General features: G+C 55.9%; 51 protein-coding genes and 1 other annotated feature. Of the genes, 6 read left to right on the plus strand and 45 right to left on the minus strand.

The window, feature by feature from the left end; all coding sequences use genetic code 11:
• Positions 1 to 821, minus strand: an 821-nt coding sequence (locus tag PKO02S_RS15720) for an ATP-binding cassette domain-containing protein (RefSeq protein ID WP_127584481.1), incomplete at its 3' end; no start/stop codon positions are given.
• Positions 818 to 1,648 carry an ATP-binding cassette domain-containing protein gene (locus PKO02S_RS15725; RefSeq protein WP_127584484.1) on the minus strand — a complete coding sequence of 277 codons (831 nt, stop codon included), beginning with the start codon at positions 1,646 to 1,648 and terminating at the stop codon, positions 818 to 820. The genes PKO02S_RS15720 and PKO02S_RS15725, both read right to left, overlap by 4 nt.
• Positions 1,649 to 1,746: 98 nt before the next feature.
• Between PKO02S_RS15725 and PKO02S_RS15730 the strand changes: the two genes are divergently transcribed.
• Positions 1,747 to 2,343: a biotin transporter BioY gene (locus PKO02S_RS15730; protein WP_127584486.1), complete on the plus strand. Its 597-nt coding sequence runs from the start codon at positions 1,747 to 1,749 to the stop codon at positions 2,341 to 2,343.
• Positions 2,344 to 2,422: 79 nt separating this feature from the next.
• On the opposite strand, the gene PKO02S_RS15735 is transcribed toward PKO02S_RS15730, so the two are convergent.
• The 8 genes from PKO02S_RS15735 to PKO02S_RS15770 form a co-directional block, all read right to left on the minus strand.
• A complete protein-coding gene (locus tag PKO02S_RS15735) occupies positions 2,423 to 2,905 on the minus strand; it encodes a hypothetical protein (protein ID WP_127584488.1) in 483 nt (160 codons plus the stop codon).
• A 164-nt stretch (positions 2,906 to 3,069) separates the two neighbouring features.
• The gene (locus tag PKO02S_RS15740) at positions 3,070 to 4,257 is read right to left on the minus strand and encodes an FAD-dependent monooxygenase (protein ID WP_127584490.1); all 1,188 of its coding nucleotides are present in this window, start codon (positions 4,255 to 4,257) and stop codon (positions 3,070 to 3,072) included.
• Positions 4,258 to 4,285: 28 nt separating this feature from the next.
• On the minus strand, positions 4,286 to 4,918 hold the full coding sequence (locus PKO02S_RS15745) for a TetR/AcrR family transcriptional regulator (RefSeq protein ID WP_164821480.1): 633 nt from the start codon (positions 4,916 to 4,918) through the stop codon (positions 4,286 to 4,288).
• A 149-nt stretch (positions 4,919 to 5,067) separates the two neighbouring features.
• On the minus strand, positions 5,068 to 5,682 hold the full coding sequence (udk, locus tag PKO02S_RS15750; RefSeq protein WP_127584494.1) for a uridine kinase: 615 nt from the start codon (positions 5,680 to 5,682) through the stop codon (positions 5,068 to 5,070).
• Between the two features lie 47 nt (positions 5,683 to 5,729).
• Positions 5,730 to 6,125, minus strand: a complete 396-nt coding sequence (gene kapB, locus PKO02S_RS15755) for a kinase-associated lipoprotein KapB (RefSeq protein WP_127584496.1) — start codon at positions 6,123 to 6,125, stop codon at positions 5,730 to 5,732.
• A 53-nt stretch (positions 6,126 to 6,178) separates the two neighbouring features.
• A complete protein-coding gene (locus PKO02S_RS15760; RefSeq protein ID WP_127584498.1) occupies positions 6,179 to 6,490 on the minus strand; it encodes a thioredoxin family protein in 312 nt (103 codons plus the stop codon).
• Positions 6,487 to 7,023 (minus strand): hypothetical protein, encoded by a 537-nt coding sequence (locus PKO02S_RS15765; RefSeq protein ID WP_127584500.1) that lies wholly within the window; start codon positions 7,021 to 7,023, stop codon positions 6,487 to 6,489. Before PKO02S_RS15765 ends, PKO02S_RS15760 begins: the two co-directional genes overlap by 4 nt.
• A 140-nt stretch (positions 7,024 to 7,163) precedes the next feature.
• Complete coding sequence (locus PKO02S_RS15770; protein WP_127584502.1) at positions 7,164 to 8,780, minus strand: ABC-F family ATP-binding cassette domain-containing protein; 1,617 nt, start codon at positions 8,778 to 8,780, stop codon at positions 7,164 to 7,166.
• Positions 8,781 to 8,996: 216 nt separating this feature from the next.
• Between PKO02S_RS15770 and PKO02S_RS15775 the strand changes: the two genes are divergently transcribed.
• Positions 8,997 to 10,427 carry an NAD-dependent malic enzyme gene (locus tag PKO02S_RS15775; protein WP_127584504.1) on the plus strand — a complete coding sequence of 477 codons (1,431 nt, stop codon included), beginning with the start codon at positions 8,997 to 8,999 and terminating at the stop codon, positions 10,425 to 10,427.
• Between the two features lie 63 nt (positions 10,428 to 10,490).
• On the opposite strand, the gene PKO02S_RS15780 is transcribed toward PKO02S_RS15775, so the two are convergent.
• From PKO02S_RS15780 to PKO02S_RS15890, 23 genes are all read right to left on the minus strand, one after another.
• Entirely contained in the window at positions 10,491 to 12,431 is a 1,941-nt protein-coding gene (locus PKO02S_RS15780) for an ABC-F family ATP-binding cassette domain-containing protein (protein WP_127584506.1), read from the minus strand.
• Between the two features lie 107 nt (positions 12,432 to 12,538).
• Positions 12,539 to 12,907 (minus strand): DoxX family protein, encoded by a 369-nt coding sequence (locus tag PKO02S_RS15785; RefSeq protein WP_127584508.1) that lies wholly within the window; start codon positions 12,905 to 12,907, stop codon positions 12,539 to 12,541.
• Between the two features lie 160 nt (positions 12,908 to 13,067).
• On the minus strand, positions 13,068 to 13,496 hold the full coding sequence (locus tag PKO02S_RS15790; RefSeq protein ID WP_127584510.1) for an RrF2 family transcriptional regulator: 429 nt from the start codon (positions 13,494 to 13,496) through the stop codon (positions 13,068 to 13,070).
• 132 nt (positions 13,497 to 13,628) lie between these two features.
• The gene (locus PKO02S_RS15795) at positions 13,629 to 15,170 is read right to left on the minus strand and encodes a DUF6382 and FHA domain-containing protein (protein ID WP_127584512.1); all 1,542 of its coding nucleotides are present in this window, start codon (positions 15,168 to 15,170) and stop codon (positions 13,629 to 13,631) included.
• 24 nt (positions 15,171 to 15,194) lie between these two features.
• A complete protein-coding gene (locus PKO02S_RS15800; RefSeq protein WP_164821481.1) occupies positions 15,195 to 15,710 on the minus strand; it encodes a prepilin peptidase in 516 nt (171 codons plus the stop codon).
• Positions 15,711 to 15,731: 21 nt separating this feature from the next.
• Positions 15,732 to 16,406, minus strand: a complete 675-nt coding sequence (locus PKO02S_RS15805) for a hypothetical protein (RefSeq protein WP_127584517.1) — start codon at positions 16,404 to 16,406, stop codon at positions 15,732 to 15,734.
• Between the two features lie 21 nt (positions 16,407 to 16,427).
• Complete coding sequence (locus PKO02S_RS15810) at positions 16,428 to 18,749, minus strand: hypothetical protein (protein WP_127584519.1); 2,322 nt, start codon at positions 18,747 to 18,749, stop codon at positions 16,428 to 16,430.
• A gap of 19 nt (positions 18,750 to 18,768) precedes the next feature.
• Positions 18,769 to 19,785 (minus strand): hypothetical protein, encoded by a 1,017-nt coding sequence (locus tag PKO02S_RS15815; protein WP_127584521.1) that lies wholly within the window; start codon positions 19,783 to 19,785, stop codon positions 18,769 to 18,771.
• A gap of 23 nt (positions 19,786 to 19,808) precedes the next feature.
• The gene (locus tag PKO02S_RS15820; RefSeq protein WP_127584523.1) at positions 19,809 to 20,042 is read right to left on the minus strand and encodes a Flp1 family type IVb pilin; all 234 of its coding nucleotides are present in this window, start codon (positions 20,040 to 20,042) and stop codon (positions 19,809 to 19,811) included.
• A 28-nt stretch (positions 20,043 to 20,070) separates the two neighbouring features.
• Entirely contained in the window at positions 20,071 to 20,823 is a 753-nt protein-coding gene (locus PKO02S_RS15825; RefSeq protein ID WP_127584525.1) for a type II secretion system F family protein, read from the minus strand.
• A gap of 22 nt (positions 20,824 to 20,845) precedes the next feature.
• On the minus strand, positions 20,846 to 21,682 hold the full coding sequence (locus tag PKO02S_RS15830) for a type II secretion system F family protein (protein WP_127584527.1): 837 nt from the start codon (positions 21,680 to 21,682) through the stop codon (positions 20,846 to 20,848).
• Positions 21,627 to 22,928, minus strand: a complete 1,302-nt coding sequence (locus PKO02S_RS15835) for a TadA family conjugal transfer-associated ATPase (protein WP_127584528.1) — start codon at positions 22,926 to 22,928, stop codon at positions 21,627 to 21,629. The genes PKO02S_RS15830 and PKO02S_RS15835 overlap by 56 nt, the downstream gene beginning before the upstream one ends.
• Positions 22,912 to 24,018 carry a nucleotide-binding protein gene (locus PKO02S_RS15840; protein WP_127584529.1) on the minus strand — a complete coding sequence of 369 codons (1,107 nt, stop codon included), beginning with the start codon at positions 24,016 to 24,018 and terminating at the stop codon, positions 22,912 to 22,914. Before PKO02S_RS15840 ends, PKO02S_RS15835 begins: the two co-directional genes overlap by 17 nt.
• Before the next feature lie 153 nt (positions 24,019 to 24,171).
• Positions 24,172 to 25,869, minus strand: a complete 1,698-nt coding sequence (locus PKO02S_RS15845; RefSeq protein ID WP_127584530.1) for a serine/threonine protein kinase — start codon at positions 25,867 to 25,869, stop codon at positions 24,172 to 24,174.
• Between the two features lie 160 nt (positions 25,870 to 26,029).
• Positions 26,030 to 27,025 carry a threonine ammonia-lyase gene (ilvA, locus tag PKO02S_RS15850; RefSeq protein ID WP_127584531.1) on the minus strand — a complete coding sequence of 332 codons (996 nt, stop codon included), beginning with the start codon at positions 27,023 to 27,025 and terminating at the stop codon, positions 26,030 to 26,032.
• A gap of 73 nt (positions 27,026 to 27,098) precedes the next feature.
• Positions 27,099 to 27,367 (minus strand) — a binding site (T-box leader).
• A 32-nt stretch (positions 27,368 to 27,399) separates the two neighbouring features.
• The gene (locus tag PKO02S_RS15855; protein WP_127584533.1) at positions 27,400 to 28,443 is read right to left on the minus strand and encodes an SAM-dependent methyltransferase; all 1,044 of its coding nucleotides are present in this window, start codon (positions 28,441 to 28,443) and stop codon (positions 27,400 to 27,402) included.
• A 33-nt stretch (positions 28,444 to 28,476) separates the two neighbouring features.
• Positions 28,477 to 29,247 carry an ABC transporter ATP-binding protein gene (locus tag PKO02S_RS15860; RefSeq protein ID WP_127584535.1) on the minus strand — a complete coding sequence of 257 codons (771 nt, stop codon included), beginning with the start codon at positions 29,245 to 29,247 and terminating at the stop codon, positions 28,477 to 28,479.
• A 90-nt stretch (positions 29,248 to 29,337) separates the two neighbouring features.
• Positions 29,338 to 29,706 carry a cyclic-phosphate processing receiver domain-containing protein gene (locus tag PKO02S_RS15865; protein ID WP_127584537.1) on the minus strand — a complete coding sequence of 123 codons (369 nt, stop codon included), beginning with the start codon at positions 29,704 to 29,706 and terminating at the stop codon, positions 29,338 to 29,340.
• Between the two features lie 31 nt (positions 29,707 to 29,737).
• Positions 29,738 to 30,577, minus strand: coding sequence for a deoxyribonuclease IV (locus PKO02S_RS15870; protein WP_127584539.1), 840 nt, complete (start codon positions 30,575 to 30,577; stop codon positions 29,738 to 29,740).
• A gap of 5 nt (positions 30,578 to 30,582) precedes the next feature.
• On the minus strand, positions 30,583 to 31,392 hold the full coding sequence (locus PKO02S_RS15875; RefSeq protein ID WP_127584541.1) for an Fpg/Nei family DNA glycosylase: 810 nt from the start codon (positions 31,390 to 31,392) through the stop codon (positions 30,583 to 30,585).
• Positions 31,393 to 31,458: 66 nt separating this feature from the next.
• Positions 31,459 to 32,277 carry an HAD-IIA family hydrolase gene (locus PKO02S_RS15880; RefSeq protein ID WP_281280437.1) on the minus strand — a complete coding sequence of 273 codons (819 nt, stop codon included), beginning with the start codon at positions 32,275 to 32,277 and terminating at the stop codon, positions 31,459 to 31,461.
• Positions 32,278 to 32,615: 338 nt separating this feature from the next.
• Entirely contained in the window at positions 32,616 to 34,214 is a 1,599-nt protein-coding gene (locus PKO02S_RS15885) for a ribonuclease H-like domain-containing protein (protein WP_127584543.1), read from the minus strand.
• A 49-nt stretch (positions 34,215 to 34,263) separates the two neighbouring features.
• On the minus strand, positions 34,264 to 36,513 hold the full coding sequence (locus PKO02S_RS15890) for a DEAD/DEAH box helicase (RefSeq protein ID WP_127584545.1): 2,250 nt from the start codon (positions 36,511 to 36,513) through the stop codon (positions 34,264 to 34,266).
• Between the two features lie 468 nt (positions 36,514 to 36,981).
• On the opposite strand from PKO02S_RS15890, the gene PKO02S_RS15895 reads away from it, so the two are divergent.
• From PKO02S_RS15895 to sufU, 3 genes are all read left to right on the plus strand, one after another.
• Positions 36,982 to 38,844, plus strand: a complete 1,863-nt coding sequence (locus tag PKO02S_RS15895; protein ID WP_127584547.1) for an ABC transporter ATP-binding protein — start codon at positions 36,982 to 36,984, stop codon at positions 38,842 to 38,844.
• Between the two features lie 6 nt (positions 38,845 to 38,850).
• A complete protein-coding gene (locus PKO02S_RS15900; protein ID WP_127584549.1) occupies positions 38,851 to 40,662 on the plus strand; it encodes an ABC transporter ATP-binding protein in 1,812 nt (603 codons plus the stop codon).
• A gap of 102 nt (positions 40,663 to 40,764) precedes the next feature.
• The gene (gene sufU / locus PKO02S_RS15905) at positions 40,765 to 41,202 is read left to right on the plus strand and encodes a Fe-S cluster assembly sulfur transfer protein SufU (protein ID WP_127584551.1); all 438 of its coding nucleotides are present in this window, start codon (positions 40,765 to 40,767) and stop codon (positions 41,200 to 41,202) included.
• A gap of 445 nt (positions 41,203 to 41,647) precedes the next feature.
• Here the strand turns inward: sufU and PKO02S_RS15910 are convergent, their stop codons facing one another.
• The 9 genes from PKO02S_RS15910 to metH all read right to left on the minus strand — a co-directional run bounded on the left by PKO02S_RS15910 (position 41,648) and on the right by metH (position 52,795).
• Positions 41,648 to 42,595 carry a metal-dependent hydrolase gene (locus PKO02S_RS15910; protein ID WP_127584553.1) on the minus strand — a complete coding sequence of 316 codons (948 nt, stop codon included), beginning with the start codon at positions 42,593 to 42,595 and terminating at the stop codon, positions 41,648 to 41,650.
• A gap of 3 nt (positions 42,596 to 42,598) precedes the next feature.
• Complete coding sequence (locus PKO02S_RS15915; RefSeq protein ID WP_127584555.1) at positions 42,599 to 43,546, minus strand: lysophospholipid acyltransferase family protein; 948 nt, start codon at positions 43,544 to 43,546, stop codon at positions 42,599 to 42,601.
• Positions 43,539 to 44,363, minus strand: a complete 825-nt coding sequence (locus tag PKO02S_RS15920) for a GNAT family N-acetyltransferase (protein ID WP_127584557.1) — start codon at positions 44,361 to 44,363, stop codon at positions 43,539 to 43,541. Before PKO02S_RS15920 ends, PKO02S_RS15915 begins: the two co-directional genes overlap by 8 nt.
• A gap of 383 nt (positions 44,364 to 44,746) precedes the next feature.
• On the minus strand, positions 44,747 to 45,439 hold the full coding sequence (locus tag PKO02S_RS15925; RefSeq protein ID WP_127584559.1) for an LrgB family protein: 693 nt from the start codon (positions 45,437 to 45,439) through the stop codon (positions 44,747 to 44,749).
• Positions 45,436 to 45,828, minus strand: coding sequence for a CidA/LrgA family protein (locus PKO02S_RS15930; RefSeq protein WP_127584561.1), 393 nt, complete (start codon positions 45,826 to 45,828; stop codon positions 45,436 to 45,438). The genes PKO02S_RS15925 and PKO02S_RS15930 overlap by 4 nt, the downstream gene beginning before the upstream one ends.
• Positions 45,829 to 45,966: 138 nt before the next feature.
• The gene (gene murC, locus PKO02S_RS15935; protein ID WP_127584563.1) at positions 45,967 to 47,280 is read right to left on the minus strand and encodes a UDP-N-acetylmuramate--L-alanine ligase; all 1,314 of its coding nucleotides are present in this window, start codon (positions 47,278 to 47,280) and stop codon (positions 45,967 to 45,969) included.
• A 125-nt stretch (positions 47,281 to 47,405) separates the two neighbouring features.
• Positions 47,406 to 48,341 (minus strand): DNA-3-methyladenine glycosylase family protein, encoded by a 936-nt coding sequence (locus PKO02S_RS15940; protein WP_127584565.1) that lies wholly within the window; start codon positions 48,339 to 48,341, stop codon positions 47,406 to 47,408.
• Positions 48,338 to 49,303: a ribonuclease Z gene (gene rnz / locus PKO02S_RS15945; protein WP_127584568.1), complete on the minus strand. Its 966-nt coding sequence runs from the start codon at positions 49,301 to 49,303 to the stop codon at positions 48,338 to 48,340. The genes PKO02S_RS15940 and rnz overlap by 4 nt, the downstream gene beginning before the upstream one ends.
• Before the next feature lie 45 nt (positions 49,304 to 49,348).
• Entirely contained in the window at positions 49,349 to 52,795 is a 3,447-nt protein-coding gene (gene metH, locus PKO02S_RS15950) for a methionine synthase (protein WP_127584570.1), read from the minus strand.
• 250 nt (positions 52,796 to 53,045) lie between these two features.
• On the opposite strand from metH, the gene mtnD reads away from it, so the two are divergent.
• A complete protein-coding gene (gene mtnD, locus PKO02S_RS15955) occupies positions 53,046 to 53,588 on the plus strand; it encodes an acireductone dioxygenase (RefSeq protein ID WP_127584572.1) in 543 nt (180 codons plus the stop codon).
• Between the two features lie 55 nt (positions 53,589 to 53,643).
• Here the strand turns inward: mtnD and PKO02S_RS15960 are convergent, their stop codons facing one another.
• Genes PKO02S_RS15960 through PKO02S_RS15970 form a run of 3 tightly spaced genes read right to left on the minus strand, consistent with a single transcriptional unit; the run spans position 53,644 to position 55,252 of the window.
• Positions 53,644 to 54,432, minus strand: a complete 789-nt coding sequence (locus PKO02S_RS15960; RefSeq protein ID WP_127584574.1) for an HAD family hydrolase — start codon at positions 54,430 to 54,432, stop codon at positions 53,644 to 53,646.
• A 44-nt stretch (positions 54,433 to 54,476) separates the two neighbouring features.
• Complete coding sequence (locus tag PKO02S_RS15965; protein ID WP_127584576.1) at positions 54,477 to 55,013, minus strand: hypothetical protein; 537 nt, start codon at positions 55,011 to 55,013, stop codon at positions 54,477 to 54,479.
• Positions 55,014 to 55,042: 29 nt separating this feature from the next.
• Positions 55,043 to 55,252 carry a DUF896 domain-containing protein gene (locus PKO02S_RS15970; protein WP_127584578.1) on the minus strand — a complete coding sequence of 70 codons (210 nt, stop codon included), beginning with the start codon at positions 55,250 to 55,252 and terminating at the stop codon, positions 55,043 to 55,045.
• Between the last annotated feature and the right edge of the window lie 667 nt (positions 55,253 to 55,919).

Genomic DNA, 55,919 nt, shown 5'->3' on the forward strand with positions numbered 1-55,919 from the left:
GCGGCCAAGCCGCGCGCCCGCAACCAAGCCGCTGCCCGCACGCTGTCGGGCAGCGCCAGCCCCGCCTGCCGCAGGACGGCAGGCGCCGCCAACAGCGCCTCGCGGCTCATCGCCGCCGCGAGACGCCCGCGGACGAGGACGAGCACCTCGTCCGCCAGCGGCAGGAAGGCCGCCAAGTCGTGCGTCGCCAGCACGACGCCGCGGCCTTCCTGCCGCGACCACCGCCGCAGCTGCGCGGCCATGCGGCGGAGCCCCTCCGCGTCCTGCCCGGCGGACGCTTCATCCAAGAGCAGCCACGCGGGCTCGGTCGCCAGCGTGGAGGCTACGGCGACGCGGCGCTGCTCGCCGCCGCTAAGCCCGAACGGGTGGAGGCTGAGCGCCCCCCCGTCAAGCCCGACCTCGCGCAGCGCCTCCGCCGTGCGCCGCTCGGCCTCCCGCTTCGACACGCGCAGCGGGCGCAACGAATAATCGAACTCGCCCTTCACCGTGCGAGCGAACAGCTGCTGCTCCGGGAACTGAAACACCATCCCGACACCGGCGGTTTTTAGCCCGCGTAAACCGCCTTCAGCAGGCCTCTCATATTCGCCCCGGTCCCGACTTTCTCTCTCATCGGCCGCTACGAATTGCACCTGCCCCTCATCAGGCACGATTAACCCGCCAAGCACATCGAGCAGCGTAGATTTCCCCGAGCCGTTCGCCCCGATCAGCAGCGTGACCCGCCCAGGCTGAAGCGTGCATGTAATGCCGCTAAGCCTTCTGTCCTCCCCCGGCCGGCCCACCCCAATACTATCCAGTCGAATTGCTCCGCTTGACTCCTTCAACGGAGCATCACCTCCAGCTGAGCGAGCAGCTCGGCACCCGTCAACGGCTGTTCAGGCAGCTCTACACCTTGTGCGCCCAGCTCTGCAACCGCTTCGATCGCGAACGGTAACGCTAATCCCAGCCGCTCGCAGGCGCTCTCCCCTCGCCTTCCCGTTGCATCGGCATAGAAAAATCGCCGCACATTCCCTTCATACTCCACTCTACCTTGATCCAGAGCGATCACGCGATCCGCTCCGGCGAGCTCCTCCATCTCATGCGTCACCCAAACGATCGCGACCCCGCTGGCATGAAGCTGCGAAGCCGTCTCCAGCAGCCGCTCGCGAGCAAGCGGATCGAGCATCGAGGTCGCCTCGTCGAAGACGATCAACTGCGCCTCGGAGGCGATGCAGCCGGCGATCGCGAGCAGCTGCTTTTGCCCGCCGGACAGCTCCGCAACCGCCGCATAGCGCAACCTTTCCAATCCGACCGCCTGCAACGCCACTCCCAGCCGCCTCTCCAATTCCGCACCCGTCAGCCCGATGATCTCCAGCGTAAACGTCAAATCTTCCTCAACCGTCTCGCCGATCAGCTGCGCTTCCGGATTTTGCAGCACCATACGCACTGTCGCCTGTTCGACCCAACCGAGCTCAATTCGGCCGGCGGAAATAGGCAGCAAACCCGCCGCCACTTTCGCCAGCGTGCTCTTCCCGCTGCCGTTCCGGCCGACGAGCGCCAGCCACTCGCCGCGCCGAAGCACAAGATCGATTTGGTCCAATATTAGGCGAATACCGTCCACCGTTGAATAAGCGACAGATACCCGCTCCCATTCATAGTCTCGCAAATTCATCGATTCTCCCACTAGTCAGTTCCCCATTTGTGTGCTACAATCCGAATTGTTAACCAAACCACCTTCATCTAGGTTAACAAATAAAAGGAGGTCTGGCAATGAATCCATCATCTGCATGGAGCATCAAAGGAATTACATATAGCGCTTTGTTCGGCGCTTTGCTCGTCGCGCTCAGCTTCGTGCAAATCCATCTCGGCTTCTCGCCGGTCCCGATCAGCATGGCCAATTTCGCAATTATGCTGGCCGGAGCGTTACTCGGCGCCCGTTACGGCTTTATCAGCATCGGTGCCGTCGTCGTCTTGACCGCTATCGGCTTGCCTCTGCTGCACGGTGCGGGAGGGATCGGCTTCATAACCGGAAGGACCGGCGGATTCGTGTGGGCTTATCCATTCATGGCACTATTCATCGGCTATTTCGCCTCCAGGATCCAAGGCAAGGGCTGGACTTCCTTCATCCTTCTGTTCCTGGTCATCGAGGTCGGCTCGCTCTTGCTCTACTTGACCGGCGTGCCGTGGCTCGCTCATGTAGCCCATTACACCACTTATAAGGCATTGACAGCCGGGTGCTTCCCCTTTTTGCCAGGCGATGCCATCAAAGCGCTAGTAGCCGCCATCGTCGTTCATCAGGTTCGCGTCTATTACCCCGCCGGGCTGCTCGGCTCTTCCAACCGTCCTGTGGCGAAGCTTCAATCCTAATCCTACAATAATAATCGGAAGCAGCTCCCGAACTCGTCCGGCACCGGACATCGAGAGCTGCTTTCTCCATCCTAACGCTTCATTCCCCGTCTTCCCCGCTAAGCTTCTTCTCGATCCGCTCGAGCAGCTCCCGAACCGACTGTTCGTCGGACCTCCCCTTCGATTTGAACGCCTTCAGCATCCCGAACGCTTCCTCCGCCCGGCGCTCCTGCTCCGCTTCCGGCTCCAGCTCGCCTGGATCAAACCAGACATATGTGCCGTCCGGACCGTTGCGCAGAAAAGGTTTGCTCCAATGCTCCGGATACGTATAAAGCTGCTCGCCGAACATAACGGCCAGCACATCGTCGCTGTCGAGCGGCAGCAGTTGATGGAAAAATTCCTCGTTGCCGTCGCCGACATGCAAATGCCGATACGAATAGTGCAAATAATGATCGCCGGTTTCCCGATCCTTTACAATTTCATATAGCTCGTTCTCGCTGCCGTTCAGCGCCTTGATCATCTCAATTCGTTCCTGCAGCGTATCTTGGGATACATGCTTCTCTTGTTTCCACGATTGTGCCATCGTCAACCCCGCCTTTGCTTACTGTCGCTCCTATCCTACCAAAATCCAGGGCGGAAGGAAACCCTGTCAGGCCACCCCGACGGCTAGGCGATGATGGGGAATGGTGGTCTGTTGGGTAGCTGAAGGATTGGAATTGGGGGATTCGGGGATTGGGTAGGTTTTGGTCAACCGCTTGATAAAGGACCCCAGTTCACGTTGTACAAGTACTCCAGCTGCTTTTCCATTAATCGGCCGGGGAGACACGGAAGCAGCATGTTGCGAAGCTTCATGGGCAATCCGCGCTCCAACTGCGCCATTCGACCGATCCGATTCGACATACGCGTGATCGCCGCCGTCCGTCCGACTCGATCGTGGTCATACGCTTGTAAGGCGTCGTCGATTCGATTGCTGCCGAATTGCTGCAGGCGAATGGCCAAGACTAGAGCGTCCTCGAGCGCTTGGCCTGCGCCTTGCCCCATGTTCGGCGTCGTCGCGTGGGCCGCATCTCCTAGCAGCACGGCTCGTCCGTATGCGAATCGTTTGAGCGGCGGCAAGTAGTGAATGTCGTGGTGCAGCAAGGTGGAGTTTCGGGAACGTTCCAGCAAAGCCGGGATCGGATCGTGATAGGCGGCGAACCTTGCAGCCAGCTGATCTGCTTTGACGAACTTCATGGCCGAATCGGCTTCCGGTGCATTGAGGCAGGCGAACCAGTAGATACGATTGTCCGTCAACGGCACGATGCCGAGTCTGCCATGACGTCCCCATGTTTCCGTGAACAGCTCCGGGTCCCAGCCTTTCAGCCGCTCCCCGTCTTCCAGTTTGATGACCGAGCGCCAGCATGTATATCCGGCATAACGCGGATTCGCTTCAGGGAGCAGCATCCTCCGCACGGTCGAATGAATTCCGTCCGCCCCGATCAACAAGTCCCCTTCATCGCTTGACCCGTCGGCAAACCACACCTTCACCTTGTTGGCTCCTTGCTCGAATCGGACTAATGTTTTGCCGGTGTGAACGATTGCTCCGTCCTCGTCCCCGATGGCACTCAATAGCATCTGCAGCAAATCGCCACGGTGAACCGTCACATTGTCAGCCCCGAATTTGGAGCTCACCGCGGCTGTTATCGTGCGCTGCAGCTGCCGACCGTCTTCCGTGCATATGCGCAGCTCGTTCAGTTGTTTGCCGTACCGGCGCAGCTCCTCCGTCAACCCCAACGTCTCCAGCACACGTACCGCATTCGCTCCGATACCAAGTCCCGCTCCGGCAAATCGCACCTCCGCCTTGCTTTCATAGACGGCTGCCTCCACTCCCGTCCTTCGCAATGCGATAGCCGTACCAAGCCCGCCAATTCCCGCTCCGATCACGATCGCTTTCATCCCGATCCTCCCCTTTGCTTCGACTGCCTTATTCTCGCTTGCTTGTTAGGTGCCGACCTTCTTCTGACAAGCTGCCTTCCATAATGACGGAGAAAACAAGCTCGAACATTTGATTGAATGTGTAACCCGTCTCTGCCATGTACTGCGGATGCTCCATTCTGGCTAACGCCTCCAGGAGGATGTTGGCGATAAGCTGCGGAGGAATGTCGCTGCGAATGATGCCCTCATCCGCCCCTTCCCGGAACAAACGAGCCAGATGACCGTTGATTACTTTTTTGCGGCGCTCTTCGAGCATCGAGTATGCTTCCGGGACCGCCAATCGCAAATCCTCCACAGCCGACACTTGCATTGCCGCGAACTTTTGCCGAACGAGCGCGGTGAACCTGGCGATCTTCTCGATCGTCGGGAGGCTGCTATCATCCGCAAAGCTGTCGATCTCCTGCTCGAACTTGTTATAGAACGCGTCGATGACGGCCAGCACGAGCTCTTCCTTACTCTTGAAAAATTTATAGAACGTCGCTTTGCTCATCTTGAGCTCCGCGGCGAATTGAGCGATGGAAACGTTCGTGTAGCCCGTCGATGAAAATTGTTCGGCGGCATACTTTAAAATGCGAAGTCTTGTTTTCGTTTCTCTGGCGCTTAGGCTATCGATGATGTTCACCTCGCTTCTTTTCAAAATAATACTTACAGTACTATTTTAGTACTATAAGTACTATAGTAAGTCAGTTTGATCTCTTTTTCAATAGGTTTCAACAACAATAACAGCATAAACGCACAAAACCGACCCGTCGGCCGGTTTTGCTCATCGCACTATATTTGCACCAAATAGGATTGAATCCGGGAAGTGAGCACCTCAATGGCGATTTCGTTGCGGCCGCCCTCGGGGATGATCAGATCGGCGAACCGTTTCGACGGCTCCACGAATGCATCGTGCATCGGCTTCACCGTTTCGATATATTGCTTGAACACCGAATCGACGCTGCGGCCGCGCTCCTTCATGTCCCTAACGAGTCGGCGCAGCACTCGCACATCGGCGTCCGTGTCGACGAACACCTTGATGTCCATTTCCTTACGCAGCTGTACGTCCGCCAGAATAAGAATGCCCTCCAGTACGATGACCGATTTAGGGGCGACGGAAACGGTATTCGCCTTCCGGCCGTGCGAGGAAAAATCGTATTGCGGCATGTCAATCGTCTGACCCGCCCGCAGCTGACGCAGATGCGCGAGCAGCAGCTCGCCGTCCATCGAGTCCGGATGATCGTAGTTGATCTGTTCTCGTTCCGCCGTGGTGAGATGAGCGTTGTTCTTATAGTAGGAATCCTGGGACAGCTGGACGACGCTATGCGTGCCGAGCTCTTGCACGAGCCTTTCGGCTACGGTTGTCTTGCCGGATCCCGTTCCTCCGGCGATGCCGATGATGAGCATGCTGATGGCCTCCGATATGTGATAGCTATTGAGAAAAAGCGTGTCGCTTAGGAATGAGAATGAGGAAAATAATCCTTTTGCAGTTGAGCTAGCTCCTCCAAGGAGCGCTCCGCCCATCGGCGCGTCTTCTCCAGGTGGCGCTGTTCGGCTTCGAGCGCTTGCCGCAGCGAATCCGTGTATTCCGGTACGGTGCCGCGATAAGGATGAACGCTTTGAACAGGAATCCAGGTTTTCTCCCGGTGGGACAGCGCTCTGCGCTGATGGAACAGCGCGACCTCCGTCTCGAGCGGCCGGTGCAGATCGCCTTGATCCGGGTGCTTCACAACGGCGGCAATTTGCACGAGCGCCCGCGGAGGCGACCATTCCAGCAATTGTCCGATATATTGTCCCGTTTTGTACTCCACCAGCACATGTGCGCCTGGGAACAACGTCATTTCCGCCATATTTTCCGTCCTCCTCTAGTCTTTCTCAAGTTTGTGCCTGCTTTCTACATAGGTTATCCCGGATCAGGTTCCATAAACCGGAAAACATGGTCGATCGCCTGCATCGCATACAACCTATTGATCGGAACTCCGTCCTCCAGCTTCAGCAAGCAAGGTACGCTTGTGATTTGCCACTGCTCGGTCAAACGCGGCATATACAGAATATTCGCCGCCGCCAGCGGCATATTCGGTCTCATCTGCTCGAGCACCTCGAGCATCCGACGGGCAACGCCGCATGTTCCGCAGAACGGCGTGTAGATGAAGACGAACAGCCGCTTTTCTTCTGTTATTCGTTCTAACAATTCGCTTTCGGTCAGCTCAATCATCCGGTTTCACCCGCATAATGATGAGGCTCCAATATTTCCAGGCTGTCCACCATCACATCCAGCAGCTCGGGGAAATCGCTCCAATGGCCTTCATCGATTTTTCGGTTGAACGTGCAGCGGATTTCATTCATGTAGGTAAGCTGGCGTGTGCCTTCCTGGTATGTGTACGAAACGGTCTGACGAATGTCCGGTCGGCCGTCCCAGATCGCTTCGAGCTCTCTCTGGATTGCGTAGCAGGACGCGGCAGCATCCTTGACTTCCATCAGGAAGCGGATTTCGACCGTGCAGCCCGGGGAAGCGTTTCGCCACTCGAGCTTCTCGCCGGCCAGATCGGCTAGCGATGCAGTCAATCGGATCTCCGCTGTGCAGCGGCCCTCCTTCAGGCGGAATCGTATGACGAACGAGCGGGACATCTCCGCCAGGTCGACGAGATCCTGCCGTCCCGTTACCAGTATGAGACCATCCAGATCGAGATCATAGACTGCTCCTTCCATGACTACCTTCAAGTTCTCATAGATTGTAGGATCGAACATCGCCTCGCCGCCCTCCCGTATTCATTTTTTCATACTCGGGTGCCTTCTTGCCTAAATTATACCAAACGTATCCGGAAAATTAAAAGATCGCATGCGAAAAAGCCGGGACAGCGGCGTTCGCTTCCCGGCTTTCGGTTGAGTTAAGCGTACATCGACTCGCGCAGCTTCTTGATATCCTCGCTCGCCAAGTACTCGTCGAATGTGGTCATCCGGTCGATCACGCCGTTCGGCGTAATCTCGAGAATTCGGTTCGCGATCGTCTGCATGAACTGATGGTCATGCGAGACGAACAGCATCGTGCAGTCCGTATCGATCAAGCCGTTGTTCAGCGCGGTAATCGACTCGAGGTCCAAGTGATTCGTCGGCTCGTCGAACAGCAGGACATTGCCGCCGGACAGCATCATTTTGGACAGCATACAACGTACCTTTTCGCCCCCGGAAAGAACCGACGCTTTTTTCTGCGACTCCTCACCGGAGAACAGCATCCGACCCAGGAAGCCGCGGATGAACGTCTCGTCCTGCTCCTTCGAATATTGGCGCAGCCAATCGACCAGGTTCTTGTCGACTCCTTCGAAGTAAGGAGCATTGTCTTTCGGGAAGTACGTATGCGTCGTCGTGACGCCCCATTCGTAGGTGCCGGAATCGGCAGCCGCTTCGCCCGTGATGATCTGGAACAGCAGCGTCTTAGGCGCTCCGTTCGGACCGACCAAGGCGATCTTGTCGCCTTTGTTCACGACGAGGGTGAAATCGTTCAGCAGCTTCTCGCCGTCCACGGTTTTCGTAATCCGATCGATGGACAAGATGTTTTTCCCGGCTTCGCGATCCGGCTTGAAGTTGATAAACGGATATTTCCGGTTGGACGGACGAATGTCCTCCAGCGTAAGCTTCTCGAGCTGTCGCTTTCGGGAAGTCGCTTGTTTGGACTTGGACGCGTTCGCGCTAAACCGGGCGATGAATGCCTCGAGTTCCTTGCGCTTCTCATCGGTCTTCTTGTTCTGATCGCGGACGAGCTTGAGCGCCAACTGGCTGGACTCGTACCAGAAATCGTAGTTGCCGACGTACATCTGAATTTTGCCATAGTCGATATCCGCAATATGGGTGCACACTTGGTTCAGGAAGTGGCGATCATGGGATACGACGATAACGGTGCCTTCGAATTTGGCGAGGAAGTTCTCCAGCCAGTTGATCGACTCCAAGTTCAAATGGTTCGTAGGCTCGTCGAGCAGCAGGTTTTGCGGATTGCCGAACAGCGCCTGCGCCAGCAGGACGCGAACCTTCTCGTTGCCTTCCAGCTCCTTCATCTTGCGGTCATGCCATTCCGTACCGATGCCGAGTCCAATCAAGAGCTCCGCCGCATCGGATTCGGCCTGCCAGCCGTCAAGATCCTGGAACTCGCCTTCCAGCTCGGCGGCGCGCATGCCGTCGTCCTCGGAGAAGTCCGACTTTGCATACAAAGCATCCTTCTCCTCCATAATAGAAAATAGTTTCTTATGGCCCATAATGACCGTCTTCAGCACGTCGATTTCATCGAATTCGAAGTGGTTCTGCTTCAGAACGGCGAGCCGCTCGCCAGGCGTAATATGCACTTCTCCGCTGTTCGGATCGATTTCGCCGGACAATATTTTAAGAAACGTAGATTTCCCTGCGCCGTTCGCCCCGATCAACCCATAGCAATTGCCAGGCGTAAACTTTATGTTGACGTCTTCGAATAGGGCGCGTTTGCCGTATCGCAGCGTCACGTTGTTGGTTGAGATCATTTTGGCCTTCCTTTCCGTTCCTAAAGGGTTTCACACATTCAAATATTGTATCACAAATCCAGTGCCGTTCCTAGTCGAGCTAATTCCCATTGCGTTTATCGGTTTAAAGCGTCGCGGTTCTCAATTTGATCAGGATCGTTTACACTGTAGGGGCAAGCCAAGAGGACTTGTACATACTTGATTTCATTACGCCACTATTTTGAAGGGGATGTCGTTATGGAGCAGCCAACCAAATCTCGAACTTCCGGCAAAAGCTTTATTTTGCGACTGGAAATTCAGACGAACCAAATCAAATTCAGCGAGATTGTAACCGTAATAATCGAACTGGGCGGGGACTTGGTCGCGATCGACGTCATCCAGACGAAGCGCGATATGACGATTCGCGATTTGACGGTTACCGTGACGGATTCCGCACATGTCCAGGACATTGTCGACCGCATCAAGGAAATTCCCGGCGTCAAGCTGATCAACATTTCCGATCGTACGTTCCTGATGCATCTGGGAGGCAAAATCGAAACCAAGCTCAAAGTGCCGATTCAAAACCGGGACGACCTGTCCCGTGTATATACGCCTGACGTCGCGCGCGTCTGTCTGGCTATCCACGAGGAGCAGCGCAAAGCGTTTACGCTGACGATCAAACGCAACACTGTCGCCGTCGTCTCGGATGGCAGCGCCGTGCTCGGGCTCGGCAACATCGGACCGTATGCCGCCATGCCGGTTATGGAGGGTAAGGCGATGCTGTTCAAGCAGATGGCCGACGTGGATGCGTTCCCGATCTGTCTGGATACGCAGGATACGGAAGAAATTATCCGCACGGTCAAAGCGATCGCCCCAGCCTTCGGAGGGATCAACCTGGAGGACATTTCGTCGCCGCGCTGCTTCGAGATCGAGGAGCGGCTGAAGGCCGAGCTCGACATTCCGGTGTTCCACGACGATCAGCACGGCACGGCCGTTGTGCTGTACGCCGGCTTGATCAGCGCGTTGAAGCTGGTCGGCAAGTCGATCCGCGATGCCCGCGTCGTCGTGTGCGGCATCGGGGCGGCCGGTATCGCCTGCAGCAAAATTTTGCTCGCGGCCGGCGTCAAGGAACTGATCGGCGTGGACCGAGAGGGCGCCTTGGTCAGCGGGCGGGAGTACAGCAACAAGATGTGGAACTGGTATGCGGAAAACACGAACCCGAATCGCGTCACCGGCTCGCTTCAAGAAGTTATCGTCGGAGCGGATGTGTTCATCGGGCTGTCCGCCGGCGGCATTCTGAAGCGCGCGTATGTAGAGTCGATGGCGGCGGATCCGATCGTGTTCGCGATGGCGAATCCAACACCGGAAATTATGCCCGAGGAAATCGAGGACATCGTCGGCGTCGTTGCCACCGGTCGGTCCGATTACCCGAACCAGATCAACAACGTGCTTTGCTTCCCTGGCATGTTCCGCGGCGCCTTGGATTGCCGGGCGACCATCATCAACGAGGAGATGAAGCTCGCCGCCGCCGAAGCGATCGCCTCCGTCATCACTGAGGAAGAGCGCAACAAGTTCTACATCATCCCAAGCGTGTTCAACGACAAAATATCCAAGCTGATCCGCGAGCGTGTCGTGGAGGCGGCCATCGCCACCGGCGTGGCGCGCCGGATTCCGCGGGAATATCGCTAAATCGCGAAAGTAAACCCCTTCTTCGTCAGAGACGACTGAAGGGGTTTTTCTTTGTGTATAAGCTCAACCTTTGTTTTTCTCAATCTGCTCCACGAGCTCCGCCAGTACGCCCCACCGCTCCATCGTCCGCTCCAGCTCATCATTCAGCTTCTGTTCTTCCGCGTACAAGTCGCGTACCGCGTCATAGTCGCTGCCGGCCTGCTCGATCTTACGCTTCGTCTCCTCGAGCTTGCCCTCGAGCTCGGCGATCCGTTCCTCGATGCCGTCCCATTCCTTCTGGTCCTTGAAGCTCAGCTTGCGAAGCGGCTGAGCTGTGGCGGTGGCTGCGCTTGAATCCGAAGCTTTCGAAACTCCGGCGGTTGATGCAGCGGACGTCGGGCTCTGAGCATTCCGCTCCGCCAACAGCGCGGCTTGACGTCCCTCGAGATAGTCCGAATAGCTGCCGAAAAACGGCTTGACGCTGCCTTCGCCTTCAAAACAGAGCAGGATGTCCGCGGTCCGGTCCAAAAAATAGCGATCATGGGATACCGAGATGACCGTTCCCGGGAAGTGCTCGAGATATTCTTCCAGAATCGTCAGTGTCTGAATATCGAGATCGTTCGTAGGCTCGTCAAGGAGCAGGACATTCGGTTCCGTCATCAGAATGCGGAGCAAATACAAGCGTCTGCGTTCGCCTCCGGATAGTCGATCGATCGTCGTCCATTGCTGATGCGGCGGGAACAAAAACCGCTCCAGCATTTGCGAGGCCGTGATCGCTTCCCCGTCCGTCGTACGGATTACCTCGGCGCCTTCCTTCACATAATCGATGACGCGAAGCCTCGGGTTCATATCCGTGCTTTCTTGCGTGTAGTACCCGGTCTTAACCGTTTGTCCGATCTCGATCTCTCCGGAGTCCGGCTCCAATCGGCCGGCCAGCATATTCAACAGCGTCGACTTGCCGCTGCCGTTCGGGCCGATAATCCCGATACGGGCACCGGGCTGCACCAAATAGCTGAACCGGTCGAGCAGCTTCCAGCCCGGATATCCCTTCGAGACGTCCTTCAGCTCGAAGACGCGTTTGCCGAGCCGGGTCGAGCCGAGCACAAGCTCGATCTGCTCGCGCGGCCCATCCTGCTTCTGGTCGCGTAAGGCTTCGGCGCGGTCAATGCGCGCCTTCTGCTTCGTCGTCCGCGCCTTCGCGCCGCGGCGCAGCCAGGCGAGCTCGCGCCTCAGCAGGTTTTGGCGTTTGCTTTCGCTCGCCGCCTCCTGCTCTTCGCGCTCGGCTTTCTTTTCAAGGAACACGCCATAGTTGCCCTCATAAGCGAATAGCTTGCCGCGGTCCAGCTCCAGGATGCGGTTCGTTACCCGATCAAGGAAATAACGATCATGCGTCACGAGCAGCAGCGCTCCCGGAAAACGCAGCAATACCCCTTCCAGCCATTCGATCGTCTCGTTGTCCAGGTGGTTGGTCGGCTCGTCCATGATGAGCAGGTCGGCCGGCCGGATGAGCGCTCTCGCCATCGCCACCCGCTTGCGCTGCCCGCCGGACAGCTGCCCGACGTCCTGCGTCACGTCGCGAATGCCGAGCCGGTTCAGCACCGTCTTCGCTTCCGTCTCCGCCCCCCAAGCGTCGGCGGCGTCCATTGCTTGCTGCGCATCGAACAGCTTGCGCTGCAGCTTCTCATCGGTCGCATCCCGCTCCAACGCGGTCAACGCCGACTCATACTGCCGCAGCGCCCGCATGAGCGGCGAGTCGCCGAAGAACACCTGCTCCAACACCGTGCCGCCAGCCTCGAATACCGGATTTTGCGGCAAATATTCCACGCGCATTGATTTGGCGGTCAGCACCTCGCCCGCGTCCGGCGACTCCAGTCCGGCTACGATATGCAGCAGACTCGATTTGCCGGTGCCGTTTAATCCGATCAGTCCCGCCCTCATCTTCTCGCCGATCGTAAAGGAGATGCGGTCGAACAACACCTTTTCTCCATAGCTCTTGCTTAGCTGCTCCACACGGATGACAGACAACAGAACCACCCCTGACGTTCATCTTCTTATGCTATTGTAGCGCTTGACGGCAAAAAAGCAACGACCGGAACGAACGTTCCGCCGTTGCTTCCTTAAGAAACTCACCATTAGTTCGGGAAATGAGCCAGCTCCGACCAGTTGATAACCAGGACCGCAAGCGACAATAGAAGCAGGATGACGGAAGGCATCGTATCCTTCGCTCCGTCCCGGACTCGTAGATGAGTCAAGATCGCTCCCAGCATCGTAACGCTCATAATAAGCCCGCCGACGGCCGCCCAGCTGTCGATCCAGATGCCTGCGATGAGGGCGATGGCGCCGGCTGTCTCGACCAACCCGGTTACAGCCCGAAACCATTGCGGCAGCCTCCACTTGTTGAAATTGTCGACATGCATTTTGATCCCTGCAAGCTTGGTAACGCCCCCTCCAATAAACATGAGGCCGAGTAAAGTTTGCAATACGAGCGATACGATATTCATTTGGGCATCTCCTTTGGACAATAATGTGGTATTATTTACTGATACTCATATAGTTGCAGTAAAATCAAAAGAAAAGCAGCTAAAGCCTTTTTAACTGCAATCATCTCAAGCACATTATAAAATAGAGAGACACGGCATGCAACTACATTTTTCACCCAACCTACAAGTCATTCATCAACTGAGCGATCGTATAGTTTTTCAGCGTCTCAACCGTAACACGTTCGGCTTCAGCCATAATCGCTTCCAAAGTGCGATCCAGCTTCTCCGAGCCTTTGTTGCCGCACTCCACTGAAGCGTCGGCAGATTCCAGCATCTCGGTTCTTACCGCCATATAAACGTCGCCGAGCGTAATTTCGGAAGCGGGCCGCTTGAGCGAGTAGCCGCCGTCGCGGCCTTCCCGGGCTTCTACCAGATCCGCCTGCGATAGCAAGGCAAGCACGCGCCTTAGAAAGGTCGCATGGGAATTCACCTGACAGGCGATCGAAGCGCTCGACAGCAAGCTGCCGCTCTTCGCCAGCCAAACTAGAATATGCACGGCAATGCTGAATTTCGGAGGGCCGATCTGCTGATTTCGATTGGATGAGCTCATTAGACGAACCTCCTTGTTCCCATTCCGAGCCGATGGCGTCGGTAGCCCATATTGTACCTTATGCGGCAGCGTCTCTTCAACTTCCGGACTGCTCCGACGACTCAAACTTCGTGATAAGTTGGCTTCATTGTATCACAACCCGCTCGTCTTAAATACGAAGGAGGATCGCACAATGTCAATCCGATCGCCGTCTTTCATTAAATACTCCTTGTATGGCGACATTCGCTCCCCGTTCAGTCTGGTCCCATTCGTAGACCCCAGATCTTTGGCGTAAAAAGCATCGTCTTCACGAGTCATCTCCATGTGGTGTTTGGAAACCCCGCTCTCTTCCAGCACATAACTCGGATTGCCGTCCTTTCTTCCGATCAAAAAAGGTGTCGGCAGCAGCTCAAGTCTTTCCGATGCCGGACCCGTGCCTACAATCAACCAAGCGCGATGCGATCTCAGATTTTCCGCGTAAGTGAGGAACACAGTCGGCTCGGCAGCCGATAGCAACACCGTCTGCAACGGTTCATGCTTCGGACTCGGCGTCCGCTCATCGGGTACAGCGATATCCTCTACATAAGCCGTGGACGATGCTGGGGCAATGGCAAACCGGCTCCAGACGGATTCCTGCGGCTCCACGGTTTCCGTCTGCTTTTCCAAATCCGATGTGCCATCTTCTCTATCAAATCCCGACAATGATCTATGCCGCTTCCGATAATAGAAGGCCGCGCTGCCACCAGCCAGAAAAAGTCCAATTGAGATCAGGAACTTGGGACTCCCGGATACGCTCGGGCCGCTATCGAGCAGAAAACTCCCTGACATCAGCCCCATTGCAGCAACAAGTCCAACGATCAACAAACGCCGAAGTCTAGACGGTTTGTTAGTTGGAGTCTTTGCCTCTCCCTCAGAAAAAACTTCCCGCTCCTCCGGAAGAAGTCCGGTTTCATTGGACGCATCAACCTCATCCTTCAAATCTCGCAACCGATTGATCCAGGAGGCACCGCCTGAAGCTGAAAGCAGACCGGCCGAAGGCTGCGGCACTTCCACTTTCATCGGGACTTCATCCATTGTCGCAACTGAAACCGGTTCTTCCTTCCGTTCGACCGCAACCTCCAGATAAGCTCGCAACAGATCGGCCAGCTCCGTAAAGGAATAAACCGGCTCCTTCATCAACTGAAGCAGCTTCGGGATCGAGCTCCCCTCCATCGTCTCTATATACGCTAACATTCGATTGCAAAAGGCGCGTAGCCTGGCATGGATCGTAATTTCATCGATTGGATCGGCGAGAGGGACGTAAGTGAACCACAGGTCTGTCAAATCTGTCCCCGTAAAGATCAGCTCCTCATCGAGCATGATGTTTTCCCTGTTAAGCATCATTTCACGGCACTCCGCAATGACGGTTACCGTATTCAGGAGGAGCTCCAGAAACCGCTGTTGAGTCAGCTTCTCCCTCCGCAGTCGGTCGGCCAGCATTTTTTTGCCGCCAATCCGATAAATCAACCTGGCTTGACGATTCACCTCTTCAACGCCGACAGCCAAGATGCCTGGGATTTCATTGTATTGCAGCATCCGAACTTCGATCGTCTGCAGCTCCTCGCAGCGTATCGCCGGTGTCCGGCTTGCCGCCAACGACCCAACGGGATCGGACAAAAACTCAAACTGCAGCCCCCGCACCTTTAAGCTCATCATTTCTTGACGCCCCTCCTTCCTGGACTAGAGTCGGATTTGAAACCAAGTGATTCCAATGGCCGGCAGCACCGCGTACATAAATGGAAATTTCATCGGGCGAAGCTGACCGATCGTTCGAATGTAGCGGATATCCCGCCAAATCCAAACCCCGAATATTACAGCCGCCATGTTCCGAAGCCGTCGGACTGCTTCTCCCCGCCATAACCAAATGGCAATCGCAACAACCGCAGCGCAAACAATCGCATTCATCATGCCATACATCACGAACTGGACGCCGGTAAGGGCACCGATTGCGCCGAACAGCTTCACATCCCCGGCACCGACCGCTCCGATCGCATACAACACGAGCATCCCGGCGAAGCCGACCACCAACCCGCCTGCCGCATCCGCCAAGCTTCCGACTTCGTTTAGCGCCGCCAACCCGATGCCGATGGCAGCCGCCGGAACCGTCATCAGATTGCCAATCTTCGATTGCAGCGCATCCTGTATGAAAGCCGCAACAAGCAGCACCCACAGTACGGCGATCGATGCTTCGTTCATCTCCCAGCCCCTCCTCATCTGTTAAGCGCCTACCCAAAGCCGTTCATACGCTTGCTTGCGCAATGTTACGGTTCTCTGAAAAAAGGGAATCGGCAATCGCACATCATATTCCGCTGCAAGACCGATGAAAGCATGCTCTCGATCGGCTAGCTTCGGCAATTCAACATCGACAACCCTCAACCTTGCTCCAGCTATCACGGTCGAGTCCGCCGCTTGCAGCACCAGTTTTTTGAACGCTTCCCGCACGATAGGTTGGAGCACCGAAGCTTGAAGCTCCTTCACCCGCTCAGTCGATTCCGTTTCCAGCCAAACGCGCTTTTGCCGTTCCCACTCGATCCAATCGAGCATAAAATCCGGGATAAACGCCTCAAACCGATCCGTCCATTGCTCGCCTCGCACAAGCATTTCCCTGGCCGCTTTCGTCCTCGCGATCACCTCGTTCACCTCGCTGCCCACCTCGCTCCGGTCATAAGCCTGCTTCACTTCGAGCGCCGCCAGCTCCACGGGATACGCATAAGCGGCAATTGGCTTCACAGTCTCGGACAAGGCGCGCTGCAAGGCGAGATCGGCCATCCCAAGCTTGAGCAGCACAGCCAAGGCGAGTACGAATGCAAGGAAAAAGGGCATGACCAAGGCTGCCTCCAGGGCGATGCCGCCATCTTCGCGGACTAGCTGTTTGGTCCAGTTGCGTCTCACCGATCCTGCTTCACTCCTCTGTCAGTAAGATAAAAAGGCCGTTTTCGGCAAAATCGCCATATTCCGCTTCACATCATAGGAGAACAGCTCCGCGAAATAAGGAAAAAACCAAAGTCTCTCCGTCGCCGTAATCGTGCCTTGGATATAGGTAGCCTTCCGCATCAAATCCGCACCGGTGTTGATCTCGATCAGCGCCTGCATCCGCGACATCATCATCCGATCGTTGCTGTGAAGCAAATAAAAGAGGCGTAAATAATCCTTGTAATTCATCGTGATAGCATTGCCCGCGAACTTCTCGGAGAGTGGCACTTCGTGGCCTTGAACCAGCTCGCCCATATCGCGGTACGCTTGAACGGCGCCTTCCGCCGCAGACCAGAGCAGCATCGCTAATGGACCTCCGACCGCGGCTGCCTTGGCCCCCGGGCCGGTGAGCGCCTCAGCCGTTCGAACCGCCATACGAGCGGCGAACATCTCTGAGTAGGCAAATGTTTGGTTTAGCATGCAGGACGACCCGCCGTACAAGATGTACTCGGCTTCCTGATTGATCAAAGGATGCGACCCCGGTGCCGATAGAGCGATAGCGCTTCGGGTTCCAGAAGGTGGAGGCTGCTGCTTCCCATAGGTCCGGAAGTTGAATTTATCTAAGGCGTACTCGTTCAAATACAGCTCATCCCGCATACTGCGGGCCGCATCCGCCAGCTTGGAGCCGATTCCGTCCATAAACCGGAAGGCGCCTGAAAAAGCCTGCTCGCCTTGCTGTACCGCTACCGCGCTTGCCTTATCCGGCTGGGCGGGGACACGGTTAAATGCCGCGTACTTGTCCGCAAGACCCACTTGACCGGTCGACTCATCGGACTTTTCCAGAAGTGTGTAGATCTCATTCCCTCCAAGAATGCCGCCACACTCTCCCACCAGCTTCTTGATCTCGTCGACAATGGCATCCAATCGTCCTGATAATTCCTTTTTACGCACTGAATTTTGATTCGTCTGCTGCCGCCGCCGAGCCTCCTCCGCTTCTCGCTCTCGAACCGATTGCAAGGCGCGGGCTGCATAGGCTTCGTTGGAGCCGGCAAGCGTTCCATATCTCTCTGGAGTCCATCGGTGCTCTCCGGCAAAAGGAGTAGTAGCCTGGACCGCTGCGTCGAAGCCGTTCAGTAAACCGGCGACTGCCCCTGCTTCAATTTTATAGCGAGCATAGTAAGCGTCCGGCAGCACGAACTGCTCCATAACCCCCGGGTCCATGTAAGCTGCCGACACCCGGCTGCTTCCTTTTTCACGGATTTGTCCGTCGATAGCTTGCGCTTCCTCCAGCTTGCTCTGCAAGGTTTGCTGCATGCTCATCACGCTCATCGAATCGCGAGAAGTCTCCGCTTGCGTGACTTGGAGCAGAAGGATGTACGGAGGGACGAGCCGCAGCAAGCTCTCCCAATCGCCGATTTGGGTTACAATCGTAGTCAAGCTGCTCTCCAATATTTGAATTTCATTTTGAATCTCCGCAATAAGCGCTGCATTTTGTCTCGCTTGTTTCATCAACTCACCGAGCGTCCCATTCCGTTCCGCTAACGAACGGCTTATTTGCTCGCTTTGCCCTCTAAGCGTTCGCAGCGTAGTTTCGATATCGGAAAGATCATTTACCCCGATCCGGGAGGCTAAAGAATCGAGTTCAGCCAGGCGGATTGCATAGTAGCTTCTGAGGATCGCCGTCTTGGATTGGATGTTATGCAGTGCGGTCCATGCTTCGTCCAGCAAGGCTTCGCGCCGTTCGATGAGAGCTTCGATCTCCTCCGCTTGCTTATGGAATGCAGACGCACCGGACAGTGCACTCGCCGTGTTCGAGCCCGCTCCGAACTTATCCAGCAGTTGAACGGTCAGCTCGGCAGGCGCCCTATATTTCATCTCTTCCAATATTTGCGTTCGGAGGATGGAATGGTTGCCTAACGTGTACAAGGACTGCAGCTTCATTGACTCGACATCGACCTGCGGCTTCACCAGGTGAAGGAGCCGGGCATCTTCTCGAGAGCCTTGTCGGGTGCCTTGTCGGGTGCCATTCGGTACCGTTTGTATCACGCCATTGCGTTCCATCACGTTCCGAAACAGCTGCTCCGCCTCCTCATCGCTCAAGCCGAGCGCATACAAGCCGTATGTCTGCAGCATCGTGTCATAGGCGGACAACGTGGAGCGCAGAGCGGCTTTGAGCGCCGTTTCCGCCTGTTGATCGGCAAGCCGGATGCGGATGAAATCGATCAGCACCGCATGGAATACGAACAATGGCGCGACGATCAACATCAGAAACACCGATGCGGATCCTTGGCGAGACTTCCATAACTTCCGCACCCCCTTCAACAACAGACCTCCTTCCGACTTAGGAATGAATAATAACCAGAATACCTCGTTTCTCCAGCTCTTTGCGGAGCGGCTTGGAAGGCCCCAGCTTGCCGTTACGGCTGTCTCGAAAAAAATGCCAGACGACTCCTTTGATCGGCCCCGCCGTCTCCAGCAGCTCCAAATCTTTGGCGAGCTGCCGTTCGACCGCTTCCGATTTCGAGATGTACCCGAATTTCGCTTCGTGGAACAAGCCATCGGGATCCAGCGCATCCAGCTTGCGCAGTTGGCCGGAAGGGGTTTTGATGTCGATTGAAGCGGTATTGCCGAGCAGCGAACGCAAATAGGCAGCCGCTTCTTTCTCCGATGTCAGCTTGACCTGCCTATCCGTCCACTCTGGCAGCGGATCGGAAACCGGCAGCGCTTGCTTGCGACCCGTCAGCAAATCCTTGAGCCTCCCTGCAAACGTCCTGGCGAGATCGACCGTTCGGATCAGCTCCACCGGTTCGATTACCCCCGATTTCACAGCTACTGCATGGGATGGCGCAAACCACCCCTCGGAGGCTATCGGCAGTATGGGCTTTCGCTCGAATATCGCTTCTACTTGACGGCTATACAGTTTGTTCGAATAACTTAGCTCGCCTTTAACACCAGACGGAAGTATCGTCGCTGCCTTCTGAAGCTTTTTAAGAGGAACACTCCCAGGGAGCCCCGAGTCGCTGAGCGGTAAATGAAGCCTAGTAGCCTCATTCCGCACGAGAAACGAGAACATGTCCGAGACGCTGTCGCTGCTCGACCGCCAGTACAGGCTGTCCCTTTGCCCCGGCGGGTAAGCTCCTGTCTCCATGTCCTTGGCGCTGTTGTCCCAAACATACGAGGCACGGTCCGCTGTTTGGGAAGCCATCACGTACAGGTCGGTGCGGTTGAACAGCATATAGCTGAAAGCGAGCAAGACAAAGACCGCGAGCAAGAGTATCGGGAAAGCAAGCGATGCCTCGAGCGTAAAGCTGCCTGCTTGCGAGCGCCAAATCGGCTGCCGCCACGCGTCCCTTCTCACCCTCGGGTGTTTCAAGCAGACGATCACGAAGCGACTGGTGTCGAGCAGGTGCTCGGATTATGCAAACAATCCTTCGTTCCCGCATCGTTCAGCTCTTCATTCGCCTGCCCGAACAACGACTTGATAAAGCTCAAGATCCATTTGCGAAAAGCGACGGCGACAATGACGAGCACCGCAACGATCAATAACAGCTCCAGCGTACCGAGCCCGTCCTCCTCTCGCCAAACCTTCACCAACATCGATTTGAAAATACGCATTCCTTACCTCTCCTCCTTCTTTCGTTTCTTAAGGCTGATTCATCAGCAGTACCGCCGGAGCGGCCACAATGGTCATCACTACGACAAAAATGAGCAGCATCGGAAAAATGAGCTTGGACGAAGCTTCCTCGCCGATCGTACGGGTCAGCGCCTTGCGCCGCTCCCACATCTCGGAGGAAAGCGCCTTAAGCGCCAGCACGAAGGAATCGCCTCCGCGCTTGTAGTTCATCAAGACGGTCGTCGTGAAGACGGACACCTCTTGTACCGCACATCGCACGCTAAACCGCTCCATCAGAATAGGAAACGGCTCCCGGTTCCGAAGCCCGGCTGCCAACAGCATCAGCTCTCGTTGCAGAGGTCCATCGGAAGACCCGCCACCCGCACATCGTAAAATCGCCCCCTGCACAGTTTCTCCTGCCCCGAGCAGCAGCGTCATGCGGCTGAGAAGCTCCGGCAGCTCGAGCACGATGGTTTGTTTCTTCCGGCGAATATGACGATCCAATTCCCTGAACAGAACAAACGGAATCGCGCCTGTAAACGCCAACCCGACGAGCAGCAGCATCGGATCCCCAACCGCCCAAAAAAGCGAGACCACCAGCAGCATTCCAGCCATGACGGCGATCAGGGATCGAGCTACGAATAGCTTTGAATGCGCCAGCTCTTTATTGTCGCCGTACAAGGCTGTCATTTTCGGTTGTAGCAATAATTTGACGCTATGCAGCCGATCTAACAATCGATAACGTTCGACAGCCCCTAGAGCAAGTGCTAGGATCCCGTTCATACCACGAACACTCCTTATCCCGTTAGGCTCGAAAGTGCATCAGCTTCCGGATTAGCAGTAAACATAGTCCGAGAAGGAATAGCGCTGCCGTCATTACAAGTCTGCCGCCTCCCGAGTAAAGCGGCTCCATATAATCATGCGAGCCCCAGGCGAGGAAAGCTACAATGCCGAACGGAACAATGCCGATCGCTCGCGCCTCGAACCGCTTCTGCGCCAGCAGGACGGCGATGTCCTGCTCGATCTCCAGCTTCTCGCCGATCATCTGCGCGGTCCGCCTCATCACCTCTACTAGATCGCCGCCCGTACGCTTGCAGGTGGAGAACACTTCAGCAAACTGAACGATATCCGGAATGCCCGACCGTTCGCCGAAATCCCGAATCGCCGCTTCCAGCGGCTCCCCAAGCTCCACTCTCCGGTTGATAATGTCCAGCTCGCAAATGATCATCGTCCGGTCGTCCGAGTACAGCAGCCGCAAATCCGGAATGCATTCGCGAAAGGCGCTCTCCACCGATTTGCCGGCGCCTAGCGCTGTGGAAAGTGCATATAAAGCTTGCTTGAATTGCAGCTTCAGCTTGTCTCTGCGTTTCGCCGCGAGCTGCTCCTTACGGATCGGAGGCGTCCACAAAGCAGCTAAACTCAGTACGAGCGACATGAAAGCATGGTTATAAAACAGCATGCCAACACTGAACAAAACGAGGGCCGAAACCGCCAAGCACAGAACCAGCTCGGATTGCGACAATGAATAGGTTCTATAATTCGGGAGCTTTCGCTCGGCTGAAGGCGGTAAAACTCCCGCGAACACATCAAGCCTGACCCATCGTTTCCTCCACGATTTGGCCGCTGCGGCTATCGTTCTCAAGCGCCTCTCCCCCCTCCGCGATACCGGCTTGAATCAGCTTTTGCCGCCGCTGCATAACTTGACCGGTCGATTGCAGTCTGCCTGCGATCCCGCCATCCTCGTTTTCCCCCTGATTCTCGAATCGGTAGAGCGGGTTCAATCGATAGTCCCCGTTCTCTAGCCCGGCCATCTCCGTGATCTCGGCTACTTTGCGGCTCCCATCCCGGTAGCGGGACAAATGCACCCAAATATCGACTGCGGAAGCGATTTGTTTGCGAACTACCGCAAGAGGCAGCTCCGTTCCGCTTAAAACCATCGATTCCAGTCGGCTGAGCATGTCGATCACCGAGTTCGCATGGCCCGTACTGAGCGACCCCTCATGCCCAGTATTCATTGCCATCAACATATCGAGCGCCTCCGCCCCGCGCACTTCGCCGACAATAATCCGGTTCGGCCTCATGCGGAGAGAGCTACGGATCAGCTCCCGGATGGAAATATGCCCTTTGCCTTCCGTGTTCGCATTGCGAGTCTCCAGCCGGACCCAATTCGGAACGGACGTCAGCTGCAGCTCCGCCGAATCCTCGATCGTGATGACTCTTTCGTCGTTCGGGATGTAGCCGCACAAGGCATTGAGAAACGTTGTTTTGCCGGAGCCGGTGCCGCCGCTGATGAAAATGTTGTACTTCGCGCGCACGAGCTGCCGCAGCAGCTGATCGGCTTCTTCATGGAGCGCGCCCTTCGCAATTAAATTTTCCATTCGCAGCGGCTCTCCAGGGAATTTGCGGATCGTCACGGTCGGTCCCTTGAGCGCCACAGGCGGCAAGACGACATGCACCCTGGAGCCGTCGGGCAACCTGGCGTCCACGATCGGATTCGCTTCGTTCACGACCCGATTTACTTTGGCAACTATGCTCTGTATCAAATCCTCCAGCTTTTCCCGCGACTCGAAGCGCCCTTCGTGTGGCTGAATGCGTCCCGCCTGCTCCACGAAAATTTCGCAATCCGAATTGACCATGATCTCTGTCACCTCGGGATTGTCCAGCAAAGGCTGCAGCACGTCCATCCCCCGGAACGAATGATAGACGAGTTGGATCATCTCATGCAGCTTCGCGGAAGTCCATTCAAGCCCCTGGTCAACCGTGCCTTGGAACACTGCTTCTTCGATACGCTCCATTAGCTCCGCGTCGGAGGCGGCATGATTCCATTGCAGATGCTCCCGGATTTGCTCCCTTACCGCCCGGATAAAAGTTTCATGCGGTTGTGGCATGACCTGTTTCCTTTAGCGGCAGCTGCTGCTCCGCAAGCTGAAGCAAAACCTTCTCATAGGCAGGCGCAGGCGAGTCTTGCTCCCATGGCGACGATTGTTGGAAAGACTGAACATAGGGAAGCTTGGCCGCTACGGAAACCGCGAACGGTCGGGATTCCAGACTAGGCTCCCCCCTCCAGCGATTCAGTACGAGGCTTAGCTTGGCGCGGATTGGCTCCGGTTCCGTATCGAGCCATCGCGGACACGCGTTCAGGAAGTCGGCGGTTTTGCGGATCGACGCGGCATCCTCCGTCACCAAACAGAGCAGCTTGTCGCTGGATGCGATTGCGCCTCTCGCGGCGGAGGCCGAGCTGCTGCCCGTGTCCACTAATATCGCCCGGTAGAGGTCCATCTCTCGTAAATGCGCCAGCATGTTCGCGATATCTTCCGCCGTCAGTTGCTCCATTTCCTTCAGAGAGCCGGATCCGCCCAACCAGTCCATGGGGTGCCGAGGGTGACGCCGAATGAGCTTTTTGAGTGTCTCTACAGCCTTCGAGGAGCCGTTGCGGCTGAAATACAAGTATTGGCCGAACAGTCTCGAATGCTCCGCCCCATCCGTCTGCGGCGAGCTGACCGAATCCAGAAGAACGAGCAGCGTTCGGATGCCATGCCCGTTCAGCAGCCTCGCCATGTGGTAAGAGGCGGTCGTTTTCCCCGCTCCGCCTGACGCCGACAAAAACGAGACGACCACACTTCCTTGCAAAACACCTCGCCCAGCTTGAAATCGGTTTGGCCTGTGCAGCTCCGCTTGTTCAACGGCCCCCGCCAGCAACCGCTCAAGCGGCTGATACTTGAATAACCGCCTTGCTTCGGCTACCCGCTCCTCGTCAAGCATAAGCCAACCTTCTCCTCCCTCTGTATCGAACCAATCCTTGTGCACCAAGTACAACCTGGCGCTTCGCTCCTTCAGCTCCTGGAGAAAGGAAGCTAGATCCGAATACCATCTGACATTCCACTTATCCGCCCAATGCGAGCTGCGAATATAAGCCGCAAGCAGCTGCAAATAGCCAGCATCAGGGTCGGCTATAACGACTTCCCACTGATCCTTCAACAACCATCCTCCTTTTCAGAACATGAAAAAAAGCAACAAAAAAAGCACGCTCAAACGCTCGTTCCTCGACGGCGTAGGCGGTGCTTCCGCTGTTGCTTGATCCAATTAACACCTAGTATATGGGAAAAGATGATCGTTTGACAAGCTCTTTTTTCAAAAAAAAGTCCATAGTGCCTTTCGCTTGGGGCGTGTAGTCCATGTTTCGGAAGGTGCAACCGCTTCAAGGAGCGGCATAAGAGCCGAGTCCAGCTTATCCCGCAAAGGATACCGATCCTGGATCAACATCCGCTTGTCCAGCGCCTCCAGCCGCTCTTCCGCCGATATATAGGGCAAAATGCAACGCGGGGAACCGGGCAAACTGTCCATTCGATCCTTCCGACCAGCGTGAGCAGCGTCTTTGTTCAATACCCAGTGTATGTCCAGCCCGCTCTCGGTCCATCTCAGAAGCTGCTGCAGCGATCGCCTGGTGCTCACTTGCTCCCATTTGAAAGGGTATGCGTCGAGGACTACAACAAGAGCAGCGGACTCTTCGCAAAGCGGCTTCAAACGAGGCTCCAACCAACCATCCGCAATATCGACTAGAACGAGGGAGGGTTCTGCTCCAAGAATCGCCTGTTGGAGACGCTCCGAATCGATTGACCGCGCAGTAGGGTCTTCATGGAGCCAATAAGCTGGAACCGGATTTCTGGGCAGCCAGCTTGTTTCCGCTTTCCCGGAGGAAGCAGCTTTGCTTTTGTGGGGCCGCTCCGTCTTCGTTTCAACTTCATCGTCGTAATAGCCATCGCTAAACGCCGGCTCGCTGATTCCACTCAACCTTAGCAACGCCGCCAGCTCCGGTTCCTTCGCTCCCGCCTCCACAACAGCAGTAGTAACCCGGGATCGTCTCCATGCACGCGCCATAGCGATCGTGACAAACGTCGCCCCCGCACCGGGATAGAGCGACCCTACCACAACTACCGTTTTCTTCGGCGCTGCGTTTCGCTTCTCGACAGCTTTGGAACCAACCGGGTATTGGGATACCTCTTCTCCGATCAACGCGTCATTGCGAACCGGAGCATCTTCTTCCCCGCCGAAACAGGCTTGCAGCGCCCTTCGAGCTTCCAGTGCCGACTGGTATCGGTCCTCCGGCTCCTGCTCCAGCAACCGTTGAATCGTTTCTTCCACAACAAGCGGGAGCGTATGCCGGTACCGCCGAAGGGGCTTCCTATCCACTGAATACAACCCGCCTCCGGTGATCAAATAAAACAAAAGCGTCCCAAGCGAATACAAATCGGAGCGAGTATCCGTCTTCTTCCGTTTCAGCTGCTCCGGGGCGGCGAAGGCGAGCGTGCCGAGCGGGATCGTATCCGTCTGTGAATCCGGCTTAAAGTTGCGGGCGATGCCAAAATCGATCAAGCGGATATGGCCTTGGCGGTCCAGCATAATATTCGACGGCTTCAAGTCGCGGTAGATGATCGGGGCAGGCTTGAGATGGTGCAAATAGTGCAGCAGTTCACAAATTTGCATACCGATCGTCAAGCTGCGTTCGAGTGGGATACGTCCTTTGCGCTGCTCCAACCAGTTGTCCAATGTCACGCCATCGATCCATTCCATGACCAAATAGCCGGAATCCGATTCTACATCTGACGAGTAGCTTGGCGGGAAAAAGTCAACCACATGCGGCAGCAGCGGGTGGTTCAATTGAAGCAGCGTCGCCACTTCGCTCTCTGGAATCGAAAACTGTCGCCCCATCCCGCGATATTGCTTCACCGCCCATAGCTTGCCCGGCAGCCTCGTATCTTCGGCCAAGTAGACCGTGCTCATGCCTCCGAACCCGATCGGCTTCAACAGCCGATATCGGCCGCCAACCAACCGATGGTTCCCATAATACTCCGACTCCGTCCTTTCGATAAAAGAATCCCTCCATTCTCTTACGTATTGTTGATCATGAAAAAGGGACAGCTTCTGCCGTCCTCCTCAATCTATCATCGATTCCATTTTTTCTCAATACATCTTTTGGAAGCTGACTGGTTTATCCAAGGGATTGTACCATCGGTATCGGAGCTTCGATGACCGGCTGTGACGTGTAGAGCTCCGCCAATTTGGACAAATCAACGTTGCCGCCGCTTACGACAAGTGCCACTCGTTTCCCAGCCAATGGCAGCACACCGCTCAATAAAGCGGCAACCGATGCAGCGCCCGCGCCTTCCACCAACAGCTTATTGCGCTCGAGCAGCAGAAACATCGCCTCGGCAATTTGTTTCTCGCTCACGGTGACGAACTCGTCTACGACACGCCGCATCCAGGCGAGAGGCAAGGCGCCCGGCTGTTTCACCGCCAATCCGTCCGCAATCGAAAGCGGTTTTTCAACTCTCTGCAGTTGACCGGTCTTCCAGGACCGATAGCCAGAAGCCGCTTGCTCGGGCTGCACGCCGATGATCATTGTCTCCGGACGAATCGACTTGACGGCTAGGCCGATGCCGCTGATCAAGCCGCCGCCGCCAACCGGCACCACAATGGCATCCAGGTGGGGCAATTCATCCAATATTTCCGAGCCGATCGTCCCTTGCCCCGCGATCACGTAAGAATCATTAAACGCATGCACGAAAATCGCTCCGGTTCGTTCCGCCACTTCATTCGCATAAGTGAAAGCTTCGTCATAGTTGGCTCCATGAAGCACCACTTCAGAGCCATAGCTGCGGGTGGCGGCGATTTTGGCAGCCGTGGCGCCGATTGGCATAACAATCGTGGAGCGGATGCCCGCTTGGGCAGCCGACAAGGCGACGCCTTGCGCATGATTGCCTGCGGAAGCCGTAATGACGCCGCGTTGCCGCTCTTCAGGGCTGAGGTGAGCGATCCGATTCCATGCCCCCCGCACTTTGAAGGCACCGGTTTTTTGCAAATTTTCCAGCTTCAGATACACGTCCGAGCCGGATTTTTCGCTCAGCGTCTTGGAATGGGCTAGCGGCGTGCGGTGGATATGCCCTTCCAGCTTGTATTTCGCCCGCATGATGTCTTGGTATTGCACGGAATAATCCCCAACTGAAACACCTCTTTTTTGGAATGGAATAGATGGTGAAAAAACAAAAAAACCCGATCCCAAAAGGGACGAGTTTGTACTCGCGTTACCACCCTTGTTCCGGATGCCGCTCAGCACGTCAAATATGCTGAAGCCTTCCGGCGCTCGACTCGCATGCCATCACATGCGGTTCCCTGTAACGGTGGAACTCCGTTGTCCCCTATCCGGCAGCCGGATCGTTCGGGTCACGTCTCGGAGGTGATTTTCCATACGGTTCGAACATCGGCTCGCAGCGACCGCCGACTCTCTGGGAACGAACTGGCATGTACTCTTCCTCTTCATTGACTTTATAAGCATGAATATAGCAGAAGTCTCGCACTTTTTCAACGTTTCAGCAAAAATAATGTGACTTCGTCCCGGTTGTGGAACAGCTGCTTGGCTCTTACGAGCTCGAGCTGAGCAGCGAATTCCCGCGACGTGTCCTTGACCGTCTGGAACGGTTTGCCGTGCATCAGCTTGAGCGTGACGATCGCCGTCCCGCCAGTGCGCAGCGAATCGAGGAGCGGCATCAGCAGCTTGGCCATTTGGCGCGGACTCCAGCTCATATCGCACACGAGCAAATCAAATGCGCCTGCCGGGAAGCTTACGTCGCCTGCATTTTTGCGCAAAATCGTCAGCTGGGGGTTATGGAGTAGGCTCGGATGCATTTCGCCGGGATCGACTGCGGTCACCCGCATCCCCCGCTCCAGCAGCAGCGAAGTCCAGCCTCCCGGTGCCGCGCCGATATCGAGCGCAAACTCGTAAGCTTCGAAGTGAAGCTCAAACTCTTGCTCCGCCTCCAGCAGCTTGAACTTCGCCCGTGAAATTTGGTTCTCCTCGCGCTGGAAACGGATCGCCCCGCCCGACCAGTCGGACAAGTTGTGCTCGGGTGCCGAAACGCCTGCATAGAGCGAGTCTGCCGTCCAGAACATAGACAAAATCAAGTCGGAATCGCGGGCTACAGAAACGATGCCATCTCGTGCATTCAATCGATCGGCAGCCGTTTGCCGCAGCTCGCTAAGCTCCGCGGAGAGCTCCAGCCCCTCTTGCTTGCGAAGCTGCAGGGCAAGCTTGGCTCCATGCCGGAACCGAGGCAGCGCCTCAAGTGCATCCTGCATGGTGTCATCCGCTTGCTCGCCTGACTGGATGTTGTTCCTTTCGAAATCAACCGGCTGGAGATGTCTTACGAAAATCGGCTCCTGCAAGCCCGTCATTCGGGCAATGGCAGCTTCCCTGGCTATCGGCAGGCGCACTAGAAACACTTCGTCCCGGGACAGCTCGGTGCATTTCGCCCCCGGGAACAGACGACGTATTTCGTCCTGCGCATACAAGGAAAATCCGCGATTGGACGTAGCTATGAAGCTGGAGGTTGAGCTCGCGGCTTCCATGGTCCGCCTCCTTCCGTTAGTATCGGGTTCGAATTAGATGACCCGAATCCAAGGCCGATCGTTCACCCAGTCGATCGTAACCGGCACATCGTACACGTCTTTTAGCAGCTCCGGGGTGAGCACTTGCTTCTTAGGTCCATGCGCGGGAATTCGCCCTTGATGAATAAGAGCGATATGAGTAAATACAGGAACGATTTCTTCGATATGATGGGTTACATAGATCATGGTAAGATCTCGTTTGCCCAGCAGGCTGATGCTCTCCAGCAGCTGCTCGCGCTCAAACAGATCGAGTCCGGAGCAAGGCTCGTCCAATATCAGAATTGATGGGTCGGTCATCATGGCGCGAGCCAGCATTACTTTTTTGCGTTCCCCTTGGGAAAGCGTTCCTAGAGGCTGATCCGCTACGTGCGACATTCGGAGCTCCGCCAGCATCGCCCTTGCCTTGTCCTCCGTCTCCCGGGGAATCACTTGATAAAATCGCAAATACCCATATTCGCCGGTAGCGACCACTTCCCACACCGGATCGCGCAGCGTCAGCTTCTCGAGCAGCGACTGACTAATGTAGCCGATATGCTGCCGCGCCTCGCGCAAATCGACGGAGCCATACTTGTAGCTGAGCACTTCGACTTGACCGCTGCTCGGGAATAAATACCCGTTGATCATCTCCAGAATCGTCGTTTTGCCGGAACCGTTGCGCCCCAGAACGACCCATTGCTCGCCTTTGTTCACCTGGAGCTGCACATCGGTCAAGATGTTCCGCTCTCCGCGGGTAAATGTAATGTCCTTCAAGTGAATGACGCTCATAAGTCACCTTCGCTTCCTCGTATCTCTGTCGGAATAGAATAGACTTATTGTAGCTCTAATGCCCGACGTTTGCCACCTGCAATTTCGTTTTCAGGAAGCCCCTCCTGCGGCGCGGGCGAGAACAGCCGGCGGCATGGAGCCATTATGAAGCTTAGTTCCAGCAGGCATATGAGGATACAACATTTGATACATGATTAATCGCCCATAATCGCTGGACGTATGTAAATAAATTTCTTGCGGAAACGATCGCACATTCAGCTCGGCGGCTAGAAATCGAGCCACTTCGTCTCCAGTAGGTTCCATGTAGCCTAGATCGAAATCTAGCGACAAGATGTTTACCTCGCATTCCGACAGCAACTGCTTGCATTCCTCGGCCGTTTTGGCCAAAACAAATCCCTCCGGACACGGCCGGCGATCGTCCAAATACAAATGAATGCGCGGTTTTCCGCTGCTCCCCATTATTACCGGCTCCTCTCCCGTTCAAATCAGACTATTCGCTCATCCACTGCTGCAACAAACGGATTTCTTGTTCATGCGTGCCGGGCTCGGGAGTCGGCGTTTCCAGTACGATCGGGATGCCTTGCAGCATGGGTGTATGCAGCAGCTCGAGTAAGCCGGCGCGACCGATTTCGCCTTGGCCGATGTTGGCGTGGCGGTCTTTGAACGATCGGGTCGGGTAGACCGAGTCGTTCAGATGGACGGCTTTCAGCTGAGGCCAATAACCCAACTGATGCCCTTTGTCCACAACCTCCTGCCAATTATGGCCGTCCCATAACCCGCTCGCCAGCATATGGCAGCTATCCAGGCAAAACCCAATGCGCTCCGGGGCCGCCGTCAAGCTGCGAATTTGGGTAAGCTCCTCAAGCGTCATCCCCATGCGGGCATGCTCTCCCGATTGATTCTCAATAAGAATCATAGCATTTCCATCCCATTGGTGCAGCACAACGTTTAGCGTATTCACGATACGGATGTAGCCTTGAAGCGGATCCGGCCCTTTGTACACGCCGAAATGCACGATCAGCCCGACGGAGCCGCATGCATCTGCGATTGCAAGATCGTTCAGAATCGAACGAATGACCGTTTCACGTTTCTCTCCATCGTCAGTTGCCAGATTAGTTGGGTAAGGCGCGTGTGCGATCGAAAGCAGCCGGTTGTCGCGGCAGTAAGCGGCGCATGCTTCCGCGTCGCGACGGTCGAACGATTTGACGGCGAGGCTGCGGGGATTTTTGGGGAAATATTGGAAGGACCGGCCGCCCATGCGCTCCGCGGTCTTCGCTGCCTCCAAATACCCTCCGCGGATGCTGACATGGCTACCGATGTGTAGACTCATCGCGGTCAACGCTGGCAATTCGAGCAATAAAACAGCTTGCGCGAATTGAGCTCCTCCTGCACGATTGGCTGGCCGCATTGCAGGCAAGGCTCTCCGCCGCGGTCGTACACCCTGCAGCTGTCGTTGTACCCGCCTGTGAGCGTATCACCTGGGTAGAGTGGACTCTCCATATAACCGCCAAGCCGCATCGCATCCGTCAGCACATATCGCATCGAATGAAGAAGTCGGGCGGTATCCTCCGTGGACAAGTCGCCAGTTCGCCGCTTCGGGTTGATGCCGGCGTGGAAACAGAATTCATCTGCGTAACAATTGCCGATCCCGGCCAGCTCCTTCTGATCGACAAGCAGCGGCTTCAGCACGGAGCGCTTGCGGCGAAGCAGCCGATCGAAAGCCGCCTCGTCCAAGGCGGGGTCGAACGGCTCGGGTCCGTAGGCCGCCATTCGTTCGCGGAGCTCGTCCGGACCCAACCAGTGCAAGTAACCGAGTCGCAGGCCAATGAAATAAAGATGACGGTCCCCGAACGAGAGTGTCACTTGTGATGTGCGATCCGGCTTTTCTTCCTCGGTGCCGTAGAACATCCAGCCGCCCAGCATTAAGTGGACGATCAGCGTGTGGCCGTCGTCCAAGTGGAACAGCACATGCTTCGCCCTCCGGCTTAACCCGGTTACGATACGATTCTGGACATTCAAGATAAGCTCGTCAGCCGGCACGTTGAGCGATTTTTCCCGCTCCACCTCTACTTTGGTGATGCGTTTCCCCGTCAAACGTTCTTGCAGCAGCTTCTTGTACGTTTCCATTTCCGGCAGCTCAGGCATGGCGTTTCCCCCTTCACGATTCGGATCCAATTGTTACTTGTATGTCCGGTTCGCAGCGGAAATAAACTAGCCGAACGTCTCGAACAGCTTGAGCAGGTTGGCGGCGATACGATCCGGCTTGACGCCGGACTGCTCCAGCTGCGACTGCAAATTGTCGGCGGTCGCGAGGCCGGTCAGGACGAGCGCCGTGCGCAGCCCGCTCGCTTCGCCCGAGGCGATATCGGTCCACAGGTTGTCGCCGACGACCCATACTTCCTCAGCGGGCTGCAGCCGGCCGAGGGCGAAGCGGACGATCGGCTCATTAGGTTTGCCGATGACGACGGGCTCGACCTCCGAAGCCATGCGGATGGACGCAGCCAGCGAGCCGGCGCCCGGCAGGAATGTGTCGTCCGAGGGGATCGCTCGGTCCGGGTTCGTAAGCACATAGCGGGCACCGGCCCTGAGATAGGTGGCGGCGCGATGCAGCTTCGCGTAGTGGAAATCGCGGTCAATGCCTTGCACGACGAAATCAGGCGGCGCTTGTGTAGCGGAATAGTCATCAGAGAGCAGATGTAGACCTGCTTCCTGCAGAGCCGTGCGGAGGCCGACCTCGCCGATTGCATAGACGGTAGCACGGCCACCGCTCTGCTGAATCACGTATTCCGCTGCCGCTTGCGCGGAGGTTACGACCTCCTCGACGGCAGCATCGATGCCCATGTGCCGCAAATGGTCGGCGACAGCTTCCGGCGTACGTGATGAGTTGTTCGTCACGAACAGAAACGGCCATCCCCGCTCCCGAAGATGCTTGATGAACGGCGCCGCATCGGGAATTTCCCGATGGCCCGCATACATCGTGCCGTCAAGATCGATTAGGAATCCATATTTGCTTTTATTGTCGCTTGGCACTGCTGTATCTCCTTTGTGAGGATAAGTGGTATTGAGAATGAGTATGAAAAATCATGCAAAATGAGTTACTGTAGCTGCTCTGAGCCACAATTTGTACTAAAAATCAAACAAAATGGGTCGAGGTTGCTGATCTGGGTCTCCGTTTATATGAAAAATCGTACAAATGGTGGCTCAGACCGGCTGTGGCGTCCCATTTTGTACGATATTTCGTACAAACGGTGGCTCCAACCAGCTGCGCCGCCCCGTTTTGTGCGATTTTTCGAACAAATTGGGTTGTTGACGCTGATAGGAGTCTCCATTTATATGATAAATCGTACAAATTATGCGCAACGCTCGACTCACAGCAACAGCTCGATCGTAGCAGACGCAGCCTTAGCGCCGGATCGGCGGCCCTTGCTGCCGGCCGCTGCGGCTGCACGCTGCGGCGGACGGGCGTCTGCCCGCACGGTCGCGACTTCCGCCTGGCTGCCACCAGTCGCGCCCGCCCTCTCCGCTTCGGCTGCTACGCGGCTGGCCGCCGAAGCGCTCGGCGCGGCCGCATGGCTGGCCGCCGGCACGCTCGGCGCGGCAGCCTTCTTGCGCAGCCGCGCGATTCGCTGCTGCAGCTGCTCGCACAGCTGCGCGTGCTTGCCGCCGCCCCGCGCCAGCGCCATGCGGCTGCGCGTGCGAGCCAGCGCCTCCTCCGCCAGGCGGAGCGCCGCCGGCAAATCGCGCTCGCGATGCTCATAGTGCATCGCGAGCTCCAACCACGGCTCGACGTTCGCCAATGTCGAACGGCTCCCCTCCTCCACGAGCCGCTGCCAAATGGCCGCGGCTCGGCTCACCTGCTGGCGCCGCTTGTAGAACGCGGCGCACAGTAAAGCATTGTCCGCGCTCAGCTCGTCCAAACGCGCAACCAGCGCGTCGACGGCGGCAACCGCCTTCGACTCCTCGCCGAGCTTCTCGAACCAGAGCGCGAGACGCATCGCCTCATCCTCCTCCAGCGCCTCTACCGGGATTGACCCTTCGAGCAGCTTCGTGAAATGAATGGCGAGCGTGGCAAGCGTGAGCACATCGCGCTCATTATGCTCGAAGACGCCGGCCATCACGCCGGGATCGCCTTCGGCCAAATATTGAAAGTACAAAGTCGGCGCGAGCGAACCCGGCACATCATCGACTCGGTTCAAGCCGAGCCGAGCCTGCTCCAGCATCGTCAGCCGGCACGAAGGCAACGAACGCTTCCAGACACTGCGGGACGGAAATAGCAAATCCAGATGAATCGGTTCCGGACCGCTCCTACGGAGCCGGTTCAGGATGAACCGATTTTTGATGATCGGCCAGTCGAAGCATTTGCCATTAAAAGTAACGAGCCGGTCACGGGTCTGCATCGTCTCCTGCAAGTAGGCGAGCATCGCCGTTTCCTCGGCCGGATTGCGGATGAACAGCTGCCGCACGACGAACTGCCCCGCTTCATACAAACCGATGCCGATCATAAACGACACGTTGCCGGCTCCCACACCGAGCCCGGTCGTCTCCGTGTCGAGGAACAGCAGCCGCTCCAGCAACGAGCTGATCTCCGTCTCCCCGCCTCCAAACCCTCGCTCGATAGCTTCCTCGTTCGTCATCCTGCGCAGCAATCCCGTCCGTCGCTCGTCCAGCTCCGACAAGCGATGGGTGCCATGCGCGAATTCCGCCTCATAACGGCACTCCCGCAGCAAAAAAGCAGCCGCCTCGTCTCCCTGCAGACGCACTCCGAGCCGCTCCCAACGCGCATCGAGCAAGGGCAAGGGAGCCGACAGAGCCGCCACAACGGCCCGATCCGCCGAGTCCGCAGCCTTGCCAGACCCGCCACCAAGTTCACCGGCGTTTTCCACATCCGCTTCTCGCTCCAGCCCCTCGTCCGCCCGCTTGGCATCCGTTCGTTTGAATCGCGCCAACCGATCCTTCAATCCGCTCATCGGCTCGCCGTCGCCCCCTTATCCACAGAATCAGCTTCTCCGCCAGCTGCTATATGGCGCCTAACAGCTCCAAACTCTTGTGTTTACCGCTTATCCCTTCTATTTCCGTACCGATACACGAAGGGCAGCCATCTTCACAGGGGCATTTCTTAATCAGGTTTCTTGCAGCCGCCTTGATTTCGTCAAATCGCTTATAGACATCTTCGGCCAGTCCAATTCCACCAGGGTAATGGTCATATATAAACAGGGTCGGCAATTGCGTATGCTCCGCCCTAATTTGCGAGACGACGTGTATATCGCTTCGGTCGCACATCACATGAATCGGCACGATATGCCTCAGCACATTTGAAATTCCAATCAGCAGCTGTTCCAGCGTTTTCGTTCCTAGGCTCGGATCGATCTCCTTTAACTCGATCCAAGTTGCGCTCGTATGCAGCTCTTCTTCCGGGAGGTTAATGGGGCCATATCCGATATTCTCAAAACTGGACAAGCGAATTTTCTTGAAAATGGTCGGCATCGCATTAACACGAACCTCGCCCTGATTAATTGTGCTAAATCGTCTACTTTCCGTCCGGTCCTTTTCTAAGACCACCAGCTTTACCGCCAGATTCGCATCGGTGTAATATTCTACATTTACTTCCCGCACATAAGCCTTTTTATGGTCCCAGTCCAACTTTTCGACTTGATACTGGACACCTTCATGCAAATAAATGGCTTCATCATGGAGTAAGGTCATGGCGCTAAAGCGGTCCATTTCCCCTATTATCTTAACGTTCGCAAGGTCCGACTGATCCACAATCACTACATTTTCTTGCGCTGCCGAACGAAGGCTTATCTCACTTGCCGGAAAGGATTGATTCGCCCAGTAGAACGTATCGCCGGCCTGGTGCAGCACCTTCTCGTCCACCAAGTATTCTAAAATTTCGGTTATTTCCAACGGCCCGAATTGTTCCCCTTTTGTTAAAGGCAGTTCATACGCGGCACAGCGCAGATGATCCACGAGTATAATTAAATTTTCCGGGTTGATTCTTGCGGACTCTGGGGAGCGATCGAAAAAATACTCGGGATTCTGAACGATATACTGGTCGATCGGCGTATTGCTGGCTACCATCACGACCAAGGCTTCCCCATGCCGCCTTCCTGCTCGGCCTGCCTGCTGCCATGTACTAGCGACGCTTCCGGGGTAGCCTGTCATAATACAGACCTGCAGCTGGCCTATGTCTACGCCTAATTCCAAAGCATTCGTACTTACAACGCCTAAAATATCCCCATTCCTTAAACCGCGCTCGATCTCCCGTCGCTGGTTTGGCAAATACCCGCCTCGGTAGCCCCTAATGGATTTCGAGCCTATATCATTCTTAATCAGCTCCTGTAAATGGCTTAAAATGATTTCCACTCTTACCCGGCTTCGGGCAAATACGATGGTTTGTACTTTATTCGTTAAAAAGTCCCTCGCCAGGCGGTTCACTTCTACAACAGCACTTTTCCGTATATTCAGTGCCTTGTTCACAATCGGCGGGTTGTAAAAAACAAAATGTTTTCGTCCTCTTGGAGCGCCGTTATCGTCAATAAGTCGCATTGGTTGTCCCGTTAGCTGCTCGGCCAGCTCCTTCGGATTCGCGATAGTCGCTGAAGTGCAAATAAACAGGGGATTGCTCCCGTAAAATTTGCAAATTCTTTTTAAACGTCGGACAACGTTGGCAACATGACTGCCGAATACGCCCCTGTATGTATGTAGCTCGTCTATTACGATGTACTTCAAATTGCTAAACAAGCTGATCCATTTGGTATGGTGGGGAAGAATCGCCGAATGCAGCATATCGGGGTTCGTTATGACTATATGCCCTGCTGTCCTTACAAGCTGCCGAATGGCTGGTGCCGTATCGCCGTCATAGGTGAAGCTTTTTATGTCGATCCCCATTTCAGCTATGATTTCGTTCAGTTCGCTTTTTTGGTCTTGTGCCAGTGCTTTCGTAGGGAATAAGTATAGTGCCCGGCTGCCGTCGTCTTCCGCTATTGCCTGTAGTACGGGAAGGTTGTAGCAAAGCGTTTTCCCCGATGCGGTCGGAGTTACAGCTACGATATTTTCACCTATACGGATCGTTTCGTACGCTGTGTGCTGATGCGTGTACAGCTGCTCAATTCCTCGATTTGCTAACGCCAGTCTTATCCTTGGGTCCACGCTTTCGGGAATGGCTCTCGTTTGGGCTTCCTGCGGCGCGACTTCGTGCCAATTGATAATGTTTTCATTCCCTCTCAATTCCATGATTAGCTGGGAAAGGTCTTTTTTTCTGAACATGCCTGCACCTACTCGACTTTTAAATATGCGACCGTATAAGAATTCATGAAAAAATACCCCTTGCCAAACCAGTTTTCGGCGATTATGATTTCATTGTACAGAATATACGTTCGCATGACAATAATGCAGCTACGAAATCCCTTCAAGCCTTCGTCCGGGAGAGATTGCATATAGTCGAATTTTAGTCTTGCCCGCTCCCGCTGTGCGATGATACAGTCATAGGAGAAGTGTGAAAAGGAACGAGGAAGGAGACTGAATGCGATGCATTTTCCTATATATATATTTCGGGTTAACCCAAACCACAGAGCGTCGATCCGAATACGCCAATTACTCCGACTAAGCGATACGGCAATCCCGTTGCGAACGCCTGCCCTCAGGCCGCCCCGCACGAATCTCCGCAGCTTACGGCTGCGGCTTTTTTTGTTTCCGACCCCATAGGCACTAGTCAGCAATCAGGAGGTTTCCATCATGAAAATCATGCTGCGCATTTTGAAATACACCATACCTTACAAAGGTTGGACCGCCGTCGCCCTGCTCATGCTCGCGCTGGGGGTCGCCTTCGATCTGCTCGCCCCTTGGTTTCTGAAGCAGACGATTGACGTAGGTATTGCGGAGAGCCGCATGTCCGCGGTCATTCTGTTCGCGCTGCTGCTGTTCTTCGGTCAAATTCTGAAGAGCATCGGCATGTACTACCAAGGCGTCGCCCAGGAACGTGTCGGCCAGAACGTCGTGTTCGACATTCGCCAGCAAGTGTACGCCCATCTCCAGCGTCTATCGTTCGGCTATTACGACAAGGCTCAAACCGGCCAAATCATGTCCCGGATGACGGGCGACATCGAAGCGATCAAGAACTTCGTCGGATTCGGCGCCATGCTGCTCGTAACCGGCTTGCTGACGTTCGTCGGAACGTTCATCGTCATGCTCATGCTGCATTGGCAAGTAACCGTCATCAGCATGGTGACGATCCCGTTCCTGCTTATCGTGCTGCGCCAGTTTAATCGTAAGGTAGGTCCCGCTTGGTCGGATATCCGCGAGCAGATGGGCCGATTGACAACGACGCTGCAAGAGAACATTTCCGGAATCCGGGTCGTCAAGGCGTTCGCCAGGGAAAAAACAGAGAAAGAGAAATTCAGCTGGCGCAACGACACCAACTTTCAATCCAATGTGAAGCGCGCCAAAATCGAGGCGGGAGCGTTTCCGCTGATGGGCTTTTACGGCGGGGTTGTGTTCCTTCTCATGATCTGGGCGGGCGGCACATACGTCATTAAGGATGAAATGAGCATCGGGACGCTGATGGCGTTCCAATGGTACGCATGGGGGCTGCTGTGGCCGCTGCAGATGCTCGGCTGGCTGATCAACATTATGCAGCAGGCGCTGAAGGCCGCTCCGCGCGTGTTCGAGATCGTAGATACGCCGGCCGCTATTCATACCCCGGAAGACGGAGGACGTACCGCGGAGTCGATCCGAGGGCATGTCGTGTTCGATCAAGTGGATTTTCGTTTCCCGACGATCCAACCGTTCGCCAAAACCGGCGGAGATTCCGAGTCCAAGGCGGAGCAGCCGATCGAGCCGCAGGTTTCTCCCGTTGTGTTGGACGCCCTGTCCCTCGATATACGCCCAGGTGAAGTAATCGCCATCCTGGGTGCTACTGGTTCCGGGAAAACTAGCCTGATTAATTTGCTGCCCCGATTTTATGATGTAACGGGCGGAAGGCTGCTGATCGACGGCGTGGACGTAAAAGAGTACACCCTGGAAGGGCTGCGACGCAAAATCGGCATCGTTCCGCAGGAGACCTTCCTATTCTCCGCCACGATCCGCGAGAACATCGCCTACGGAGTCCCGGATGCTACTCAAGAGCGTATCGAGTGGGCGGCGGCCAAAGCTCAAATTCACGAGTTCATCCAAACGCTTCAGGACGGCTATGACACGATCATCGGCGAGCGGGGTGTCGGCTTGTCCGGCGGCCAACGCCAGCGGGTGGCTCTGGCGCGCGCGATTCTGATGGATCCGCCGATTCTTGTCCTCGATGAAGCGACGGCAAGCGTAGACACGGCCACAGAGTCGGCCATTCACGAGGCGCTGCACGACATTATGCAAGGACGCACGACGTTCATCGTCGCCCAGCGGCTCTCTTCGATCCAGCGGGCCGACCGCATAATCGTGCTGCAGGACGGTCGAATTTTGCAGATGGGCACTCATGCCGAGCTTGCTTCTCAAGACGGGTTCTTCCGCAACTTGTATGCGATGCAACAGACGCCCGCGGATGAACCGGCTTCGAGCCCGGCTCCTTCCCAACCGGCTATTCCCATTTTACAAGCAGAAAGCAGGTGATCCTTCATGAGCCAATGGGATATGGATTCCGAGGACCAGGAAGATAAACCGTTTAATAAGCAATACATGAAACGAATGATCGGCTATTTGAAGCCGCATAAGAAAGTAATGGTTGTGGTCGGCATCATCGTCGTGCTGAACATGCTGCTCAGCTTGGCCGAGCCGCTAGTGATCCGTTATGCAATCGACAAGGGCATGGTGGAGAAAAACATGACGGTGCTCCATATTGCAGGGTTCATGATGCTGGGGATCCGGTTGTTCTCCTGGCTGTTCAGCTTCCTGCATATCCGGATGATCAACAGCACCGGACAGCGCATTTTGTATGAGCTGCGGCAACAGCTGTTCAATCATCTGCAATCGTTGTCGTTCCGGTTTTTCGACGGCAGGCCAGCCGGCAAAATCATGTCGCGGATCACGAACGACACGAATGCGATCGGCGAGCTCATCAACGGCGGTCTCATTACGCTGATGATGGAGTCGACGCATCTGGTCGGCATCATCGTCATTTTGCTCTGGATGGACTGGAAGCTGGCGCTGATGGCGTTCACGACGTTCCCGTTCCTCTACTTGCTCGTCTCCCGCTTCCGCCCCAAGGTCGAAGGAGCTTGGACGCGCTCGCGCAAGACGATGTCCGCCATCAACGGCAACGTGAACGAAACGATTCAAGGCATTCGCGTCGTTCAAGCATTCTCCCGCGAGCAAGTGAACGATCGGAAATTCGAAAACATCAATAACCGCAACCGCGTCGCCTTTATGCGCGCCGTGTCGCTGGAATCGATGGTTTGGCCGCTCGTCGAGCTGATCGGGATGGTCGGCACTTGTCTCGTCGTCTGGTACGGAGCCGTAAGGGTCATAGACGAGGCGCTAACGATCGGCTTCATTATCGCCTTCATCAACTACTTGTGGCGGTTCTGGGGTCCGCTCAGCTCGCTGTCCAAGGTATACAGTCAGCTGCTATCGGCTATGGCTTCCGCGGAGCGTATCTACGAGATACTTGACACGGAACCGGAAGTTCAAGACAAAACCGGGGCAAAAGCGATGCCGACTATTCAAGGGCGAGTCGTCTTCAAGGACGTCTCCTTCCGTTACAAGCCGGATCAAGCCGATGTGATCCGCCGGCTCAATCTGGACGTGAGGCCGGGCGAGCGAATCGCCATCGTCGGACCTACCGGCGCAGGCAAGAGTACGATCGTCAATTTGCTCATGCGGTTCTATGATACGACTGACGGCTCGATCACGATTGACGGCGTGGACATCAAGGATGTGACGCTTGCCTCGCTGCGAAGCCAGATGGGCATCGTGCTGCAGGACTCGTTCATTTTCTCCGGGACGATCGAGGATAACCTGCGATACGGCAAACAGGACGCCACCGCGGAAGAGCTGGAGAACGCCGCGAGAAGCGTGCGAGTCGATCGATTCGTCGACAAGATGCCGGAGCGCTATGCTACACAGGTCGAGGAGCGCGGCTCCAAGCTGTCCGTCGGCCAGCGCCAGCTGCTCGCCTTCGGTCGAGTACTGCTCTCCGATCCCCGCATCCTCATCCTGGATGAGGCCACTTCCAGCGTCGATACGGAGACCGAGCAGCATATCCAGGAAGCGCTCAAACAGTTGCTTCACGGGCGAACCGCGTTCATCATCGCTCATCGACTCTCGACGATTCGAGACGCCGACCGCATCCTGGTCATTCGCGACGGCGAAATCGCCGAGAGCGGCAACCACGACGAGCTGATGCAAGTGAAAGGCTTGTACGCCAACCTGTATTACAATCAATTTTTGATGCAGCAAAGCTTGGCGCTCAAGGTAAACGGGGCTTCCTGACCGCTCTCGTCCAACTTAACGATAATAATTCCAATCTTGGTCGTATTGTTGTACAATGGAGGGAACATGATATAAAGAAGACGAACTTCGAGGTGACCCGCCATGCTAGAGAACTTATATAAGCAAATCGTGATGGACCATTATAAAAAGCCGCACAACAAAGGCAAGCTGACGGAAGAAGGAGCGCTCCAGCTCCCCTATAAAAATCCGACTTGCGGCGACGTCATGGTGTTGTACATGAATGTCGACGAGAATCGCAGGATCAAGGATATCAAATTCGAAGGCGAAGGCTGCTCGATCAGCATGGCTTCGTGCTCGATGATGACGGATCTGGTGAAAGGCAAAACGGTCGACGAAGCGAAAAAGATCATCGAAATGTTCAATGATATGATCAAAAAAGGCGAGATCCCCGAGGACGAAGACGCGCTCGGCGATGCGCTTGCTCTGTCCGGGGTGCACAAGCTGAAAGCCCGCCACAATTGCTCGCTGCTCGGCTGGAACGGCTTGGACAAAGCGCTCAAGCAGAACGAACTGCAGTAACGGATCGGCTCTTCTAATCCTAAAGATCCCAGCAGCAACTCCCGTGCTTCCAAGAGAAGCAGCCGGGAGTTTTTTACTGCTTCCGCTAAACGCAGATAGCCGCCGTTTATGACCAGATAAACAGCGGCTACCTCTTGCACTTGCTATTCATTTATTGACTTCCCTGTCCTTTCAGCCCAACATGCTTTCCACATGTCATCGGATATTATACCACAAGCGACATGTCCGGCATGCCTTTATTGCTCGGGGCCTCGCTCGCTTGCCGGTGAGTTCCCGCATGCCCACGAATTACAGAACAAGTCTTCACTCACTTGTCCTCCACGCAATCCGATTTCAGCATGCTTCGCTAACCTAAGTCATTGGACTATCCCCTCTCTGTGCTGGATAATTATGATTACCCAGCCACAGAGGTATTGAATCAGCCAGAAATCGTTTAAGAAATCAATTATTTTTTGTCCCATCCGATTTTCTCGCGTACTACGTTCAAATTCCGATCCAGAAAAATGTCTGCTCCAAAAGGCTGCTTCCGGTTATGGCGAAACCGGGAATCCCTCCACTGCACCTCGAAGCCGCCCTCATGCTCCGTGAAGCATACATGCACGAATTGTGTGAATTGGAGAAACGCCCGTACACCGTCCGTCCCTTTTGAAGCTTCGATAACCGAGTGGCTGGAATCTATCGAATACACCTGCTCGATCCGAACGTCCCGGCAGGCGATGGAGCCCGTGTAGAAATGACTGCCGGTCTCCAGAGAAAATTGCCACTTGAACCAATTCAAGCTTGGTGCGATGCGGCATATGCCTTGCAGGTCGAGCTGCTTGCTTACCATTCGCCGAATATAGAACTGCTGAATGAATCTCGCCGCGATGTATGTCAATGTAATCCCGTAGACGACCTCGAACACCCGATCGACCGGCAAATCAGTAGCGATCCACAGTAAAAGTCCGGCACCATGCACGACCCATAAGAAGGGCTCGAACAAGGCGAGTGAGTCCAGATGATGCCATTGGGCCGAAAACGGACGAAGCACTTGCACGCCATACACATTGAACAAATCCACGAGCACGTGAAATACGACCGCCGCACAAATCCAACCGTACAAGTGCAGGAAGTTCACGCCGCCTTCCATCCCGAAGCCCCAGGCCAGCGGAAGAGCGATCAGCAGCGGCCAGATGAACAATGCGGGTATCGAGTGCGTTACTCCTCTGTGGATGAGCACATATGCGGAAAAGCTCTTCAAGCGGGTCAGCGTATCGAAGTCCGGTGCATGCGATCCGATCAGGCATCCGACAAACACCGTCAAAGCTAATTCCGGGTTTGCCGCGACTACCGGATCCGTATAAGCGAGTCCTGCGAGCGTAGCGCCGAAGAGCAGGTGACTTCCCGTATCCATCGTTTATGCGCCTCCTTGAATGGGGTTGGATGGCGCCGGTTCGCACCAGCGTTCCTCGGCTTGGAACAAATAAAACCAGCTGTCCGGATGGCGCCGAATCGATTGCTCCATCCATTGGTTCAACAGGTCGGATGCGGCGCGAAGCTCATTTTTCCGAAATCGGTCCGACAACCGAATCGGGGGCTCGAATTGAAGCCGGTGGGCAAACCGCCCTATTCCGCGGCCCGTCATCGGAACGATCGGTACCTCATATTGCAGCGCGAGCATGGCCGCCCCTTGGGGCAAATGCGTCTTTCTGCCGAATAGCGTCGCCTCCGGGAAATTCGGCCGGTAAAAATCCCCCAGCAAGTAGACGACTCCGCCTTGCTTCAAATGATCCCGCAGCGAGCGCATCAGCTGAATCGGATTCGTCTCGTCATAATCGAACCCGCGGCAACCGAGCTCGGCGAAGCGCCTATATAGCGGCCGCAGCTCGTTGCTGCTTGCCGTCGCTACTGTCGTGCAGTTATACCGGCCCATCAAGTACCAGTAGTAGACGAAAAAATTTCCTACATGAGGCAAGTACACGATCGCGCCTTTGCCTTCGCTTAGAGCTTGCTCGAGATGCTCCTCGCCATGTGCTTCTCGGATCGGGTTCCACCCGTCCTCCCGTTTTCCGAGCTTGGCGGACAGGAACAAAATTTCGTACATCGCCACGGCCAGGTTCCGGCAATAATGCTTTACGATCCGTCGGTTCTCGCGGGGTGACGCCGGTTCGAACAGCTCCTGCGCATTCCTTAGCAGGCGGCGCCTTAGCGGCCGCTGCATCACGTACAGCATCCCAGCGGCCGCTGCGCAGAGCCAAAAGGCGGGTCCGGACGGCAGGTTGCTCATCATGCGGAAGAAGAACGGTTTCGTCTCCCCTGGACTTGAGCCGTCCATTCCCGTCCATCGGCCGATCCAATCATACATCCGCTGCTCCTCGATCCCCTAGAACGGCTGCGGTTGCTATTGGCTGGGAGAACAACCGTTTGTATCGTTTGGTGATCCGACCTCGATCGAGCACGATTAAGAAATCTACCGTGCGGAATACGCCGTCGAACGCAGGATCCGCCCCGATTTCCGCTCCGAGCCATTGGTAGCCTTTCATAAGCGGAGGCAGCCGGCGGAACAGCTCTTGGTCATCCGGTAACCCTTCTTTCAACAGCTGGAGTCCTTCGATCCGGTGAGTCTCGAGCGGTTCGGCCCCGTACCGGTCCGTTAAAATGTTTTTCCGCGATAAATAGCTGTAGATTTCATTCAATGGCTTCAATCCGCTCAGGTGCACACTTGCACAGCCGATCAGCATGTCGTACTCGTGCTTCTCGATATATTGCGCGATGCCGCCCCACAGCATTTGGATCGTTCTGCCGTCCCGATAAGCAGGGGCCACGCAGCTCCGACCGACTTCCAGGATGCGGTTCTTTATTCCTGCCAGCTCCCCGAGCTGGAATTCCGTCTCCGAGTAAAACCCGTACTGGTGGCCAATCCGTTTCCCCGGAAGCAAACGATACGTACCTACAACTGAGTTCGTCCGCTCTTCCGTCACAATCAAATGATCGCACAGGTCGTCGAACCAATCCCGTTCCAGCCGCTTCTCGTTCATCAGTTGGACGTTGTTCTCCTCCTCGGCGAATACTTCATAGCGAAGTCGCATCGCTTGTTTGATTTCGTCCTCAGTCGTTGCGATTTTGGCTGTCAATTCGTTTGCCGTAGCTGTAGCCTTGGTCTGGACCGCCACTTGGGCCATCTCGTCACAACCCTTCCTTGGCATCGGAAGAAGTACATCGTCTCCGTAATGTAAGCGTAACAGCGATAAGTTAACGAAGGATTTTCCTGTTTTAAAGATTTTATGAAGAGAAGAGCAAAAACCATCAGGTTCTATAACCCCTGATGGTTGTGGCGTGAGTGTTCAGTTTGGTGCGCTGGGAGGGCAGGCAGCTGGGTTCCGTTTGGTGCGTGGGGAGGGCGGAAAGAGGGGTTCCGATCGCTGTTGTAATCGTGGCCCTTTGATTGAATTGGAGCTAAGGTTGGGCCACGATTACAAAGGCGACCGCTTCGCTTCTCCACTCCCTCTTCCCGCCCTCCTCTGTGCTGCTTTTGTGGATAGTGGTACTTATATTAATTTCTTAGTTAGTTTAATAACCAATAGAGTGGGATGGAAGCGAATGTCGTGATCAATCCTGCCGCTCCCATGGCGAACCCGCCGGCGCTGCCCTTCAGCTCGGACTCGCGAATGATGCGGGACGTACCGATTCCATGCGCGGCCGTCCCCATCGCCGTACCGACTGCGATTGCATCGGAGACGCGGATCAGGCGCAGGAACAAAGGACCGAACATGCTGCCGAACAAACCGGTCAGGACGGTCAGCACGGCGGCTAGCTCGGGGATTCCGCCGAACAACCGGGCAACCTCCATCGAGATCGGCGAAGTAACGGATTTCGGCAAAATCGTCATCAACAGCTCCTGATTCGCCCCGGACAACCAGACGAATAAGGCGCTGCAGCCCATTCCGGTGAGCGAACCCGCTACGATGCCGGCCAACACTCCTTTCAAACGTTTCAGCAGCACGCCGGAGTGTTTGTACAAGGGAACGCCTAACGCAACGGTAGCCGGACCGAGCAGGAAGACAAGCACATCGCCGCCCACTTTGTAGGACTCATAAGGAATCCCCGTGACCAGTAACAGCATAATAATCGAGAGGCAGCAGACGAACATGGCGTTCATCCGAGGCCATTTTTTATTGACTTGCAGCGCTCCAATGTAGGCTAGCAACGTGACGGTAACTCCGAAAACCGGGCTGCTTGTCCAGGCCAACTCGCTCATCGCGCACCAGCATCCCCTTTCGTCGCTTCCGAACGTTCGACCTCACCCGGAACTTGATCTTTTCCAGCTCGGCCTTGCGTCACCAACCCGGTCACCGCAAGCGTAACCAAGCTGCTGAACACGAGCGTCAGCACGATCGGAAGGCCGTTCCGCAGGATGTCCGGCCAGAAGGCGATCGTCGCGACGATGATCGGCACGAAGAACAGCATCATATTTTTCAACAACAGCTGCGCGCTGTCTTCCACCCATTCCAGCTTAATAAGCTTCAAAAATAAGGCCGCAGTAAACAATGCAAGTCCGATAACATTCCCCGGCAGCGGTACCCCCGTCGTCCCCTGGATGATGGTGCCTGCCAACAGGAAGCCGAACAAAATGGCTATCCCTCTCACCGCGTTCGTTCCCCCACATTCCCCAATAAAATGACTGTTCAAGACCACTTGCAACTTTTACTTTTGCCTGTAACGCGAAAAGATCCGCTCATCCCGAGTTCTACCTGAAGGATGCAGCGGATCTTTTGTTTGCACCGCTTAGAGCACCGCCATCGTGTCTTCATACTTCTGCTGATACTTGTGCACATCCCCGGCACCCATAAACAGCAGCACGCAGTCGGAATAGTCCTTCAAGGCGTAATCGACGTTTTGCTCCGACAGCAATTTGGAGGAAGGAATCCGTTCCATCAGCTGCTCGATCGAAATATTCCCTTTGTTCTCGCGCGCCGATCCGAAAATCCCGCACAAGTACACTTGATCCGACGCTGACAACGAATGGGCGAAATCGTCCATAAATTTCTCCAGCCGTGAGTACGTATGGGGCTGGAACACGGATACAACTTGGCGATTCGGGTATTTCGTCCGCACGGCGTCCAGCGTCGCCCGGATTTCCGTCGGATGATGCGCATAATCGTCGATCAGTACATTGCCGGCCACCAGCTTTTCCGTAAAGCGTCGCTTCACGCCGCCGAATGTCATCATTTCAGCGCGAACTTGATCCAGGTTAAAATCCTCCAGCACGCAAATCCCGATGACCGCCAAGGCGTTCAGCACGTTGTGTCGGCCAAAGCCGGGAATCTGGAACCTCCCCAGCTTGTTGTCATGCAGCAGCGCCTCGAAGGAAAGACCTTCCTCCTCGACCCGGACATCGGCCGCACGAAGCGCATTATGCTCCCCGAAGCCGTATAGCAGTATCGGAACCGGCGGACGCAACGACCGCACTTGATCATCGTCGCCGAATGCGACAACATGCTTTTTCACCCGGTCGGTCATCTGCTGGAACGCCAGCGTAACATCGTCCAAGCCGGAGAAATAGTCGGGATGATCGAAATCGATGTTCGTGATGATCGCGTAGTCAGGCGCGTACGCCAGGAAATGTCTCCGGTATTCGCAGCTTTCGAAAATAAAATGGGTGCTGTCGGGTACCCCCGCTCCCGTTCCATCCCCGATCAAATAAGAAGTCGGTTTGATCGCTTTGCACACATGCGCCAGCATCCCGGTCGTCGACGTCTTGCCATGCGCCCCGGTAACTGCCACACTCGTATAGCGGCCGATCAAATCGCCTAAAAAAGTATGATAGCGGTAAAAAGGAAGCTCCGCGCGCAAGCTAGCCTCTACCTCGGGATGATCGTCCTTGAACGCATTCGACGCGACGATGACGCGGTCGTTCAGCTCGGCGACCCGATCCGCATCGAAGCTATAGAGCGGAATGCGCTTCTGCTCCAGCGGCGCCTGCGTGAAAAAATAAGTGTCCAGGTCCGAACCCTGCACCTCATGCCCCATATCGTGCAGCACTTGCGTCAAAGCGCTCATGCCCGCCCCTTTGATCCCGATCATATGAAACTTGGCCAATGAGGATCCCTCCAACCTTCTCTTGAATGTGAGTGGTGTTTCCGTATGTTCGCAGCTCCAGGCTGATTGCCCATTTCGTTCCAGTATATGAAAATGGCCCGAACTGTGCTTCTGCCTATAGACGATTACGTGAAAAGCGTTTTCTCATTCAAGCTTTCCCATAAATAGTAAGTGATATAGCTGGACCATGGCGACCAGTCGCGGCCGAGGTCGCGCACTTCGGCTTCCGTCGGCTGATGGTCCAATCCATACAACTGACGCAGCGCGTTACGCAGTCCGATATCCGCCGCCGGCAGCAAGTCGGGCCGTCCCAGGCCGAACATAAGGAAACATTCGACTGTCCAGCGGCCGATCCCGCGAAGCGGGGTCAGCTCCGTGAGAATTTGCTCATTCGTTTTCGCAGCCAGCTCGGCCGGCTTCATCGAGACTGTGCCTGCAACGACTTGCCGAGCGAAATCAATTACGTACTCAGCCTTGCGGACGCTGAATTGTAGCTCGCGCAGCTGCTCCGGTTGTAGCGAAGCGATTTGCTCCGGCGATGGGAAGACAGGGTACCCGGCCCCCTTGTACTCGAAAGGCGAGGACGCCTTCTCGATTAACCTGCGCGTTAGCGTCGCTGCGAATGAAAGATTGAGCTGCTGGCCGATGATCGTCTTCACCATACATTCGAACGGATCCGACTCCAGGATAAAGCGGAAGCCTTCGTAGCGCCGTCCGAGCAACGCCAGTCGGTCGTCCACGCCAAGCTTCTCTTGGAGACCCGCCAGCGAGATGTCGATGGACAACATGCGACGGAGATGCGCGCCCACCTCAGCTAAACATTCGGCATTCGGTCCCGAATTATGGGGATGCGGAATCGCTTCCACGGTTAGTTTCGGCGATGCCGTCTCTCCTTCCGAACGGATCAGGACGAGATACACTTGTCCCTGCACACGGATCGCCCGGATCAACGTGTTCTCATCATGCCGGTACAGCTCGTGGCCGACACCACGCAGCCTGCCGTGCATGCGAGCGAAATCGTAAGGCGGTTCAGGCTCGAACTGGAACTGGAGCGTCCTCATGACAGCTCCACCACAAACACGGCATGATCATGGGCCAGCTCCGTGTTCGGAAACCGGGTGCGCGCTTCGTCCAGCAGCGACTGCCCGCTGTCGTTAGAGTACCGGGAGCTGAGGTGCGTGAGAATGAGCTTCTTCGCCCCCGCCTCCTCGGCCACCTCGGCGGCGCCGAGCGAGGTCGTGTGATAGAACTGCTGCGCCATCGGCTCCAGCTCGCCGGCGAAAGTCGCCTCGTGCACGAGCACATCGGCGCCGCGAGACAGCCGGACCGCGGACGCGCAGCGCCGCGTGTCGCCCAGCACCACCACGGTGCGCCCGGGGACGGGCGCACCGACGAAGTCCGCGCCGCGCAGCACGCGGCCGTCCGGCAGCGCGACGTCTTCGCCGCGCTTAAGCCGGCCGTACAGCGGCCCGGCAGGCACCCCGTGCGCCCGAAGCTTGGCCTCGTCCAGCTTGCCTGGACGATCGCGTTCGCGGACGCGATACCCATAGCTGGCGATGCGGTGTTCCACCTCCGCCACCGTCACCTCAACCTGCTCGTCGGCGAACACGACGCGCCCCACACCATCAGCCGAAGCGCTGCCGGCTTCGGCACTAACGTCCTCCAGCTCCACGATATGGAGCTGGTAAGCCAGGTGCGCTGCGCTCAGCGTCAGCGCCTGCTCCACGAACGCGCGGATGCCGCGCGGCCCGAACAGCGTGAGCGGCGTCTCTCCGCCCTGGTACGAGCGGCTGGAGAGCAGCCCCGGCAAGCCGAAAATATGATCCCCATGCAGATGGGTGATGAAAATAAACTCCAGCTTCCCCAGCTTGAGCGGCGAATGCAGCACTTGATGCTGCGTCCCTTCGCCGCAGTCGAACAGCCAGAATGTGCCCCGCTCCTCGTAGAGGCGCAGAGCGATCGCCGTGACGTTGCGTTCCTTGGCAGGCATCCCCGCCCCCGTTCCGAGAAAATAAAGGTCCATTGCAGCCATTCCTTTGCTAAAGAGTCGTATCGATTCAACCTATGATTAAGCTTTGTCTACGTTGAAATAACGGGCCTCCGGATGCGCGAACACCATCGCGGTAACCGAAGCTTCCGGCTCCATCATGAACCCCTCGGTCAGCTCGACGCCGATATCCTCGGGCTGCATCAGACGGAACAGCGGCTCCTGGTCTTCAAGATTCGGACAAGCCGGATAGCCAAATGATACCCGTATCCCTTGGTAACGGGCACCCCAGCGCTGCTGCATCGTGAGCTCCGGCGAATCCGGATAACCCCACACATCGCGCATCATATGGTGCATGCGCTCTGCGAACCCTTCCGCCATCTCGAGCGCCAGCGCCTGCAGCGCGTGGGAGCGCAAGTAGTCGCCTTTGTCCTTCCACTCGTTCGCCAGCTCGCGAACGCCTTGCCCGGCGGTGACGACCAGGAACCCGACATAGTCCATCTCGCCGCTGTCCGTCGAACGGAGGAAGTCGGCTAGACACAGATACGGCTCCACTTCTTGACGCGGGAAGCTGAACCGATGCAGCACCCGACTGTGATCGGCCGGATCGTAGATCAGGATGTCATCGCCCTCCCCCTGCGCAGGGAAGAAACGGTACATTCCTTGCGCTTTCAGCGTGCCCTCCCGCTTGCCTTGCTGGAATAGCTCGTCGATCACTTCGCGCAGCTGGACGGCCTTCGGGTCCTTAGCGGCGAGCAGCTGCTCGACTTTGCCCTTCAAGCCGAGATGATGGCCGAGCAGCGTCTGCAGGTTGACGTAAGGGAAAATATGATCGAGCGGATAATCCCGCAGCACATGACGTTCGACATCCGGCGGGATGTACACCGGCACATCCTTCGCCACATTGGAGCGGAGGGCTCGGGTAAGCTTGACCTCTTCCACTTGCACGCGGTTAGCGGCTTCCATTACGTCGGACTGGATCGCCTCGCGCAGCTCCTGAATCATCCGCTGGCGCTGCTCCACATCGCTGATTTTATTAGCAATGTCCAGACCGTCCATCGCATCCTTCGCGTATACGACGAGCCCTTCGTACTCCGGCGCGATCCGCGTGCGCGTAAATTTGCGCGTCAGCGCGGCTCCGCCGACCAGAATCGGGATGTCGATGCCTGCCGCCCGCAAGTCCTGCGCCGTTGTGACCATTTGCTGCGCCGACTTCACGAGCAGTCCGGACAGTCCGATTGCATCCGGCTTTTCTTTTTTATAAGCTTCGATCAACTGCTCTGGCGGTACTTTGATGCCCAAATTGACTATGTGATACCCGTTGTTCGAGAGGATGATCTCGACGAGGTTTTTGCCGATGTCGTGCACGTCGCCTTTGACGGTCGCGAGCAGTATTTTGCCTTTCACTGCGCTCTCGTTCTTTTCCATGAATTGCTCGAGGAAAGCGACCGATGCTTTCATCACTTCCGCGCTCTGCAGCACCTCGGCGACGATCAGCTCGTTGTTGTTGAATAGACGGCCGACCTCCTCCATCCCGCGCATCAGAGGTCCGTTAATGATTTGCAACGGAGCATACTTGTTAAGCGCCTCCTGCAAATCCGGGATCAGCCCCTCCTTCGTCCCTTCGACAACATAGGAAGCCAGACGCTCTTCCAGCGTCAGGTTGCTGATTTTCTCCGTCTTCACGACCTTCTTTTCGCGGAAATGGGCGACGAACGCAGCGAGCGTCTCATCGTTCGTATTGTAGATGAGGTTCTCCGTCAGACGGCGCTCCTCTTCCGGAATCGATGCGTAGCGTTCCAGACGCTGCGTGTTGACGATCGCATAATCAAGGCCAGCCTTCGTGCAATGGTACAAGTAGATCGAGTTCAATACTTCGCGGCCCGCAGTCGGCAAGGCGAACGACACGTTGCTGACGCCCATGATCGTATGACTCTTCGGAAAAGCTTCCTTGATCTTGCGCACCGCTTCGATCGTCTCGCTGCCGGAACCGAGGTATTGGGCATCTCCCGTACCGACCGGGAACACCATCGGATCAAAAATAATGTCTTCCGGCGGAATCCCGTACTTCTGCGTCAACAGCTCATAGCCCCGCTTCGCAACCGCGAAACGTTTGTCGCTCGAGACCGCTTGTCCTTCCTCGTCGATACACATGAAGACGAGCGCCGCGCCGTACTTGTGCACGAGCGGTACGATTTTCTCGATACGCTCTTCGCCTTCCTCCAAATTTACGGAGTTGATGATCGCTTTGCCTTGCGAATATTTGAGCGCCGCTTCCACGGCGTGATGGTTCGTCGTATCGATAACGACCGGCGCCTTCACCTTCTTCACGAGCTCCTGCATAAACGCGACGACGTCGGTCACTTCGTCCCGCTCCGCATCCTGCAGGCTGACGTCGATGACATGAGCGCCGCCCTTCACTTGCGCGCGCGCCACTTCCGCGGCTTCCTCGTACTTGCCTTCCGCAATCAGCCGCTTGAACTTCGGGGACCCCAGAACATTCGTTCGCTCCCCTACCATGATCGGACGGTTGTCCGCTTCCAAGTATACGGTCTCGATCCCGGAAACAGCAGCCGGATGCGTACCGCTCTGCTCACGGGGCTTGTACTCCTTCATGATTTCCGCAATGGCGCGAATATGGTCCGGAGTCGTGCCGCAGCAGCCGCCGGCGATGTTAATCCACCCTTGATCGGCGAAACCGGACAGCTTCTTGGCTAGCGATGTCGGCGATTCATGATATTGCCCGTTCTCGTCCGGTAACCCGGCGTTCGGATAGCAGCTGACCGCCGTCTTGGCAATACCCGACAGCGTCCGGATATGATCCTTCATGAATTCAGGACCGGTTGCACAGTTCAGGCCGATCGAGATCGGATTCAAATGCTCAAGTGAAATGTAGAACGACTCGATGTTTTGTCCCGCGAGCGTGGTGCCCATCGGCTCGATCGTACCGGAAATCATAATCGGCAGCGACACGCCTGTCGACTCGTAAGCACGCCGAATCCCGATACTGCCGGCTTTGACGTTGAGCGTATCCTGCGACGTCTCCAGCAGCAGTGCATCGACCCCTGCGTCGATCAGCGCCACGGCCTGCTCATAGTAGCTGTCGATCAGTTCGTCGAACGTGACGCCGCCCGTGACGGACAAAGTTTTCGTCGTCGGCCCCATAGCACCTGCTACGTAGCGCGGCCATTCGGGAGTCGAATATTTATTGGCCGCTTCTACCGCGAGTCTGGCTGCAGCGAGGTTCAGCTCGCGAGCGCGTTCCGGTACATCATACTCGGCCAGAACGACAGAGGTCGAACCGAATGTGTTCGTTTCCAAAATGTCAGCCCCAGCCTCCAAGTACTGCTCATGGATCCGGGAAATAACGTCCGGCCTTGTGACGCAGAGCAACTCGTTGCAGCCCTCGAACTCCTCGCCCCCGAAATCGTCTGCATTCAAGTCGGCTTGTTGGATCATCGTCCCCATCGCGCCGTCGAGCACCATAATTTTGTTTTTCAATTGTTCCGCCAAAGCCAGTTTGTGCATACCGTCCACCCTTTCGTCAGTACCCATCTATATCTACGGATGGCTTCCGAGTGGAAAGCCGGACCGTGAAACCTTACAAGCATTTAACCTTTAGTGTACCAGAATCGCCATCATTCGGAAAGTCGGATTATATACACTTCTCTTATCGGAAATATAGGATTAACTTATACGTCCGCATCGACAACCCCCGGCCGATCGACTATAATACTCGGTAATGGCAATTAATTTGAATCGAGAGCGAGGGATGAACATGGCACAGATCCGCGTCCGCAACACGGGCGAGCGCATCCAGGGCGAAGAAAACGTCAAAGCTTTTCTCGACGGCCAAGAAGTACTGTACGAGCATTGGAACCCGTCCAAGCTGCCTGCTCAGTTGCAAGAGAAATTCGTGCTAAGCGATGAAGAAAAAGCGGAAATCCTGCAAACATTCGACGCTGAAATTCGCGATCTGGCTTCCCGCCGCGGGTACCTTACCTGGGACTTGATCGCACTCTCCGAAGCGACGCCTAACTTGCCGGAGCTGCTGAAAAAATTCGAGCAGGTGCATACGCATACCGAGGATGAAGTGCGCGCCATCACGGCCGGCAAAGGCATCTTCATCATTAAAGGAAGCGAAGAAGTCGGCTATTTCGATGTTGAGCTTGAAGCCGGCGACGTCATCTCCGTGCCGGAGCACAAGCCTCATTTCTTCACCCTGATGGAGAACAAGCAGATCGTGGCCGTTCGTCTGTTTATCGAAACCGAAGGCTGGATCGCACATCCGTACGCCGATCCGGAGTTCCAGAAAGCTTAATTCCCGCAGAAAACCCGCTGCACTCCCTGAGGAGTCGGCGGGTTTCTTTGTTCCTCTATTGAACTAGCAGCGTCAACAAACCTTTCAAATCTTCAATCTCATAAGCCGGTACAATTTCGTCCGTTCGGGTGACGCGGTGCCGATTGATCCAGACCGAAGCCATTCCCACCGTGTTCGCCCCCAAAATATCCGTTGTCAGCTTGTCGCCGACCATGACGCCTTCCTCCGCCGTAATGCCCAGCTTCTCCATCGCATGCTCGAATATGGCGCGTGCAGGCTTGCCTTGGCCGAACGTGCCGGAGATGATGATATGATCGAAGTAAGCCGCCAATTGCGGAACGCCGTCAATCTTCTCCTGCTGCAAGTCCGGAGCTCCGTTCGTCAGCAGCAGCAGCTTGTACTGTCCGCGAAGCGTTTCCAGCACCGGAAACGTCTCGTCGTATATGATCGGGCGAGCGCGTCGCTCCGCCGGGAACGTCTCCGCCAGCTTCGCGCCTAGAGCCGAATTGTCTACATGCAGAGCTAACAGTCCGTTCGTCCACGCCTGTACCTGATACCCAGGCGCCAGCGCCTCCAGCTTGCGGAATTCCTCCTGTACGCCGCCGGAGAAATTCGCCCAGAGCGCTTCGAACGGATTAATGCCGATATTTTTCGTAAACGGGAACGTCTCATACGATTCATACAGGGCTCTAGCTTCTCGGCGCACCGCTTGCTCCAACGCTTTCGGATCTACGCCCGATTCCCGCTCGGCCAGCTCGCAAGTCGCCCGGAACGCTTCCTCCACACTGCGCTCATCCCACAGCAGCGTGTCGTCCAAATCAAACAAAACTGCTTTTACCGGCATGCTTTAGTTTCCCCTTTTCCCCAATTGCTTGAAGTTTGGCTCGTTTAGCTCGTTTTACTCTTTTTCTCGGGAGCGGCCTCTTCCTGGAACGGAACTTGATGCTGGGCCGCAAACGTCTTCATCCGCTCGGCGATCGCCGGAATGTCGTACAAGTTCTGAAATTTGGTGAACACCCATCGTTTGTTCCCCGCCTTCAGCTTGATGACTACGCCGCCCGGCTGAACCGTGATGCTCTCCATCTCTTCCGCGCTTAAGAAACGCTCTACGCCCAAGCGGCGGGTCGCCACTTGCTTGCGCCCGATCTTGATATAAGGGCGACGCAGGAAGTACATGAGTCCAAGGAAAACATATGCGGCGGTCACGACCCACATCATCGTGCTGCTCTCACTGTATACGAGCGACGTGAAAGCGTAGAAGATCGACATGGCGACGAGCAGCGAAGGCAGAAACCAGCTCCGCCCCTTGTAGATGTTCATCGTTTCGCCGGATGTCGCCGTGATGACGGCTTGTCCGCTCTTCGCCCGGCGTTTGTTCGCCAGCTTGCTGTTTTTTCTTACCATTCTCTCCCATTGACGGGACATCAGTTACCCTCCTAAAGGTTCGACTTCCGTTAGTGAAGCGGCTTCCGCGGCTTCTTGTCCTTCGGATCGTCGTCTACCAATTCTATAGCATCAAGCTGCGCGCGCAGTGAGGTTTTGAACGCCTCAATATACTGCCGGCGCAGGACGTTGCGCTCATCGATCTCTTCGTCGGTCAATCCCACGGTATTCGCTTTATGGGCCAGCTCGTTGATGCGAGCGATCAATTGTTCGTGTGTCATTCGAATCGGGTCTCCTTGTAGCCAGTCTAATAAGTCTCTACTAATTTGACAACAATCGGTACGCATTGTCAAGCCGACACCCGCCCAGCCTGCTGTTGCACCTCGAATAAGCAGGAAAAACCTGATCGGAAGTTCACCGATCAGGTCCTCTGGCGTTGGTGTTCCGTTTGGCGCGCGGGAGGGTAGGAAGAGGGGTTCTGTGCCGGACACAGATGACCTAAACGTTACCATACAATTTTTGTTGGATAGCACGCATCAGGCGACCGTTATATCACGTTATCATACAAAAAAGGTTGGATAGCACGCTTGGAGGCGCCGTTCTACCTCGTTATCATACAAAACTTGTTGGATAGCATACATCTGGCGACCATTCAGCCTAAATATCAAACAAATCTTGTTGTATCACTCGCATTCCCGCAACCCGCTATACCCGCTTGAGGCGAAGAGCCTTATCGAGCGGCGTGGCGCCTGTACCCTTGCTCCCTAGTCGAATAAATCGGACTACCGCGCGCCTCTCCGCGCCGGCAACGCTATGTAGTCCGAATCGGCCGAATTAGAGCGGCGTTTTCCAGAGGGCGCGTGCGGAAACGGCTCTCTAAATGGGAAAATTCGGACTAGAGACCGCTTCACCCTTCGCTCCCCCTACGCTTTAGTTCTGTAAATCTGA

The sequence above is a fragment of the Paenibacillus koleovorans NBRC 103111 genome (assembly GCF_004000845.1).
Lineage (GTDB): Bacteria > Bacillota > Bacilli > Paenibacillales > NBRC-103111 > Paenibacillus_AA > Paenibacillus_AA koleovorans.

Excerpts from the sequence above, each read along its gene's own strand:
- PKO02S_RS15915 (WP_127584555.1), bottom strand. The coding sequence starts at position 43,546 with ATGTATGATTGGATCGGCCGATGGACGGGAATGGACGGCTCAAGTCCA.
- PKO02S_RS15760 (WP_127584498.1), bottom strand. The coding sequence starts at position 6,490 with ATGATTGAGCTGACCGAAAGCGAATTGTTAGAACGAATAACAGAAGAA.
- udk (WP_127584494.1), bottom strand. The coding sequence starts at position 5,682 with ATGCTCATCATCGGCATCGCCGGAGGAACGGGATCCGGCAAGACAACC.
- rnz (WP_127584568.1), bottom strand. The coding sequence starts at position 49,303 with ATGGACCTTTATTTTCTCGGAACGGGGGCGGGGATGCCTGCCAAGGAA.
- PKO02S_RS15910 (WP_127584553.1), bottom strand. The coding sequence starts at position 42,595 with ATGGATACGGGAAGTCACCTGCTCTTCGGCGCTACGCTCGCAGGACTC.
- PKO02S_RS15800 (WP_164821481.1), bottom strand. The coding sequence starts at position 15,710 with ATGAACGAAGCATCGATCGCCGTACTGTGGGTGCTGCTTGTTGCGGCT.
- PKO02S_RS15835 (WP_127584528.1), bottom strand. The coding sequence starts at position 22,928 with ATGCCACAACCGCATGAAACTTTTATCCGGGCGGTAAGGGAGCAAATC.
- mtnD (WP_127584572.1), top strand. The coding sequence starts at position 53,046 with ATGGCACAGATCCGCGTCCGCAACACGGGCGAGCGCATCCAGGGCGAA.
- PKO02S_RS15765 (WP_127584500.1), bottom strand. The coding sequence starts at position 7,023 with ATGTTCGATCCTACAATCTATGAGAACTTGAAGGTAGTCATGGAAGGA.
- PKO02S_RS15860 (WP_127584535.1), bottom strand. The coding sequence starts at position 29,247 with ATGAGCGTCATTCACTTGAAGGACATTACATTTACCCGCGGAGAGCGG.
- PKO02S_RS15825 (WP_127584525.1), bottom strand. The coding sequence starts at position 20,823 with ATGAACGGGATCCTAGCACTTGCTCTAGGGGCTGTCGAACGTTATCGA.
- PKO02S_RS15820 (WP_127584523.1), bottom strand. The coding sequence starts at position 20,042 with ATGCGTATTTTCAAATCGATGTTGGTGAAGGTTTGGCGAGAGGAGGAC.
- PKO02S_RS15890 (WP_127584545.1), bottom strand. The coding sequence starts at position 36,513 with ATGTTCAGAAAAAAAGACCTTTCCCAGCTAATCATGGAATTGAGAGGG.
- PKO02S_RS15900 (WP_127584549.1), top strand. The coding sequence starts at position 38,851 with ATGAGCCAATGGGATATGGATTCCGAGGACCAGGAAGATAAACCGTTT.
- PKO02S_RS15735 (WP_127584488.1), bottom strand. The coding sequence starts at position 2,905 with ATGGCACAATCGTGGAAACAAGAGAAGCATGTATCCCAAGATACGCTG.
- PKO02S_RS15790 (WP_127584510.1), bottom strand. The coding sequence starts at position 13,496 with ATGAGCTCATCCAATCGAAATCAGCAGATCGGCCCTCCGAAATTCAGC.
- PKO02S_RS15970 (WP_127584578.1), bottom strand. The coding sequence starts at position 55,252 with ATGACACACGAACAATTGATCGCTCGCATCAACGAGCTGGCCCATAAA.
- PKO02S_RS15960 (WP_127584574.1), bottom strand. The coding sequence starts at position 54,432 with ATGCCGGTAAAAGCAGTTTTGTTTGATTTGGACGACACGCTGCTGTGG.
- PKO02S_RS15940 (WP_127584565.1), bottom strand. The coding sequence starts at position 48,341 with ATGAGGACGCTCCAGTTCCAGTTCGAGCCTGAACCGCCTTACGATTTC.
- metH (WP_127584570.1), bottom strand. The coding sequence starts at position 52,795 with ATGCACAAACTGGCTTTGGCGGAACAATTGAAAAACAAAATTATGGTG.
- PKO02S_RS15870 (WP_127584539.1), bottom strand. The coding sequence starts at position 30,577 with ATGAGTCTACACATCGGTAGCCATGTCAGCATCCGCGGAGGGTATTTG.
- PKO02S_RS15730 (WP_127584486.1), top strand. The coding sequence starts at position 1,747 with ATGAATCCATCATCTGCATGGAGCATCAAAGGAATTACATATAGCGCT.
- PKO02S_RS15925 (WP_127584559.1), bottom strand. The coding sequence starts at position 45,439 with ATGAGCGAGTTGGCCTGGACAAGCAGCCCGGTTTTCGGAGTTACCGTC.
- PKO02S_RS15855 (WP_127584533.1), bottom strand. The coding sequence starts at position 28,443 with ATGGAAGCCGCGAGCTCAACCTCCAGCTTCATAGCTACGTCCAATCGC.
- PKO02S_RS15885 (WP_127584543.1), bottom strand. The coding sequence starts at position 34,214 with ATGAGCGGATTGAAGGATCGGTTGGCGCGATTCAAACGAACGGATGCC.
- PKO02S_RS15920 (WP_127584557.1), bottom strand. The coding sequence starts at position 44,363 with ATGGCCCAAGTGGCGGTCCAGACCAAGGCTACAGCTACGGCAAACGAA.
- PKO02S_RS15770 (WP_127584502.1), bottom strand. The coding sequence starts at position 8,780 with ATGATCTCAACCAACAACGTGACGCTGCGATACGGCAAACGCGCCCTA.
- PKO02S_RS15965 (WP_127584576.1), bottom strand. The coding sequence starts at position 55,013 with ATGTCCCGTCAATGGGAGAGAATGGTAAGAAAAAACAGCAAGCTGGCG.
- kapB (WP_127584496.1), bottom strand. The coding sequence starts at position 6,125 with ATGGCGGAAATGACGTTGTTCCCAGGCGCACATGTGCTGGTGGAGTAC.
- PKO02S_RS15725 (WP_127584484.1), bottom strand. The coding sequence starts at position 1,648 with ATGAATTTGCGAGACTATGAATGGGAGCGGGTATCTGTCGCTTATTCA.
- PKO02S_RS15875 (WP_127584541.1), bottom strand. The coding sequence starts at position 31,392 with ATGCCTGAGCTGCCGGAAATGGAAACGTACAAGAAGCTGCTGCAAGAA.
- PKO02S_RS15865 (WP_127584537.1), bottom strand. The coding sequence starts at position 29,706 with ATGGGGAGCAGCGGAAAACCGCGCATTCATTTGTATTTGGACGATCGC.
- PKO02S_RS15740 (WP_127584490.1), bottom strand. The coding sequence starts at position 4,257 with ATGAAAGCGATCGTGATCGGAGCGGGAATTGGCGGGCTTGGTACGGCT.
- PKO02S_RS15775 (WP_127584504.1), top strand. The coding sequence starts at position 8,997 with ATGGAGCAGCCAACCAAATCTCGAACTTCCGGCAAAAGCTTTATTTTG.
- PKO02S_RS15895 (WP_127584547.1), top strand. The coding sequence starts at position 36,982 with ATGAAAATCATGCTGCGCATTTTGAAATACACCATACCTTACAAAGGT.
- PKO02S_RS15795 (WP_127584512.1), bottom strand. The coding sequence starts at position 15,170 with ATGATGAGCTTAAAGGTGCGGGGGCTGCAGTTTGAGTTTTTGTCCGAT.
- PKO02S_RS15785 (WP_127584508.1), bottom strand. The coding sequence starts at position 12,907 with ATGAATATCGTATCGCTCGTATTGCAAACTTTACTCGGCCTCATGTTT.
- sufU (WP_127584551.1), top strand. The coding sequence starts at position 40,765 with ATGCTAGAGAACTTATATAAGCAAATCGTGATGGACCATTATAAAAAG.